The sequence below is a fragment of the Streptomyces sp. NPDC006687 genome (assembly GCF_040636215.1).
GTDB lineage: Bacteria > Actinomycetota > Actinomycetes > Streptomycetales > Streptomycetaceae > Streptomyces.
In genome coordinates this window covers 222169-279109 of the sequence record NZ_JBEYJJ010000005.1, presented here as the reverse complement: position 1 = coordinate 279109, position 56941 = coordinate 222169, and the positions used below count along the sequence as shown (strand labels likewise).

General features: G+C 72.2%; 53 protein-coding genes (2 of these 53 running past the window's edge). 38 read left to right on the top strand and 15 right to left on the bottom strand.

The genetic code is table 11. The features are described from left to right. The 5 genes from pgeF to ABZ716_RS09185 all read left to right on the top strand — a co-directional run. A protein-coding gene (gene pgeF / locus ABZ716_RS09205) for a peptidoglycan editing factor PgeF (protein ID WP_358811954.1) crosses the window boundary here: on the top strand, nt 1-235 show its final stretch. 497 nt of this gene lie to the left of the window's left edge; the window shows 235 of its 732 coding nt (coding positions 498-732); the start codon falls outside the window, past its left edge; it ends in the stop codon at nt 233-235. 3 nt (nt 236-238) lie between these two features. After that, nucleotides 239-958 carry a YggS family pyridoxal phosphate-dependent enzyme gene (locus tag ABZ716_RS09200; protein WP_358957750.1) on the top strand — a complete coding sequence of 240 codons (720 nt, stop codon included), beginning with the start codon at nt 239-241 and terminating at the stop codon, nt 956-958. A gap of 149 nt (nt 959-1107) precedes the next feature. Continuing rightward, the gene (gene sepF, locus ABZ716_RS09195) at nt 1108-1725 is read left to right on the top strand and encodes a cell division protein SepF (protein WP_351880989.1); all 618 of its coding nucleotides are present in this window, start codon (nt 1108-1110) and stop codon (nt 1723-1725) included. A gap of 60 nt (nt 1726-1785) precedes the next feature. After that, nucleotides 1786-2082: a YggT family protein gene (locus ABZ716_RS09190; protein WP_351880987.1), complete on the top strand. Its 297-nt coding sequence runs from the start codon at nt 1786-1788 to the stop codon at nt 2080-2082. An 82-nt stretch (nt 2083-2164) separates the two neighbouring features. Further along, complete coding sequence (locus ABZ716_RS09185) at nt 2165-3382, top strand: DivIVA domain-containing protein (protein WP_351880984.1); 1218 nt, start codon at nt 2165-2167, stop codon at nt 3380-3382. A 460-nt stretch (nt 3383-3842) separates the two neighbouring features. Here the strand turns inward: ABZ716_RS09185 and ileS are convergent, their stop codons facing one another. Beyond that, complete coding sequence (gene ileS / locus ABZ716_RS09180) at nt 3843-6989, bottom strand: isoleucine--tRNA ligase (protein ID WP_358957748.1); 3147 nt, start codon at nt 6987-6989, stop codon at nt 3843-3845. 478 nt (nt 6990-7467) lie between these two features. Between ileS and ABZ716_RS09175 the strand changes: the two genes are divergently transcribed. The 5 genes from ABZ716_RS09175 (at nt 7468) to ABZ716_RS09155 (ending at nt 12769) form a co-directional block, all read left to right on the top strand. Further along, nucleotides 7468-8838 (top strand): TraR/DksA family transcriptional regulator, encoded by a 1371-nt coding sequence (locus ABZ716_RS09175; protein ID WP_358957746.1) that lies wholly within the window; start codon nt 7468-7470, stop codon nt 8836-8838. A 70-nt stretch (nt 8839-8908) separates the two neighbouring features. Next, nucleotides 8909-9475, top strand: a complete 567-nt coding sequence (lspA, locus tag ABZ716_RS09170) for a signal peptidase II (RefSeq protein WP_351880975.1) — start codon at nt 8909-8911, stop codon at nt 9473-9475. Nucleotides 9476-9539: 64 nt separating this feature from the next. Further along, nucleotides 9540-10481, top strand: a complete 942-nt coding sequence (locus ABZ716_RS09165) for an RluA family pseudouridine synthase (protein ID WP_351880972.1) — start codon at nt 9540-9542, stop codon at nt 10479-10481. A 109-nt stretch (nt 10482-10590) separates the two neighbouring features. After that, entirely contained in the window at nt 10591-12183 is a 1593-nt protein-coding gene (locus tag ABZ716_RS09160; protein ID WP_358811950.1) for a Na+/H+ antiporter, read from the top strand. Nucleotides 12184-12199: 16 nt separating this feature from the next. Then, nucleotides 12200-12769 (top strand): dienelactone hydrolase family protein, encoded by a 570-nt coding sequence (locus tag ABZ716_RS09155; protein WP_355965716.1) that lies wholly within the window; start codon nt 12200-12202, stop codon nt 12767-12769. 73 nt (nt 12770-12842) lie between these two features. On the opposite strand, the gene ABZ716_RS09150 is transcribed toward ABZ716_RS09155, so the two are convergent. The 5 genes from ABZ716_RS09150 to ABZ716_RS09130 all read right to left on the bottom strand — a co-directional run bounded on the left by ABZ716_RS09150 (nt 12843) and on the right by ABZ716_RS09130 (nt 18781). After that, nucleotides 12843-13808, bottom strand: coding sequence for a zinc metalloprotease (locus ABZ716_RS09150; protein ID WP_358957806.1), 966 nt, complete (start codon nt 13806-13808; stop codon nt 12843-12845). Between the two features lie 236 nt (nt 13809-14044). Continuing rightward, on the bottom strand, nt 14045-15703 hold the full coding sequence (locus ABZ716_RS09145; protein WP_358957743.1) for an alkaline phosphatase D family protein: 1659 nt from the start codon (nt 15701-15703) through the stop codon (nt 14045-14047). Nucleotides 15704-15839: 136 nt separating this feature from the next. Then, on the bottom strand, nt 15840-16634 hold the full coding sequence (locus tag ABZ716_RS09140; protein WP_351880961.1) for a DsbA family protein: 795 nt from the start codon (nt 16632-16634) through the stop codon (nt 15840-15842). A 48-nt stretch (nt 16635-16682) separates the two neighbouring features. After that, complete coding sequence (locus ABZ716_RS09135) at nt 16683-17378, bottom strand: hypothetical protein (RefSeq protein WP_358957741.1); 696 nt, start codon at nt 17376-17378, stop codon at nt 16683-16685. Between the two features lie 77 nt (nt 17379-17455). Beyond that, nucleotides 17456-18781: a DUF2252 domain-containing protein gene (locus ABZ716_RS09130; protein WP_358811946.1), complete on the bottom strand. Its 1326-nt coding sequence runs from the start codon at nt 18779-18781 to the stop codon at nt 17456-17458. Between the two features lie 169 nt (nt 18782-18950). Here ABZ716_RS09130 and dnaE point away from each other — a divergent pair, with 169 nt between their 5' ends. Continuing rightward, complete coding sequence (gene dnaE / locus ABZ716_RS09125; protein ID WP_358811945.1) at nt 18951-22490, top strand: DNA polymerase III subunit alpha; 3540 nt, start codon at nt 18951-18953, stop codon at nt 22488-22490. Between the two features lie 81 nt (nt 22491-22571). Here dnaE and ABZ716_RS09120 read toward each other — a convergent pair whose 3' ends face one another. Next, complete coding sequence (locus ABZ716_RS09120) at nt 22572-22739, bottom strand: hypothetical protein (protein ID WP_351880949.1); 168 nt, start codon at nt 22737-22739, stop codon at nt 22572-22574. Between the two features lie 212 nt (nt 22740-22951). Between ABZ716_RS09120 and ABZ716_RS09115 the strand changes: the two genes are divergently transcribed. From ABZ716_RS09115 to ABZ716_RS09100, 4 genes are read left to right on the top strand one after another with little or no spacing between them, the layout of a single operon-like run. After that, complete coding sequence (locus tag ABZ716_RS09115; protein WP_358811944.1) at nt 22952-24241, top strand: NYN domain-containing protein; 1290 nt, start codon at nt 22952-22954, stop codon at nt 24239-24241. A gap of 58 nt (nt 24242-24299) precedes the next feature. Continuing rightward, on the top strand, nt 24300-25307 hold the full coding sequence (locus tag ABZ716_RS09110; protein ID WP_358811979.1) for an ABC transporter ATP-binding protein: 1008 nt from the start codon (nt 24300-24302) through the stop codon (nt 25305-25307). Then, nucleotides 25304-26092 carry an ABC transporter permease gene (locus tag ABZ716_RS09105; RefSeq protein WP_358811943.1) on the top strand — a complete coding sequence of 263 codons (789 nt, stop codon included), beginning with the start codon at nt 25304-25306 and terminating at the stop codon, nt 26090-26092. The genes ABZ716_RS09110 and ABZ716_RS09105 overlap by 4 nt, the downstream gene beginning before the upstream one ends. A 34-nt stretch (nt 26093-26126) precedes the next feature. Then, nucleotides 26127-26756, top strand: coding sequence for a hypothetical protein (locus tag ABZ716_RS09100; protein ID WP_358811942.1), 630 nt, complete (start codon nt 26127-26129; stop codon nt 26754-26756). Between the two features lie 166 nt (nt 26757-26922). Here the strand turns inward: ABZ716_RS09100 and ybaK are convergent, their stop codons facing one another. The 3 genes from ybaK to ABZ716_RS09085 are packed head-to-tail and all read right to left on the bottom strand — an operon-like array spanning nt 26923 to nt 29784. Then, nucleotides 26923-27420 carry a Cys-tRNA(Pro) deacylase gene (gene ybaK / locus ABZ716_RS09095; protein ID WP_358811941.1) on the bottom strand — a complete coding sequence of 166 codons (498 nt, stop codon included), beginning with the start codon at nt 27418-27420 and terminating at the stop codon, nt 26923-26925. Next, nucleotides 27420-28160, bottom strand: a complete 741-nt coding sequence (locus ABZ716_RS09090) for an LON peptidase substrate-binding domain-containing protein (RefSeq protein ID WP_358811940.1) — start codon at nt 28158-28160, stop codon at nt 27420-27422. Before ABZ716_RS09090 ends, ybaK begins: the two co-directional genes overlap by 1 nt. A gap of 34 nt (nt 28161-28194) precedes the next feature. Beyond that, entirely contained in the window at nt 28195-29784 is a 1590-nt protein-coding gene (locus ABZ716_RS09085; protein WP_358957739.1) for an oxidoreductase, read from the bottom strand. A 120-nt stretch (nt 29785-29904) separates the two neighbouring features. On the opposite strand from ABZ716_RS09085, the gene hisD reads away from it, so the two are divergent. Genes hisD through hisF form a run of 8 tightly spaced genes read left to right on the top strand, consistent with a single transcriptional unit; the run spans nt 29905 to nt 35618 of the window. Continuing rightward, nucleotides 29905-31227, top strand: a complete 1323-nt coding sequence (hisD, locus tag ABZ716_RS09080; protein WP_358957737.1) for a histidinol dehydrogenase — start codon at nt 29905-29907, stop codon at nt 31225-31227. Then, nucleotides 31224-32354: a histidinol-phosphate transaminase gene (locus ABZ716_RS09075; protein WP_358957735.1), complete on the top strand. Its 1131-nt coding sequence runs from the start codon at nt 31224-31226 to the stop codon at nt 32352-32354. The genes hisD and ABZ716_RS09075 overlap by 4 nt, the downstream gene beginning before the upstream one ends. Beyond that, the gene (gene hisB, locus ABZ716_RS09070) at nt 32351-32944 is read left to right on the top strand and encodes an imidazoleglycerol-phosphate dehydratase HisB (protein WP_351880922.1); all 594 of its coding nucleotides are present in this window, start codon (nt 32351-32353) and stop codon (nt 32942-32944) included. Before ABZ716_RS09075 ends, hisB begins: the two co-directional genes overlap by 4 nt. Before the next feature lie 2 nt (nt 32945-32946). Further along, nucleotides 32947-33114, top strand: coding sequence for a hypothetical protein (locus ABZ716_RS09065; protein WP_351880919.1), 168 nt, complete (start codon nt 32947-32949; stop codon nt 33112-33114). Next, nucleotides 33111-33752, top strand: coding sequence for an imidazole glycerol phosphate synthase subunit HisH (gene hisH, locus ABZ716_RS09060; protein ID WP_351880916.1), 642 nt, complete (start codon nt 33111-33113; stop codon nt 33750-33752). Before ABZ716_RS09065 ends, hisH begins: the two co-directional genes overlap by 4 nt. Further along, nucleotides 33752-34483 carry a bifunctional 1-(5-phosphoribosyl)-5-((5-phosphoribosylamino)methylideneamino)imidazole-4-carboxamide isomerase/phosphoribosylanthranilate isomerase PriA gene (gene priA, locus ABZ716_RS09055; RefSeq protein WP_358957733.1) on the top strand — a complete coding sequence of 244 codons (732 nt, stop codon included), beginning with the start codon at nt 33752-33754 and terminating at the stop codon, nt 34481-34483. Before hisH ends, priA begins: the two co-directional genes overlap by 1 nt. Then, nucleotides 34480-34866: a RidA family protein gene (locus ABZ716_RS09050; RefSeq protein ID WP_351880910.1), complete on the top strand. Its 387-nt coding sequence runs from the start codon at nt 34480-34482 to the stop codon at nt 34864-34866. The genes priA and ABZ716_RS09050 overlap by 4 nt, the downstream gene beginning before the upstream one ends. Beyond that, nucleotides 34863-35618 carry an imidazole glycerol phosphate synthase subunit HisF gene (gene hisF, locus ABZ716_RS09045; protein WP_351880907.1) on the top strand — a complete coding sequence of 252 codons (756 nt, stop codon included), beginning with the start codon at nt 34863-34865 and terminating at the stop codon, nt 35616-35618. Before ABZ716_RS09050 ends, hisF begins: the two co-directional genes overlap by 4 nt. Before the next feature lie 70 nt (nt 35619-35688). Here the strand turns inward: hisF and ABZ716_RS09040 are convergent, their stop codons facing one another. Beyond that, nucleotides 35689-36123 (bottom strand): hypothetical protein, encoded by a 435-nt coding sequence (locus ABZ716_RS09040; protein ID WP_358811935.1) that lies wholly within the window; start codon nt 36121-36123, stop codon nt 35689-35691. A 188-nt stretch (nt 36124-36311) separates the two neighbouring features. Next, nucleotides 36312-36944, bottom strand: a complete 633-nt coding sequence (locus ABZ716_RS09035) for a TIGR03085 family metal-binding protein (protein WP_358811934.1) — start codon at nt 36942-36944, stop codon at nt 36312-36314. Between the two features lie 92 nt (nt 36945-37036). Between ABZ716_RS09035 and hisI the strand changes: the two genes are divergently transcribed. The 11 genes from hisI (at nt 37037) to lgt (ending at nt 46114) form a co-directional block, all read left to right on the top strand. Beyond that, nucleotides 37037-37393, top strand: coding sequence for a phosphoribosyl-AMP cyclohydrolase (hisI, locus tag ABZ716_RS09030; protein WP_351883298.1), 357 nt, complete (start codon nt 37037-37039; stop codon nt 37391-37393). Between the two features lie 21 nt (nt 37394-37414). After that, a complete protein-coding gene (locus ABZ716_RS09025; protein ID WP_358957730.1) occupies nt 37415-38911 on the top strand; it encodes an anthranilate synthase component I in 1497 nt (498 codons plus the stop codon). A gap of 14 nt (nt 38912-38925) precedes the next feature. Then, entirely contained in the window at nt 38926-39561 is a 636-nt protein-coding gene (locus tag ABZ716_RS09020) for a TIGR02234 family membrane protein (protein WP_358811932.1), read from the top strand. Nucleotides 39562-39683: 122 nt separating this feature from the next. Continuing rightward, nucleotides 39684-39935: an HGxxPAAW family protein gene (locus ABZ716_RS09015; RefSeq protein ID WP_358811931.1), complete on the top strand. Its 252-nt coding sequence runs from the start codon at nt 39684-39686 to the stop codon at nt 39933-39935. Nucleotides 39936-39987: 52 nt separating this feature from the next. Then, nucleotides 39988-40467 carry a DUF2752 domain-containing protein gene (locus ABZ716_RS09010; protein WP_358957727.1) on the top strand — a complete coding sequence of 160 codons (480 nt, stop codon included), beginning with the start codon at nt 39988-39990 and terminating at the stop codon, nt 40465-40467. A 182-nt stretch (nt 40468-40649) separates the two neighbouring features. After that, nucleotides 40650-41459 (top strand): indole-3-glycerol phosphate synthase TrpC, encoded by an 810-nt coding sequence (gene trpC / locus ABZ716_RS09005; RefSeq protein ID WP_351883308.1) that lies wholly within the window; start codon nt 40650-40652, stop codon nt 41457-41459. An 8-nt stretch (nt 41460-41467) separates the two neighbouring features. Further along, a complete protein-coding gene (locus ABZ716_RS09000) occupies nt 41468-41677 on the top strand; it encodes a tryptophan synthase subunit(beta) (protein ID WP_351883310.1) in 210 nt (69 codons plus the stop codon). 213 nt (nt 41678-41890) lie between these two features. Beyond that, nucleotides 41891-43165 carry a tryptophan synthase subunit beta gene (gene trpB, locus ABZ716_RS08995; protein ID WP_358811929.1) on the top strand — a complete coding sequence of 425 codons (1275 nt, stop codon included), beginning with the start codon at nt 41891-41893 and terminating at the stop codon, nt 43163-43165. Continuing rightward, complete coding sequence (trpA, locus tag ABZ716_RS08990; protein WP_358811928.1) at nt 43162-43980, top strand: tryptophan synthase subunit alpha; 819 nt, start codon at nt 43162-43164, stop codon at nt 43978-43980. Before trpB ends, trpA begins: the two co-directional genes overlap by 4 nt. Nucleotides 43981-44075: 95 nt before the next feature. Beyond that, on the top strand, nt 44076-45041 hold the full coding sequence (locus ABZ716_RS08985; RefSeq protein ID WP_358811927.1) for a thioredoxin domain-containing protein: 966 nt from the start codon (nt 44076-44078) through the stop codon (nt 45039-45041). An 89-nt stretch (nt 45042-45130) separates the two neighbouring features. Further along, nucleotides 45131-46114: a prolipoprotein diacylglyceryl transferase gene (lgt, locus tag ABZ716_RS08980; protein WP_358957725.1), complete on the top strand. Its 984-nt coding sequence runs from the start codon at nt 45131-45133 to the stop codon at nt 46112-46114. 116 nt (nt 46115-46230) lie between these two features. On the opposite strand, the gene rbsK is transcribed toward lgt, so the two are convergent. Continuing rightward, nucleotides 46231-47142, bottom strand: a complete 912-nt coding sequence (rbsK, locus tag ABZ716_RS08975; RefSeq protein WP_358957723.1) for a ribokinase — start codon at nt 47140-47142, stop codon at nt 46231-46233. A 274-nt stretch (nt 47143-47416) separates the two neighbouring features. Here rbsK and ABZ716_RS08970 point away from each other — a divergent pair, with 274 nt between their 5' ends. From ABZ716_RS08970 to ABZ716_RS08960, 3 genes are all read left to right on the top strand, one after another. Further along, nucleotides 47417-48148, top strand: a complete 732-nt coding sequence (locus ABZ716_RS08970; RefSeq protein ID WP_358957721.1) for a VIT1/CCC1 transporter family protein — start codon at nt 47417-47419, stop codon at nt 48146-48148. A gap of 498 nt (nt 48149-48646) precedes the next feature. Next, nucleotides 48647-53185: a glutamate synthase large subunit gene (gltB, locus tag ABZ716_RS08965; RefSeq protein WP_358957804.1), complete on the top strand. Its 4539-nt coding sequence runs from the start codon at nt 48647-48649 to the stop codon at nt 53183-53185. After that, on the top strand, nt 53178-54638 hold the full coding sequence (locus tag ABZ716_RS08960) for a glutamate synthase subunit beta (RefSeq protein WP_351883324.1): 1461 nt from the start codon (nt 53178-53180) through the stop codon (nt 54636-54638). The genes gltB and ABZ716_RS08960 overlap by 8 nt, the downstream gene beginning before the upstream one ends. 215 nt (nt 54639-54853) lie before the next feature. On the opposite strand, the gene ABZ716_RS08955 is transcribed toward ABZ716_RS08960, so the two are convergent. Both ABZ716_RS08955 and ABZ716_RS08950 read right to left on the bottom strand, forming a co-directional pair. After that, entirely contained in the window at nt 54854-55285 is a 432-nt protein-coding gene (locus ABZ716_RS08955; protein ID WP_358811920.1) for a hypothetical protein, read from the bottom strand. Nucleotides 55286-55323: 38 nt separating this feature from the next. Continuing rightward, a complete protein-coding gene (locus ABZ716_RS08950) occupies nt 55324-56313 on the bottom strand; it encodes a helix-turn-helix domain-containing protein (protein ID WP_358957719.1) in 990 nt (329 codons plus the stop codon). Between the two features lie 99 nt (nt 56314-56412). On the opposite strand from ABZ716_RS08950, the gene ABZ716_RS08945 reads away from it, so the two are divergent. Beyond that, nucleotides 56413-56941, top strand: partial view of an NAD-dependent epimerase/dehydratase family protein gene (locus ABZ716_RS08945; protein ID WP_358957716.1) — the 5' portion only. It continues 389 nt past the right edge of the window; only the first 529 of its 918 coding nucleotides appear in the window; the start codon lies at nt 56413-56415; its stop codon lies off the right edge, out of view.

Below are 56941 nucleotides of genomic sequence, written 5' to 3'. Positions count from 1 at the left end.
GGTGCCGGCCGAGATGCGGGAGGCGGTCGCCGAGGTGGTGCCCGCCGCGTGGGCGGAGACCAGCTGGGGGACGCCGGCCGTGGACGTGGTCGCCGGGGTGCACGCGCAGCTCGCGAAGGCGGGGGTGGCTGACGGTCACCGTTCGCCGGTCTGCACACTGGAGTCGCGGGACCACTTCTCGTACCGCCGCGACCGGGTGACCGGGCGGCTTGCCGGATATGTCTGGTTGGACTGACTCATGACGGATCGTAAGTCCGAGCTCGCGGAGAACCTCGCGCGGGTGGAGGAGCGGATCGCGTCCGCCTGCGCGGCGGCGGGCCGAGGGCGGGACGAGGTGACCCTGATCGTGGTCACCAAGACCTACCCGGCGAGCGACGTACGACTCCTGGCGGATCTGGGGGTCCGTCATGTGGCGGAAAACCGGGACCAGGATGCCGCCCCCAAGGCGGCGGCCTGCGCGGATCTGTCGCTGAACTGGCACTTCGTGGGGCAGTTGCAGACGAACAAGGTCCGTTCGGTGGCCGGATACGCGCAGGTGGTGCAGTCGGTCGACCGGCCCAGGCTCGTCACTGCGCTCTCGGCGGCGGCGGTGGCCCAGGGGCGGGAGATCGGCTGCCTGGTGCAGATCGCCCTCGACGCCGAGTCGGGCGAGCGCGGGAGCCGGGGCGGCGCAGCACCCGAGCAGATGGCCGAGTTGGCGGACCTCGTCGCCGGCGCGCCGGGGCTGAGGATCGACGGTCTCATGACCGTCGCCCCCCTCGCCGGCCGCTACGCGGGACGCGAACGGGCGGCCTTCGAGCGGATGATGGAATTGTCATCCGGCCTGCGCGCGGACCATCCGGCTGCCACGATGGTGTCGGCGGGAATGAGCGCCGACCTGGAACAGGCCGTACTGGCCGGTGCGACACATGTACGCGTCGGCACTGCGGTACTCGGCGCGAGACCCCGGCTCGGGTAACGTCGCGAAGAAAGTCGGACCACAGCAGAAAATATGGTCATTTCCGCAGATGAGCGGACAGACCACGTGGATCGCGGGCAGTTGGTGACTTTGGTGACACAGCAACACCTGCGACAGGGCGATCCACCACAGAGCGGAGGACTCGGAGAATGGCCGGCGCGATGCGCAAGATGGCGGTCTACCTCGGCCTCGTGGAGGACGACCGGTACGACAACCCGGGGTACGACCCGGATGACGAATTCGAGCCCGAGCCGGAGCCCGAGCGCCCCCGGGAGCGGGAGCGTCGGCAGCAGCCCGTGCACCAATCGCCTGTATCGGACGAACCGGTACGAGTGGTGCAACCGCCGGCGCCGCGCGAACCCCTCCCAATTCCGTCAGAAAACGGACGTCCCGCGCGAATTGCCCCCGTGGCATCCATCACACCTGACCGCACCAACCTGGAGAAGAACGCCCCCGTGATCATGCCCAAGGTCGTCTCCGAGCGGGAGCCGTACCGCATCACGACGCTGCACCCCCGGACCTACAACGAGGCCCGTACCATCGGGGAACACTTCCGTGAGGGCACCCCCGTGATCATGAATCTCACGGAGATGGACGACACCGATGCGAAGCGTCTGGTCGACTTCGCGGCCGGCCTCGTCTTCGGTCTGCACGGCAGCATTGAACGCGTGACACAGAAGGTGTTCCTGCTGTCGCCTGCTAACGTCGATGTCACGGCGGAGGACAAGGCCCGCATCGCGGAGGGCGGGTTCTTCAACCAAAGCTAGACCGATCCGTCAGAAACGGGACCGGGAACAGAGCGGGAGCAGGGGAGAGGGAAGCGCGGGATGGGCATCGCATTGCAGGTGGTCTACATCGTGCTGATGTGCTTCCTCATCGTGCTGATCTTCCGACTGGTCATGGACTACGTGTTCCAGTTCGCACGTTCATGGACACCCGGCAAGGCGATGGTGGTCGTTCTGGAGGCCACCTACACTGTCACCGATCCACCGCTCAAACTCCTTCGGCGGTTCATCCCGCCGTTGCGTCTCGGGGGCGTGGCGCTCGACCTGTCCTTCTTCGTTCTGATGATCATCGTTTACATCCTCATCAGCTTCGTGAGCACCGCTGCGAGAAGCGTGTGAACGATGAGCTCCCCCGCGCCTGCGGGGACAGTCCCGATACGGTCCTGCCGACTGCCGACGACTACGTAGAGGTGAAGAAGACATGCCGCTGACTCCCGAGGACGTGCGGAACAAGCAGTTCACGACCGTCCGCCTGCGAGAAGGCTATGACGAGGACGAGGTCGATGCCTTCCTCGACGAGGTCGAAGCCGAGCTGACGCGCCTGCTGCGCGAGAACGAGGACCTGCGCGCGAAGCTGGCCGCCGCCACGCGCGCCGCCGCGCAGAGCCAGCAGCAGGCCAACATGCGCAAGCAGGAACCCCAGGACCAGCGAGGCCCGGGTGCGCCCGTGCCCGCCGCCATATCCGGCCCGCCGCAGCAGCAGCAGCAGATGGGCCCGCCGCAGCTGCCGGGCGGCCAGCCCCAGCTGCCCCCCGGCCCGGGCGGACACGGACCCCAGGGTCAGGGCCCGATGGGCGGCCCCATGCAGCAGCAGTCCATGGGTGGCCAGCACCCGATGGCTCCGCAGCAGCAGATGGGCCAGCAGCAGCAGATGCAGCAGCAGATGCAGCAGCAGTCCATGGGCGGCCAGAACCAGCTCGGCCAGCCGATGGGCCAGCAGATGCAGCCCATGGGTCAGCAGATGCAGCCGATGGGCCAGCAGATGCAGCCCATGCAGCAGCCGCAGCTCCCGCAGCAGGGTCCCGGTGGCGACAGCGCCGCCCGTGTCCTGTCGCTCGCGCAGCAGACCGCCGACCAGGCGATCGCGGAGGCCCGCTCCGAGGCCAACAAGATCGTCGGCGAGGCCCGTTCGCGTGCCGAGGGGCTGGAGCGGGACGCCCGCGCCAAGGCCGACGCCCTGGAGCGGGACGCGCAGGAGAAGCACCGCGTCGCGATGGGCTCCCTGGAGTCCGCCCGCGCCACGCTGGAGCGCAAGGTCGAGGACCTGCGGGGCTTCGAGCGTGAGTACCGTACGCGTCTGAAGTCGTACCTGGAGTCGCAGCTGCGCCAGCTGGAGACCCAGGCCGACGACTCCCTGGCCCCGCCGCGCACGCCGGCCGGCCCGGCACTGCCGCCGTCGCCGTCTCCGTCGATGGCTCCGGCCGGTGCGATGGGCATGGGCGGTCCGTCCCCGATGGGCGGTCCCTCGCCCATGAGCGGGCCCTCGCCGATGAGCGGTGGCCCCTCCTACGGTGGTCAGCAGCAGATGTCGCCGGCGATGACGCAGCCGATGGCTCCGGTGCGGCCGGCCGCGCCGCAGCCGATGCAGCAGGCGCCGTCGCCCATGCGGGGCTTCCTGATCGACGAGGACGACAACTGACGTAGCCGTCGGCAGTCTCTACGGGCCGGGCCCGGACCCCTCACGGGGATCCGGGCCCGGCCCGTTTCCGTCCCCCGGGACCGGTGGCCGGAGCGGCCCCGCTGCGCGGAGCGGTCTCCCCGCCCCACCCTTCGCCCGTTCCCTGGGGCTCCGCCCCAGACCCCACGCCTCAATCGCCGGCGGGGCTGGATTTCGGCGCGGCCGGTCCGTCGCCTGCGGCATCCCGCGGCTGGATCTCGCGCAGCGAAATTCCAGCCCCGCCGGCGATCGAGGCGCGGGCGCGGTAGCGCCGTGCTTGTAGCCTCGCCGGCGGTTGAGGCGGAGCCCCGGGTTCTTTCAGCCCCGCCGGCGATTGAGGCGTGGGGCCGGGGCGGAGCTTCGGTTTCGGGAAGGGGTGGGGTGGGGGAATGCAGAAGCGGCGCCACCCCCGGGTGGGGAGGGCGCCGCTTCGGGCGAGAGGTTACGCCTTGCGGAGGCGGAACGTCAGGGTGAGGGGCTCGTCCTCGAAGGGGGCTCCGAAGGAGTCGTCGGCCTCGCCCCGGGCGAAGTCCGTCGCCAGGACCTCGTCCGCGATCAGGGCCGCGTGGTCCGTGAGGGCCGTCACGACCTCCGGGGACGCCGAGGACCAGCGGAGGGCGATGCGGTCCGCGACGTCGAGGCCGGAGTTCTTCCGGGCCTCCTGGATCAGCCGGATCGCGTCACGCGCCAGCCCCGCCAGCCGCAGCTCCGGCGTGATCTCCAGGTCGAGCGCGACGGTCGCACCGGAGTCCGAGGCCACCGACCAGCCCTCGCGCGGGGTCTCGGTGATGATGACCTCCTCCGGCGTGAGGGCGACCTCCTCACCGTTGACCGTCACGACCGCCGAGCCGGACCGCAGGGCGAGGGACAGGGCCGCCGCGTCGGCGGCGGCCACCGCCTTCGCCACGTCCTGCACGCCCTTGCCGAACCGCTTGCCCAGCGCCCGGAAGTTCGCCTTCGCCGTCGTGTCGACCAGCGAGCCGCCCACCTCGGAGAGGGAGGCCAGGGAGGAGACGTTCAGCTCCTCCGTGATCTGCGCCTGGAGCTCCGGCGACAGGGCGTCGAAGCCCGCCGCCCCGACCAGCGCCCGCGACAGGGGCTGACGGGTCTTGACCCCCGACTCGGCGCGCGTGGCCCGGCCCAGCTCCACCAGGCGGCGGACCAGCAGCATCTGCTGGGACAGCACCGGGTCGACCGCGGCGGCGTCCGCCGTCGGCCACGTCGACAGGTGCACCGACTCCGGCGCCCCCGGCGTGACGGGGACGACCATGTCCTGCCAGACCCGCTCGGTGATGAAGGGGGTCAGCGGGGCCATGAGCCGGGTGACCGTCTCCACGACCTCGTGCAGGGTCCGCAGGGCCGCCTTGTCGCCCTGCCAGAACCGGCGGCGCGAGCGGCGCACGTACCAGTTGGACAGGTCGTCCACGAACGCGGACAGCAGCTTGCCGGCGCGCTGGGTGTCGTACGACTCCATCGCCTCCGTGACCTCGGAGACGAGGGTGTTCAGCTCGGACAGCAGCCACTTGTCCAGCACCGTGCGGTCCGCCGGCGCCGGGTCGGCCTCCGAGGGCGCCCACTCGGACGTCCGCGCGTACAGGGCCTGGAAGGCCACCGTGTTCCAGTACGTCAGGAGCGTCTTGCGGACGACCTCCTGGATCGTGCCGTGGCCCACGCGCCGCGCCGCCCACGGGGAGCCGCCGGCCGCCATGAACCAGCGCACCGCGTCCGCGCCGTGCTGGTCCATGAGCGGGATCGGCTGGAGGATGTTGCCCAGGTGCTTGGACATCTTGCGGCCGTCCTCGGCGAGGATGTGGCCCAGGCAGACCACGTTCTCGTACGAGGACTTGTCGAAGACCAGCGTGCCGACCGCCATCAGGGTGTAGAACCACCCGCGCGTCTGGTCGATCGCCTCCGAGATGAACTGCGCCGGGTAGCGCTTCTCGAAGATCTCCTTGTTCTTGTACGGGTAGCCCCACTGCGCGAACGGCATCGAACCCGAGTCGTACCAGGCGTCGATCACCTCCGGCACGCGGACGGCCTCCAGCGAGCAGCCCTCGTGGGTGCAGGTGAAGGTGACGTCGTCGATGTACGGGCGGTGCGGGTCCAGGGCGGAGTGGTCCTGCCCGGTCAGCTCGCCGAGCTCCGCGCGCGAGCCGACGCAGGTGAGGTGGTTCTCCTCGCAGCGCCAGATCGGCAGCGGGGTGCCCCAGTAGCGGTTGCGGGAGAGCGCCCAGTCGATGTTGTTGTTCAGCCAGTCGCCGAAGCGGCCCTGCTTGACCGACTCGGGGAACCAGTTGGTCTTCTCGTTCTCCCGCAGCATCGCGTCCTTGACGGCGGTGGTGCGGATGTACCAGGACGGCTGCGCGTAGTAGAGCAGCGCCGTGTGGCAGCGCCAGCAGTGCGGGTAGCTGTGCTCGTAGGCGACGTGCTTGAAGAGCAGGCCGCGCGCGTCGAGGTCGGCGGTGAGCTTCTCGTCGGCCTTCTTGAAGAAGATGCCGCCGACCAGCGGGACCTCCGCCTCGAAGGTGCCGTCGGGCCGGACCGGGTTGACGACGGGCAGGCCGTACGCGCGGCAGACCGCGAGGTCGTCGGCGCCGAAGGCGGGGGCCTGGTGGACCAGACCGGTGCCGTCCTCGGTGGTGACGTACTCGGCGTTCACCACGTAGTGGGCCTCGGCCGGGAACTCGACGAGGTCGAAGGGGCGCTGGTACGTCCAGCGCTCCATCTCCTTGCCGGTGAAGGTCTGGCCGGTGGTCTCCCAGCCCTCGCCGAGCGCCTTCTCCAGCAGCGGCTCGGCGACGACGATCTTCTCCTCGCCGTCGGTGGCGACGAGGTAGGTGACCTCGGGGTGGGCGGCGACGGCCGTGTTGGACACCAGGGTCCACGGGGTCGTCGTCCACACCAGCAGGGCCGCCTCGCCGGCGAGCGGGCCGGAGGTCAGCGGGAAGCGGACGTAGACGGAGGGGTCCACGACCGTCTCGTAGCCCTGCGCCAGCTCGTGGTCCGACAGGCCGGTGCCGCAGCGCGGGCACCAGGGGGCGACGCGGTGGTCCTGGACCAGCAGGCCCTTGTTGAAGATCTCCTTCAGCGACCACCAGACCGATTCCACGTACTCGGGGTCCATGGTCCGGTACGCGTCGTCCAGGTCGACCCAGTAGCCCATACGGGTCGTGAGCTCGGCGAACGCGTCGGTGTGACGGGTCACGGACTCGCGGCACTTGGCGTTGAACTCGGCGATGCCGTACGCCTCGATGTCCTGCTTGCCGTTGAAGCCGAGCTCCTTCTCGACGGCGAGCTCGACCGGCAGGCCGTGGCAGTCCCAGCCGGCCTTGCGGGCCACGTGGTAGCCGCGCATGGTGCGGAAGCGGGGGAAGACGTCCTTGAAGACGCGGGCCTCGATGTGGTGGGCGCCGGGCATGCCGTTCGCGGTGGGCGGGCCCTCGTAGAAGACCCACTCGGGGCGTCCCTCGGACTGCTCCAGCGTCTTGGCGAAGGTCTTGCTCTCGCGCCAGAAGTCGAGGACGGCGTGTTCGAGGGCGGGCAGGTCGACCTGGGCGGGTACCGGGCGGTACTGCGGCGGTGTGGTCATGAGGCTGAACTCTTCCTCCGGCGGGGTGTCACTTCCGTCCGGAGGGACGAGAGCCGTCTGCTGCTCCCGCGGTACCACCCTCCTTGGCCTCCGGACGGGTCCGGGGGCCCCCTCATTGGGGTGCGAAGCCGGTTCTACTGGCCGTGGTGACGGCGTTCTTCCGGCGGCTCCGGGGTGATCCTTCACATCGCGCTCGCCCCCGGGCTCTCACCGTCCCCGGGTCGCTCCTGGCTGCGTCCGACGATACTCGTCCCCATCCATGCCTTTCGCTGCGCCCAGTGTACGGGCCGGGGCGCGGGGCGGCGGACCGGTTTTCGGCGCGGCGCGGCGGGGCGGATTACGGGGGCTTCCGCTGGGCACAACGGATGCAGGTTGACCTCGATGGACGCGTGCCCCGTTGCCGTGGGGCCGGAGCCGATTTATCGTTCCGGCACGATTGGCTAAAAAAGGCCACATCCGGTGAAAAGGGGCCGCGGCCATGCTGGCGAAGAAGACGGCGACACGGGAGGTGGCTGCTGTGCCGGGCTCCACGGCTGCCGCCGAACGGGCCGCCCCGAAGAAGAAGGCGTCCCCGGCGAAGACGACCGCCACGACGAAGACCCCTCCGGCGGACGGGACGGCCGTGACCGGGAAGGCCCCGGCCACGAAGGCCCCGGCCGGGAAGAAGGCGGCTCCGGCCGACAGGACCTCGGCCAAGGCGGCCTCGGCCGGTAAGGGCCAGGCCGGGACGGTCCCGGCCGGGAAGAAGGCGGCTTCGGTGAAGACAGCGGTCAGGACGGCTCCGGCCGGCGGGTCGGCGTCCAAGAAGCAGGTCGGCGAGGGCGCCCCGGCGAAGAAGGCGGCCGCCAGGAAGACGGCGGCTACGAGCGCCCCGGCCAAGGAGGCTCCCGCCAAGGAGGCCCCGACCAAGACGCCGGCGGTGAAGAAGGCCCCGGCCAAGAAGGCCCCGGCCAAGACGACGGCGGCCAGGAAGGCCCCGGCCAAGAAGGCCCCGGCCACGCAGACGGCGGCGAAGACGGCGGCGAAGAAGGCGCCTGCCACCAAGACGGCGGTGAAGAAGGCGCCGGCCAAGAAGGCGGCGGCCAAGAAGGCGGTCACGGAGGCGGCGGCCGAGAGAGCGGTGGCCGGGGAAGCCCCGGCCGAACAGCCGGCGTCCGAGGCGGCGCCGGCCAAGAAGGCCGCGGCCAGGAAGGCCGTGGGCGGGAAGGCGGCCGCGGCGGCGGGTGGCCGTGCCGGAGCCGCGGTGGCTTCCGGTGTGCGGGCGGGTTCGGACGGGGTCGCCGTGGCGGCCGAGGGCAAGGCGGGACAGGGCGCGGTCACGGTGGCCGCGGCCGAGGGGGCGGCCGCGGCCGCGCGGAAGACGGGAGCTCGGAAAGTGGTTGCCAAGAAGACCTCGGGTACGGCCCGCAAGACGGCCGACGACACCGCCGGCGGCCTCGCGGCCGCGGCCCCCGGTGAGCTCGCCGTACGCCCCGGGGAGGAACCCTGGACCGGCGCGGAGGTCGAGGCGGCCCGTACGGAGCTGCTCTCGGAGGTGATGCGGCTGCGCGTGGAGCTGGAGGCGTCCGAGATGGCCATCTCCGGCCTGATGCGGGACTCCGGCGACGGCGCGGGCGACGACCAGGCCGACACCGGCACCAAGAACATCACCCGGGAGTCGGAGCTGGCCCTCGCCGCGAACGCCACCTCCATGCTGGAGCAGACCGAGCGGGCCCTGGAACGGCTGGAGGCGGGCACGTACGGGCTCTGCGAGAACTGCGGCAAGCCCATCGGCAAGGCCCGTATGCAGGCGTTCCCCCGCGCCACGCTCTGCGTGGACTGCAAACAGAAGCAGGAACGCAGGCACTAGCCACGACCGACGTACGCACACTGACGTACTCTCGTGTCCGTCGGGATCGAGCTAGTTTCGAGGGACTCACGTGGCAGAGGCGGAGCGCATCATCGGTACGCCGGAGGTCGGGGACGACGCCGAGCCGCAGCCGGAGCCCGGCGCGCCCCGGGGGCGCAGGCGGATCGCGGCGCTGCTGATCGTGGCGGTGCTGGCGTACCTGCTCGACCTCGGCAGCAAGATGCTGGTCGTCGCCCGGCTGGAGCACCAGCCGCCGATCGAGATCGTCGGCGACCTGCTGAAGTTCGACGCGATCCGCAACCCCGGCGCGGCCTTCGGCTTCGGCGGGGCGTTCACGATCATCTTCACCCTGATCGCGGCGACCGTGATCGTGGTGATCGTCCGGCTCGCCCGCAAGCTCTACAGCCTGCCGTGGGCGATCGCCCTGGGCCTGCTGCTGGGCGGCGCGCTGGGCAACCTGACCGACCGGATCTTCCGCTGGCCGGGCGTGTTCCGGGGAGCGGTGGTCGACTTCATCGCGCCGGCCCACTTCGCCGTCTTCAACCTCGCCGACTCGGCGATCGTGTGCGGCGGGATCCTGATCGTGCTGCTGTCCTTCAAGGGCCTGGACCCGGACGGCACCGTCCACAAGGACTGATGGCGGGACCGGCGGCGGGCCTCGGGCGGGAATGGTCTTCCGCCGAGTCCTGCATACTCGACGGGTGAGTACGATTCCCGAGATCCGCACCCTGCCCGTTCCCGATGGCCTCGAAGGCGAGCGCGTCGACGCCGCCATCGCCCGTATGTTCGGTTTTTCCCGGACGAAGGCGGCCGAACTGGCGTCGGAGGGGAAGGTCTCGGTCGACGGCAGTGTCGTCGGCAAGTCCGAGCGCGTGCACGGCGGCGCCTGGCTGGAGGTCGAGATGCCCGCCCCGGCGCGGCCCGTCGAGCTCGTGGCCGAGCCGGTGCCCGGCATGGAGATCGTCCACGACGACGACGACATCGTGGTCATCATGAAGCCGGTGGGCGTCGCCGCCCACCCGAGCCCCGGCTGGACCGGCACCACCGTCATCGGCGGCCTCGCCGCGGCCGGCTACCGGATCTCCACCTCGGGCGCCTCCGAGCGCCAGGGCATCGTGCACCGCCTCGACGTCGGCACCTCCGGCCTGATGGCCGTGGCCAAGTCGGAGCGCGCGTACACCTCGCTGAAGAACCAGTTCCGCGAGCGGGTCGTGGACAAGCGCTACCACGCGCTGGTGCAGGGGCACCCGGACCCGATGAGCGGCACCATCGACGCGCCGATCGGGCGGCACCCCAGCGCGGACTACAAGTGGGCGGTGACCCAGGACGGCAAGCCGTCGGTCACCCACTACGACCTGATCGAGGCGTTCCGCGCGGCCTCGCTGCTGGACATCAAGCTGGAGACGGGGCGTACGCACCAGATCCGCGTGCACATGTCCGCGCACCGGCACCCGTGCGTGGGCGACCTGACCTACGGGGCGGACCCGACCGTCGCGAAGCGGCTGGGGCTCACCCGGCAGTGGCTGCACGCCGTGCGCCTCGGCTTCGAGCACCCGGCCGACGGGCAGTGGGTGGAGTTCGAGAGCGGCTACCCCGCCGACCTCCAGCACGCCCTCGACGTGATCCGCGCCGAAAGCCAGTAACGGCCGAAAGCCGGTAGGGGCCGAAAGCCGGCAGGGGGCCGGCTACCCGCAGGGGCCTCGCGGGGACCCAATCCCGGGGTGCGGGGCGGCGCCCTGGCAGGGTGGGGGAGTGGATCAGCTCGCTCTGCTCTTCGTCCTGCTGCTCGGGGCCGTCGTCACCGTTCCCCTCGGTGACCGGCTGGGGCTGCCCGCGCCCGTGCTGATGACCCTCGGCGGGGTCGTACTGGCGCTGGTGCCGGCCGTGCCCAACGTGGACATCCCGCCCGAGTACATCCTTCCGCTGCTGCTGCCACCCCTGCTGTACGCCTCCGCGCAGCGCACCTCGTGGCGGCAGTTCGCGGCGAACGTCCGGCCGATCCTGCTGCTGGCCGTGGCCCTGGTCTTCGTGACCACCGCCGCCGTGGCCGCCGTGGCGAACGCCGTCGTCCCCGGGCTGCCCGTGGCGGCGGCCGTCGCGCTCGGCGCGCTCGTCGCCCCGCCCGACCCCGTCGCCGCCACCGCCGTGGCCGGGGCGCTAGGGCTGCCGCGGCGCATGGTGTCGATCCTGGAGGGCGAGGGGCTCTTCAACGACGTCACCGCCATCGTGCTCTACCACGTGGCCGTCGGCGCCGCCGTGAGCGGCAGTTTCTCCTGGCCCGCGGCGCTCGGGGAGTTCGTTCTGTCCGCGGTGGTGGCCGTGGCCGTGGGGCTCGCGCTCGGCTGGGCCACGAACCGGCTGATGGACCGGCTCGGCGACGCCACCCTCCAGATCGGGCTGACGCTGCTGGTGCCGTTCGTCTCGTACGTGGTGGCCGAGGAGCTCCAGGGTTCGGGGGTGCTGGCGGTGCTGACCACCGCCCTGTTCCTCGCCGAGTACGCCAACGACGCCGACGACGTGCTGGGCCGCCTCGCCGGGCACACCTTCTGGGAGGTCGTCGACGTCCTCATCACCGGTGTGGCCTTCGGCCTGATCGGGCTGGAGCTGCACCATGTCTTCGGCGTCGCCCGGGGCCGCGCGTGGGAGATGGCCGGCTGGGGGGCGGCCGTGGTCGCGGTGGTGGTCGCCGTACGGCTGGCGTGGCTGCTGCCGGCGGGCTGGCTGGCGAAGCGGCTGCACGGCCGGCGCGACTACGACGAGGAGATCCCGCTGAGCTGGCGGGAGAGCGTGGTGATGTGGTGGGCGGGGATGCGCGGGGTGGCCTCGGTGGCCCTGGCCCTGGCCATCCCGCTCAGGACGGACGCCGGAGAGCCCTTCCCCGACCGCGACGAGATCGTGTTCATCGCCTTCGCCGTGATCATGGTCACCCTGGTGTGCCAGGGCCTGACCCTGCCCTGGCTGGTGCGGCGGCTGGGCGTGGAGCCGGACACGGACGCCGAACGGGAGACGGAGCGGGCGCTCGCCCTGCGCGCGGCGAAGGCGGCGAAGCGGCGGCTGCGCGAGATCGAGGAGGTCGAGGACCTGCCGGAGGACCTGGTCGAGGTCCTGTACCGGCGCGCGTACGACGTGGGCGCGAGGATCAGCCCCGACCTGGTCGACGAGGAACGGCGTGAGGCGTACGCCCAGCGGGTGGAACGGATCCGGCAGGTCCAGCGCATCCAGCGGGAGATGATGTCCGCCGCCCGCCACGAGGTCCTGTCGGCCCGCAGCGAACCGGGCGCCGACCCGGAGATCGTCGACCGCGTCCTGCGCCACCTGGACGTCCGCAGCCTCCGCAGCGCGTGATGGCACGATGGGGGGTATGAACATCATGCTCTTCCACTCGACGTACGGGCTGCGGCCCGCGGTGCAGGCGGCGGCCGGGCGGCTGCGGGACGCCGGGCACCAGGTGCAGGTACCCGACCTCTTCGAGGGGCGTACGTTCGAGACGTTCGAGGAGGGCGTGGCGCACCTGGAGGAGGTGGGCCGCGACGAGCTGCTCAAGCGGGCGGTCCTGGCCTCGGCGCCCTTCTCCGACCAGGGGCTGGTCTACGCGGGGTTCGACTTCGGCGGTTCCGTCGCCCAGCACCTGGCGCTCGCCGACGACAAGGCGCGGGGGCTGCTGCTCCTGCACGGGACGGCGGACCTGGAGGACGGGGCGACGGCCGACGAGCTGCCGGTGCAGCTGCACATGGCGGACCCGGACCCCTTCGAGACGCACGACTGGCTGACCGCCTGGTACCTGCGGATGCGGCGGGCCGGGGCCGACGTGGAGATCCACAGCTACCCGGGTGCCGGGCACCTGTTCACCGACCCGGACCTGGACGACTACGACGCGGCCGCCGCCGAGGAGGTCTGGCGGATCGCGCTGGCCTTCCTCGACAGCCTGTAGGGCGGGAAACGGGAAAGGGGCGGGGCCCGGCGCTGGTCGCGCCGGGCCCCGCCTTCGTGTGGTGCGTGCGCGGTCAGGCGCGGTAGGCGGTCCACATGCTCTGCATGCGCGAGACCTGGCCCGCGGTGAACTGGTACATGCAGGAGTCGTACGTGTAGTCCATGAAGTTGTGGATCGGGTCGACGCCCGCCTTGGTGGTGCAGGAGTCACGGCCGGTCGGGCACTCGAAGGCCGCGCTCTTCTCGGCCGGGGTGTCGGAGACGGAGTCACCGCTGCCCGAGCAGCCGCCCTGGAAGGTGTGGTACAGGCCCATCCAGTGGCCGACCTCGTGGGTGGCGGTGTCGCCCTCGTTGTAGTTGGCGGCGGAGCCGCCGGGCAGCGAGGAGTTGAGGATGACCACGCCGTCCATGCTGGGGGCGGAGGCGTAGGAGCTCGGGAAGGTCGCCCAGCCGAGGAGACCGCCGCCGAGGTTGGCGGTGTAGAGGTTGAGCGCGTTCTTGCCGCCCTTGCGCAGGGCGGTCTTCATGTCCTTCTCGGCCTGGGTGCCGTCGGAGACGGTGTACCAGGTGGCGTTGTCGGTGTAGTCCGTGCCGGCCAGGGAGAACTGGAAGCCGGAGTTGACGTTGCCGGTGCCCTGGCCGCTGTAGGCGGCGTTGAGGACGTTGATCTGGTTGCTGATGTCCGTTGCGGACAGCTTGCCCTGGGTGCCGTTCGTGATCACGTGCACGTACACCGGGATGGTGGTGGCCGCGGCCACCGAGGCGACGCCCTGGCCCGAGCCGAAGACCCGCTGCGGCGACAGCTGCATCTGGCTGAGCTTCTTCGTGAGGTCCGCGTCGATGGCCTTGGTCTGGGACTCGGACAGCTCGTTGGGCTCGGCCGCGTGATCGCCCTTGGGCTTGGCGACACGGGCGTTGGCAGGGGCGGAGCCCTCCTCGGCACACGCCTGGGCACCGGTCTTCGCGGCGGCGGAGGCGACGGTGGCGGGGGACGTCAGCGGGGCGAACGCCAGGGTGGAGGCCAGGACGGCCGTGCCCATGAGGCGGCGGCGGAGAAGGGGGGATATCCGGGCAGCAGCGCGCACGGTGACTCCTCGGCAGAGCGTGGTGGGGGGTGAGGGGGGATTTCCTCACGCTGGCCGGAAGTTTATGTGTGCATGTCATTCAATCCGCAAGTAGCCGGATGTTAAAGATTTGTTGCCTGCCGTCCATCCGGGGCTCCTGGTCTGCACCAGGAGCCCCGTTGGGCAGCAGATTTGACGGTATGTCAGGTGGATCAGCGGACGGGCTGATCCACCCGCTCCACCTTCTGCGTACCGTTCAGGGTGCGGTACGAGCGGGCCCAGGAGGAGGTCGCGTCCTGGCGCCGCTTGTCCGAAACCACGTAATAGTCCATCTGCGAACGCTCGGCCGTCACGTCCAGCACGCCGTAGCCGTGCGAGTCCATGTCCAGCCACTTCACGTGCCAGTTCGCGGCCTTGACGGCGGCTTCCGCCGCCAGCGAGACGGTGTGCGGCAGGACGTGCAGCGTGTCGTCGATGTTGTCGGAGGTCACCGAGGTGACCACGAACTCGGTCGCCGCCGTGCCCGAGCCCGGGTACGTGGCCATGTTCACCGGGACGTCGTTCGCCCAGGCCATGTGGATGTCACCGGTCAGGAACACCGTGTTCTTGATGTTCCGGTCCTTCAAGTGGCCCAGGAGTTCCTTGCGGTCGTCCGTGTAGCCGTCCCACTGGTCCGAGTTGACCGCGAGGCCGCCCTCAGCCAGGCCCAGCAGGTGGGCGAGCGGACCCAGGATGTGGGCGGGCAGCGAGCCGAAGGCCACCGGCGAGATCATCACCGAGGTGCCGACCAGCTTCCAGGTCGCCGTCGAACCCGCCAGTCCTGCCTTGAGCCAGTCCAGCTGGGCCCGCCCGGTGATGGTGCGCTCCGGGTCGTCCACCGCACCGCTGCCGGCCTTGGCCTGCTCGGAGCGGAAGGAGCGCAGGTCGAGCAGGTGCAGGTCGGCCAGGCTGCCGAAGCGCAGGCGACGGTAGACGGTACCCGCCACGGAGGTGCGTACGGGCATCCACTCGAAGTACGCCTGCTTGGCCGCGGCCGCGCGGGACGCCCAGTCGCCCTCGGTCCCCGGGGTGTGGTTGTTCGCGCCGCCGGACCAGGCGTTGTCGGCGAACTCGTGGTCGTCCCAGATGGCCACGATCGGGTGGGCCGCGTGCAGGGCCTGGGCGTCGCGGTCCGTCTTGTACTGGCCGTGCCGGGTCCGGTAGTCGGCCAGGGTGATGATCTCGTTCTTCGGCTCGTGCTGGCGTACGACGTACTTCGCCGCCGGGTACTCCCCGGTCTGGTACTCGTAGATGTAGTCGCCCAGGTGCAGGACCGCGTCCAGGTCGGTGCGGGCGGCCAGGTGCCGGTACGCCGAGAAGTAGCCGGACTCCCAGTTGGAGCAGGAGACCACGCCGAAGCGGATCCCCGGGGTGGCCGCGTCGGCCGCCGGGGCGGTCAGGGTGCGGGCGACGGGGGAGACGGTGGCGCCGGCGGTGAAGCGGTACCAGTACGGGGTGTGCGGGCGCAGGCCGCGCACGTCCACCTTGACGGTGTGGTCGGAGGCGGCGCTCGCGGTGACCGCGCCGCGGGCGACGACGCGGGAGAACGCCTTGTCCTCGGCCACCTCCCAGCCCACCGCGGTGTCCGGGCCGAGCCCTGAGCCGGGTACGGCTTCGGGGACGGGGGTGACGCGGGTCCACAGCAGGACCCCGTCGGGCAGCGGGTCGCCGGAGGCGACGCCGTGGAGGAAGGCCGGGGCGGCTTCGGCAGCCCGGGCGGAGGAGGCTCCCAGGGCGATCGGCGCGAGGGCCGCCGTGGCGGCCGCGGCCAGAACGACCGTGCGGCGGCGCGGGTTGGCCGCGGGGGAGGCGGGGGTGAGATGACTGGTCACGGCCGGTCATATTACTGATCGGTATGCTCTGCGGAACAGTCTCGGAAAGACAACGGGCAGGCGAACTTTGGAAGTTCGCCCGCCCGTGGGTGGCCGTCAGCGCCCGTCAGCGCCCGTCAGCGCCCGGTTGTGCCCGTCAGCCGGCGATCGCCTTGTCGATCGCCGCGGTGAACGCCTCCGGCGTGGCCGGGGTGTCGATCTTCTTGCCGTCCATCTTCAGCGTCGGGGTGCCCTTGACGCCGGAGTCGTCGAAGGACTTGGACATGTCCATCGCCCACCGGTCGTAAGTGCCGTCCTCGACGGCCTTCTTGAACTCGGCGTTGCCCTTGAGCGCCGGGACCGTGTCCGCGACCTTCAGCAGGTACTCGTCCTTGGCGAAGCTGTCCACGGTCTCGTCGGGGTGCAGGGCCTTGGAGTACAGGGCCGCCTTGTAGTCGAGGAACGCCTGCGGGCTCACGTTCAGCGCCGCGCCGAGCGCGCTCAGCGCGTTCTTCGAGCCCACGCCCTTGGCGCCGTTGTCGATGAAGGTGGCGCCGATGTAGCGGAGCTTGAACTTGCCCGCGTCCACGTCCTTGCGGACCTGCTCGCCGACCGACTGCTCGAAGGCGGCGCACGCCGGGCAGCGCGGGTCCTCGTAGAGCTCCAGGGTCTTCTTCGCCTCGGGCTTGCCGATCACCACGGTCAGGCCGTCCGCGCCCTCGGTGTTCTTCGGCTTGACCAGCGTGGCCTCGGCGGCCTTCTCCCAGTAGCCGGGCTTGTTGGTCTGCACGACCGCGTATCCGATGCCGCCGGCCAGGGCGAGCGCGGCGACGACCCCGCCGGCCACGAACACCTGACGGCGGACCTTGTCCTTCTTCGCCTGCTTCTCGCGCTCGGCGCGCAGCTTCTCGCGGGCGGCGGCCTTGTTCTGGTGGCTGTTGCGTGCACTCATGGTGATCTCCGTGGGAGGGGGAAAGGGGGGACTGTCCGTACGGAGGCGTCAGACGCTCGCGAGCGTCGTCGCCGTCCGTACGGGAGGCCCCCGCAGGCCCACGGAACGGGCGGGGAAACGGGTCCGGGCCACCGCGCCGGGCAGCGCCGGGCGCAGTGCCCGCCCGGCCCGGCCGGGCGCCGCCGCCACCGAGGCCGCCGCCAGCCGCAGCGGCCGGAAGGCGAAGGCCGCGACGGCGCGCAGCAGCCCTACCAGGGCCCGCTCGCCGCGGCGCAGCCAGGCGGCGGCGAGCAGCCCGGTGCCGACGTGCGCGCCGAGCAGCAGCCAGGGCGTCCACGGCCCCGGGGCGGCCAGCAGCGCGGCCGGGTCGCCGGCGGGGCCGGCCACCTCGGCCAGCGGTCCGCCCACCGGGGTCCCGCCGCACAGCCCGTCCAGGCCCAGCGCGTGCAGCGGCCCGGCGACCGGCCCGCCGGCGGGGCCGTAGCAGAGGTGCTGCCCGGCGGTGAAGACGGTGTCGGCCGCCAGCTCCAGCGGGACCAGCAGGGCGGCGATCGGCCCGAAGCCCCGCTCGCGGCCGGCCAGGGCGTAGGCCAGGGCGAAGACCCCGGCGAAGGCCCCGCCCAGCAGGGCGGGGGGCAGCGGCACCCGGGAGAGCAGCACATGGGAGCCGGCCGAGAGCAGCACGACGAGCGCGCTGAACAGCGCGGCCCGCAGCCCTCGGATCCTCACCCCTGATATGTCCATCGCCGCGAGTCTGCCATGGCTTCCTGTGAGGCGGGGATCACGGGGTGCTCCGCCGGACACCCCGGAGCGCTCCCCGCCTACGGGACGATCCGGCCGTTGCGGAAGAGGTCCACGAAGATCTGGTGGTCGGCGCGGGCCCGGGCCCCGTAGGCGTGGGCGAAGTCGACCAGCAGCTTCGGGAAGCCCTCCTCGTCGGCGGCGATGGCCGCGTCGATGGCGCGCTCGGTGGAGAAGGGGACCAGGGAGTGGCCGCTCTCCGCCTCGTCGGCCGAGGCGTGCATGGTGGCCGTGGCCCGCCCGAGGTCGGCGACGACGGCCGCGATCTCCTCGGGGTCGTCCAGGTCCGACCAGTCCAGGTCCACCGCGTACGGGGAGACCTCCGCGACCAGCTGACCCGCGCCGTCCAGCTCGGTCCAGCCCAGCCACGGGTCGGCGTGCGCCTGGAGGGCCCGCTGGGAGATCACCGTGCGGTGTCCCTCGTGCTGGAAGTACTCGCGGACCGCCCGGTCGGTGATGTGGCGGGAGACGGCGGGGGTCTGCGCCTGCTTGAGGTAGATCACGACGTCGTTCTCCAGGGCGTCGCTGTGCCCCTCCAGCAGGATGTTGTACGAGGGCAGCCCGGCCGAGCCGATGCCCACGCCCCGGCGCCCCACCACGTCCTTGACCCGGTAGGAGTCCGGGCGGACCAGGGACTCCTCCGGCAGGGTCTCCAGGTAGCCGTCGAAGGCGGCCAGCACCTTGTAGCGGGTGGCGGCGTCCAGCTCGATCGCACCGCCGCCCTCGGAGAAGCGGCGCTCGTGGTCGCGGATCTCGGTCATCGAGTCCAGCAGCGCGAACCGGGTGCGGGCGCGGGCGTCGCGCAGGGCGCCCAGCAGGGGGCCCTCCGCGGTGTCCAGGGTGAAGGAGGGCACTTCCTCGTTCTTGGCGCCGGTGGCCAGCAGGTGGATGCGCTCGCGGTAGGCGGCGGCGTAGGTCCGCACCAGGGCGCTGATCTGCTCGTCGCTGAGGGCCTTGGTGTAGCCGATCAGGGCGACGGAGGCGGCGAAGCGCTTGAGGTCCCAGGTGAAGGGGCCGACGTACGCCTCGTCGAAGTCGTTGACGTTGAAGATGAGCCGGCCGTTGGAGTCCATGTACGTGCCGAAGTTCTCGGCGTGGAGATCACCGTGGATCCACACCCGGCCGGTGCGCTCGTCCAGGAAGGGGCCGCCGTGGCGGTCGCGCTCCAGGTCGGCGTAGAAGAGGCAGGCCGTGCCCCGGTAGAAGGCGAAGGCGGAGGCGGCCATCTTCCGGAACTTCACCTGGAAGGCGGCGGGGTCGGCGGCGAGCAGCTCACCGAAGGCGGTGTCGAACACATCTAGTATCTGCTCGGCGCGCTGCTCGTCGGTCGTCTCGGGAACCGCCATCGCGGATGCCTCCTGGTGCACGGGGTGGTACGGGGTCTGACCGACTGGACGTCGGACAGGTGTTCCTGGTTCTGCAACGCCCGACCGTATATCTCCGTGCCCGTGATCTGTCACTCGTGGGACGTAGGATTCATAGCTGCCGCCCCTCTCTCCCCCGGAGGCCCCCACCGTGTCGAAGACGCCGTTCACGCACCTGCACGTCCACACCCAGTACTCGCTGCTGGACGGTGCCGCTCGGCTGAAGGACATGTTCGCCGCCTGCAATGAAATGGGCATGACGCACATCGCCATGTCCGACCACGGCAACCTCCACGGGGCGTACGATTTCTACCACACCGCCCAGAAGGCCGGGATCACCCCGATCATCGGTATCGAGGCGTATGTCGCCCCCGAGTCCCGGCGCAACAAGCGGCGCATCCAGTGGGGCCAGCCGCACCAGAAGCGCGACGACGTCTCCGGCTCCGGCGGTTACACGCACAAGACGATCTGGGCGGCCAACAACACCGGCCTGCACAACCTCTTCCGGCTGTCCTCCGACGCCTACGCCGAGGGCTGGCTGACCAAGTGGCCCCGTATGGACAAGGAGACCATCGCCCAGTGGTCGGAGGGCCTGATCGCCTCCACCGGCTGCCCCTCCGGCGAGGTGCAGACGCGACTGCGCCTCGGCCAGTTCGACGAGGCGATCAAGGCAGCCTCGGACTACAAGGACATCTTCGGTGAGGGCCGCTACTTCCTGGAGCTGATGGACCACGGCATCGAGATCGAGCGCCGGGTCCGCGACGGCCTGCTGGAGATCGGCAAGAAGCTCGGCATCCCGCCGCTGGTCACCAACGACTCCCACTACACGTACGCCCACGAGGCCGGCGCCCACGACGCCCTGCTCTGCATCCAGACCGGCAAGAACCTCTCCGACCCGGACCGCTTCAAGTTCGACGGCACCGGCTACTACCTGAAGTCCACGGAGGAGATGTACGCCATCGACTCCTCGGACGCCTGGCAGGAGGGCTGCGCCAACACCCTCCTGGTGGCCGAGCAGGTCGACACCGAGGGCATGTTCCAGTTCCGCAACCTCATGCCGAAGTTCGACATCCCGGAGGGCTACACCGAGGTCACCTGGTTCCGCGAGGAGACCATGCGGGGCATGCACCGCCGCTTCCCCGGCGGGATCCCCGAGGACCGCGTCAAGCAGGTCGAGTACGAGATGGACACGATCATCTCGATGGGCTTCCCCGGCTACTTCCTCGTGGTCGCCGACTTCATCATGTGGGCCAAGAAGCAGGGCATCGCGGTCGGCCCCGGCCGAGGCTCCGCGGCCGGCTCGATCGTCGCCTACGCCCTCGGCATCACCGACCTCGACCCCATCCCGCACGGCCTGATCTTCGAGCGCTTCCTCAACCCCGAGCGCGTCTCCATGCCCGATGTGGACATCGACTTCGACGAGCGCAGGCGCGTCGAGGTGATCAGGTACGTCACGGAGAAGTACGGCCAGGACAAGGTCGCCATGATCGGCACCTACGGCACCATCAAGGCCAAGAACGCGATCAAGGACTCCGCGCGCGTCCTCGGCTACCCCTACGCCATGGGCGACCGGATCACCAAGGCCATGCCCGCCGACGTCCTCGGCAAGGGCATCCCGCTCTCCGGCATCACCGACCCCAGCCACCCCCGGTACTCCGAGGCCGGCGAGGTCCGGGCGATGTACGAGAACGAGCCCGACGTCAAGAAGGTCATCGACACCGCCCGCGGCGTCGAGGGCCTGGTCCGCCAGATGGGCGTGCACGCCGCCGGCGTGATCATGTCCAGCGAGCCGATCGTGGACCACGTCCCCGTCTGGGTGCGCCACACCGACCAGGTCACCATCACCCAGTGGGACTACCCGAGCTGCGAGTCGCTCGGCCTGCTGAAGATGGACTTCCTCGGCCTGCGCAACCTCACGATCATGGACGACGCCGTCAAGATGGTGAAGGCCAACAAGGGGATCGACATCGATCTCCTGAGCCTCCCGCTCGACGACCCCAAGACCTTCGAGCTGCTCCAGCGCGGCGACACCCTCGGCGTCTTCCAGTTCGACGGCGGCCCCATGCGCTCGCTGCTGCGCCTGATGAAGCCCGACAACTTCGAAGACATCTCCGCCGTGTCCGCGCTCTACCGCCCGGGCCCGATGGGCATGAACTCGCACACCAACTACGCCCTGCGCAAGAACAAGCAGCAGGAGATCACCCCGATCCACCCCGAGCTGGAGAAGCCGCTCGAAGAGGTGCTCGCGGTCACCTACGGCCTGATCGTCTACCAGGAGCAGGTGCAGAAGGCCGCCCAGATCATCGCCGGCTACTCGCTCGGCGAGGCCGACATCCTGCGCCGCGTCATGGGCAAGAAGAAGCCCGAGGAGCTGGCCAAGAACTTCACGATCTTCCAGGCGGGCGCCCGCAAGAACGGCTACTCCGACCAGGCCATCCAGGCCCTCTGGGACGTCCTGGTCCCCTTCGCCGGCTACGCCTTCAACAAGGCCCACTCGGCCGCCTACGGCCTGGTCTCCTACTGGACCGCCTACCTCAAGGCGAACTACCCCGCCGAGTACATGGCCGGCCTGCTCACCTCGGTCAAGGACGACAAGGACAAGTCCGCGATCTACCTGAACGAGTGCCGGCGCATGGGCATCAAGGTGCTCCCGCCCAACGTCAACGAGTCGGACTCCAACTTCGCCGCCCAGGGCGACGACGTGATCCTCTTCGGCCTCACCGCCGTCCGCAACGTCGGCCAGAACGTCGTGGACTCGATCATCAAGACGAGGAAGTCCAAGGGCAAGTTCTCCACCTTCCCGGACTTCCTCGACAAGGTCGAGGCCGTCGTCTGCAACAAGCGGACCGTCGAGTCGCTGATCAAGGCCGGCGCCTTCGACGAGATGGGCCACACCCGCAAGGGCCTGGTCGCCCACCACGAGTCGATGATCGACAACGTGGTCGCGGTCAAGCGCAAGGAGGCCGAGGGACAGTTCGACCTCTTCGGCGGAATGGGTGACGAGGACAGCAGCGAGCCCGGCTTCGGCCTCGACGTGGAGTTCTCCGACGTCGAGTGGGAGAAGTCCTACCTGCTCGCCCAGGAGCGCGAGATGCTCGGCCTCTACGTCTCCGACCACCCGCTCTTCGGCCTGGAGCACGTCCTGTCCGACAAGACGGACGCCGGCATCTCCCAGCTGACCGGCGGCGAGCACTCCGACGGTGCCGTGGTCACCATCGGCGGCATCATCTCCGGCCTCCAGCGCAAGATGACCAAGCAGGGCAACGCCTGGGCCATCGCCACCGTCGAGGACCTCGCCGGCTCCATCGAGTGCATGTTCTTCCCCGCCACCTACCAGCTGGTCTCCACCCAGCTGGTCGAGGACACCGTCGTCTTCGTCAAGGGCCGCCTCGACAAGCGCGAGGACGTCCCGCGTCTGGTCGCGATGGAGATGATGGTGCCCGACCTCTCCTCCGCCGGCACCAACGCGCCCGTCGTCCTCACCATCCCCACCGTCAAGGTCACCCCGCCGATGGTCACCCGACTGGGCGAGATCCTGCGCCACCACAAGGGCAACACCGAGGTGCGGATCAAGCTCCAAGGCCCGCGCAGCACCACCGTGCTGCGCCTCGACCGGCACCGGGTCCAGCCCGACCCGGCGCTCTTCGGCGACCTCAAGGTGCTGCTCGGCCCCTCCTGCCTGGCCGGCTGAGGGTCCGCCGTACGCGGGGAAGGGGCCCGTCCCGGCACTGCCGGGACGGGCCCCTTCGCCCTGTCGCTCGCGCGTCGGGCGTCAGTTGTGGCCGAAGCGCTTGGACTTGCTCTTGTGGGCCATGTCGAGCGGACTGGGCGACTGCGGCGGGCGCTCGGTGGAGGTCTCCGCCGATCCCTTGGGCATGTCCTGCCCGCCCGGACGCGTCTGCTGCTTCGCCGGCTGCTTCTGGTTCTTGTTCTTGGCCATGGAATGCCTCCGTGGGTGGTGTAGGGGCCAGGGCCGCCTTCACCCTCACACACCGCAACAAAGCGCGCATTTTGGATCATTGCCGTGCGTAGCGGTGCGCCCGGCCGGGCCTCCTGAGAGATACGCCACGCCGGTGATCCAGTTCCGGACGTCAACGCCCTTGCGGTCGGGCAGACTCGGGGAAAACCTGTCGAGGACCCCCACGGAAGAGGGTGGAACGCGTGGACCGCTGCGTCGTCCTGGTGGATGCCGGATACCTGCTGGGCGCCGCCGCGAGCCTCCTCGCCGGAGAACCCTCGCGCTCGCGCATCACCGTCGACCACTCCGCCCTCATCCAGGGCCTGCGCGAACGCGCCGAGGCCGACACCCAGCAGCCCCTCCTGCGGATCTACTGGTTCGACGGCGCACCCGACCGGGTGCCCCAGCCCGAGCACCGCCGGCTGCGCGTCATGCCCCGCGTCACCGTGCGCCTGGGCGCCCTGACCCGCAGCGACGGCCGCTGGGCCCAGAAGGGCGTCGACGCCGCCATGCACGCCGAGCTCACCGAACTCGCCCGCAACCGGGCCTGCTCCGACGTGGTCCTCGTCACCGGCGACGGAGACCTGCTGCCCGGGCTGATGTCCGCCAAGGAACACGGGGTCGCCGTCCACCTGTGGGCCGTCCAGGCCGCCGACGGGGACTACAACCAGTCCGAGGACCTCGTCGCCGAGGCCGACGAACGCCGCGTCCTGGACCGCGCCTGGATCACCCGCGCCGTCCGCGCCCGCGACCTCGCCGGGCTCTGCGCCCCGCCGCCCGCCCCGCGCCCCGAGATCGCCGCCATCCTCTCCGCCCCGCTGCCCGAGGCCGCGCTCGCCGAGGCCGCCCGCAACAGCACCCCCGCCGCGCCCGAGCCCCCCTCCAACGGAGCAGCCGTACCGGCGCCCGCCGGCGAGGGCAACAAGCCCTCCGTCCCCACCCCCAAGGACCTCGCCGCCCTGCGCGCCCCCGGCCAGGGCCCCGCGGCCCCCGCGCACAACCAGCCCGCCTCCGCCCCGGCCGGCAGCGCCCTGCGCTGGTCCTCCGACAAGGGCTGGATCGACCGCCCCGGCCCGCTCGGCGAACCCGCCGAGACCGCCTCCCTGCCCACCCTGGCCCAGCTCACCAGCGCCGAGCAGCGCTGGGCCGACCGCGAGGAGGACATCACCACCGTCGGCGGCGACCCCTTCGAGGTCGGCCAGGTCTTCGCCCGCCGCTGGATGGAACGCCTCCCGGACAGCGCCCACCTGCAAAAACTCGCCACCATGTACCCGCGCGTCCCGCACCGCATCGACGGGGAGCTGCTGCGCTACGCCGCCCGCTTCGGGCTCCTCGCGCACAAGGACGACCAGATCGACGAGCACGACCGCTACGCCATCCGCGCCGGGTTCTGGCGGGAGATCGACGTGCGCGCCGCCTCGGGCCACGCGGGTGGAGCCTCCGCCTCCGCGTCCGCGGCGCCGTTGACCCCGGCGGCGGAGTAGGGGCGCGAGCCGCGTAGGCTGCTCCCTCGTGAGTACGGGCACAGCACAGGCGGGGCACATCACGGCCGAAGCCGCAGGGGAGGCTTCCGGGGTGGTCTGCGCGGTGCGTGACCTCGTCAAGACCTACCCGGCCGTCCGCGGCCGGCGCGGCGCGCCCGCCCTGCCCGAGACCCGGGCCACCGACGGGATCTCCCTGGAGGTCCGGCGCGGCGAGATCTTCGGACTGCTCGGCCCGAACGGCGCCGGCAAGTCCACCCTGGTCCGCCAGCTGACGGGGCTGCTGCGGCCCGACGCCGGCTCCGTCACCCTGCTGGGTCATGACCTCGTACGCCATCCGGAGCGGGCCTCGCGCCTCCTGGCCTACCTGGGCCAGGAGTCCACCGCCCTCGACGAGCTCACCGTCGCGCTGGCCGCCGAGACCACCGGCCGGCTGCGCGGCCTCGACGCCCGCGCGGCCCGCGCCGCCCGGGACGAGGTGCTGGAGGAGCTGGGGCTGACCCCGATCGCCGGGCGCCCCCTGAAGAAGCTCTCCGGCGGACAGCGGCGGCTCGCCTGCTTCGCCGCCGCCCTGGTGGGGGAGCGGCCGGTGCTCGTCCTGGACGAGCCCACCACCGGTATGGACCCCGTCGCGCGGCGCGCGGTCTGGGCCGCCGTGGACCGGCGCCGCGAACGGCACGGCGCCACGGTGCTGCTGGTCACCCACAACGTCATCGAGGCGGAGACCGTCCTCGACCGGGTGGCCGTCATCGACCAGGGCCGGGTCATCGCCTGCGACACCCCCGCCGGCCTCAAGGCCCGGTTCTCCCAGGAGGTCCGTCTGGAGCTGGTGTGGCGCACCGCCCCGCCGCTGGAGGTGCCCGAGGTCGCCGCGCTGGCGCCGTCGGCCACCGAGACCGGGCGCCGCTGGGTGCTGCGGCTGGGCCAGGACCAGGCCCGGTCGGCCGTCGCCGCCGTGACCGGCGGCCCCGCGTTCGCCGCCCTCGACGATTTCACGTTGGCCACGCCGAGCCTGGAGGACGTCTACCTCGCGCTGGGCGGCCGGATGAAGGGTCTGGTCAAGTCGTGACCACCGCTGCCGTTCCCGCCCCCGCCGCTGCCGCCGTCCTGGCCCCCCGGGCGCGGCTGCTGCCCGCCCTGGCGGCCGTCTACCGGGCCCAGCTGTCCCGGGCCCGGGTGGCCCGGATCCCGCTGCTGTTCGTGGCCACCTTCCAGTCCGTCGGGATCATGGTCCTGATGCGGGGCGTGGTGGACGGCGGCTCCGAGGCGCGGGCGGTCGTCGCCGGCTCCTCGGTCCTGGTCGTCGCCTTCGTCGCGCTCAACCTCCTGGCCCAGTACTTCGGCCAGCTCCGGGCGAGCGGCGGACTCGACCACTACGCCACCCTGCCGGTGCCGCCCGCCTCCGTGGTGCTGGGGGCGGCCGCCGCGTACGCCTCCTTCACCCTGCCCGGGACCCTGGTCACCGCCGTGTTCGGATGCCTGCTGTTCGGGCTGCCGATGGGCGGCCTGTGGATCCTGGCGGCGGTGGTGCCGCTGGCCGGGGCCGCGCTGGCCGGGCTCGGCGCGGCGCTGGGCCTGCTGGCACCCCGGCAGGAACTGGCGACGCTGGCCGGGCAACTGGGCATGTCGGCGGCGCTGCTGCTGGGGGTGCTGCCGGCGGAGCGGATGCCGGAGGCCGTCGTGTGGGCGCGGGACCTGCTGCCCTCCACGTACGGGGTGGAAGCCTTCGCGCGCACCTTCGCCCCGCACCCGGACTGGGCGGCGGTCGCCGCCGACCTCGGGGTGTGCGCGGCGGTGGGGGTGCTCTCCCTGGCCGTCGCGACCTGGGCGTACCGGCGGGCGGCGGTCCGCTGACGCCGGTGCCGGGCGCACCTGGCACGATGTGGGGGTGACCGAAGAGACCCCGCCGCTGCCGCCGCTCCCGCCGTCCGCCGGCCTGCCCGACCAGGAGCCCGCCGTCACCCCGGCGGACATCCGTGACGGGGCCGCCGTCGCCCTCGTGGTGGGCGTCTGCGGCGTCCTGCTGGGGGTGCTGTGGGTCTGGCTGGCGCCGCGGGTCCAGTACGTGGCGCACGGGCAGGCCGTGTTCCTGAAGAACACCGAGGGCGAGGCGCGGGTCGGCGCCGACGGCACCTTCTTCCTGCTGTCGCTGGGGCTGGGCGTGCTGAGCGCGCTCGCGGTGTTCCTGTGGCGGCGGCGCGGGGGCGTGGCCCTGGTGATCGGCCTGACGGTCGGGTCGTGCTTCGCCGCGCTGGCCGGCTGGCGGGTGGGGCTGTGGCTCGGTCCGGGCACCGACGTGGCCGCCGCGGCCGCACGGGCGGGGGACGGGGTGGCGTTCTCGGCGCCGCTGCAGTTGCTGGCGTGGGGGGTGCTGCTGGGGTGGCCGATGGCCGCCGCCCTGACCCACCTGTGCCTCACGGCGGCCTTCGGGCCCCGCGATCCCGTTCCGGCCCCGCTCCTGGACGGCACGTACCCTCCGCCCCACGTCCACGCGGACGCCAAGCCGCCGCAGGGCTGACGCCGGCCCGCGGGTGCGGGCGCCGCCGCGCGGAGCCGTCTCCTCGCCCCGCCCTTGCTCCGTTTCCGCCTCGGTCGCCGGCGCGGCCACAGACACGGCGTTGCCGCGCCCGCGCCTCAATCGCCGGCGGGGCTGAAATCAGCCCCGGCGCAGCGGCAGCCGTCGGCTACGGGCGGGCGATCGGGGCGAGGACGGCCCCGGTGAGGGTGGCCAGTGCCGCCGGGGCGAGTTCCACCTCCAGGCCGCGGCGGCCCGCCGAGACGCAGATCGTGGCGTGCCCGGACGCGGAGACGTCCAGCACCGTCGGCAGCCGCCGCCGCTGCCCCAGCGGCGAGATGCCACCGCGTACGTACCCCGTGGTCCGCTCCGCCAGCGCCGGGTCGGCCATCGCCGCCCGCTTCCCGCCCACCGCCGCCGCCAGGGCCTTCAGGTCCAGGGAGCCCGACACGGGGACCACCGCCACCGTGAGCGCCCCGTCCACCTCCGCGACCAGGGTCTTGAACACCTGCTCCGGCGCGACCCCGAGGGCCTCGGCCGCCTCCTCGCCGTACGAGGGGTGCGCGGGGTCGTGCTCGTAGGCGTGCGTGGTGAACTCGACGCCGGAAGAGGCCAGGGCCGTGATCGCCGGGGTGCCCGCCGCCTGCTGCGGCTTCTTCTTCGCCATCAGTTCGGGCTCGTCGGCGCGCGCGTCAGCTCCACCGCCGGGAGGGACGGCAGGTGCCGGATCACCGCCGTCTCGGTGCGCAGCAGCTTCAGCTCCTCCGCCAGCCGCGTCGCGGTGTCCGGTGCCTGGAGCAGGCGCTGCTTCGCCGGGGTGTCCAGTACGGCCGCGGCCGCCACCAGGTACGACACCACCGACGGCTCGTCCGGCAGGTCCGGCGCCGAGGTCAGGGACCGCTCCCGCGCCCCCGCCAGCCGCTTCTGGTAGCTGCGGAAGGCCCGCAGGACCCCCTCGGACAGGGCGCCCGCCCCGTCCCCGGCGTCCTCGGGGAGCTCCTCCAGCTCGGCGACGAGGAAGGGGCCCGAGGCGTCCACCGACAGCAGCCGTACCCGCGTCGTACCGGTGGCGAGCACCTCGAAGCTGCCGTCCTCCCGCTCCCGGATGGTCGCCGCGTCCGCGACGCAGCCCACCCGGTGGAACGCCTGGAGGGGGTCCGCGCCGAAGCCCGCCGCCGGGCCCTTCTCGGGCAGGGCGGTCGGGTCGGGCAGCCCGGGCGCGCTCGGAGCGACCTCACGCCCGTCGCGGATCGCGACGACGGCGAACCGGCGCGGCTCGTCCTCACCGAGCTTCAGCAGCTCGCGCATCATGGCGCGATACCGCTCCTCGAAGACGTTCAGCGGCAGCACGAGGCCGGGGAACAGTACCGAGTTCAGCGGGAAGAGGGGCAGGCGAACGGTGGTCACGCCCCACAGGGTAGTTGCCCGGGCGCCCCGGCCGTCACCCCCGCCGCAGCAGCCGGGACGCGCCCGCGGCCACCGTCGTGGCCAGGATCCACCCCAGCAGGACCAGCACCGCGGACCCCCACTGCCAGACCCCTTCCGTCTTCCACTGGCCCTCCTGGCCGAGGTCGATCACCGGCAGGAGGAGGTCGAGGGCGTACAGGGCGGCGTTCCAGGCGGGGTGCTCGTCCGCCTTGAGCGGTTCCGGCCGGTGGCGCAGGAACAGCAGGGTGCCCGCCGCCCACAGGACCGCCATCCACAGCGCGGCACGCCCCGGCCGGTACCCGTAGAGCACCGTCCAGTCCTGGAGGTGCCCCCAGGCCCGCCCCGCCGCCGACAGGGTGGCCCGCCGGCGCCGCTCCTTGGCCAGCAGCACCTCACGGGCGTCCGAGTCCTCCCCGCGGGCCCGCAGCACGGCGGCGAGCCGCTCGTACGGCTCCGGCGAGTAGTCGGGGCCGGCCGCGCCCACCCACTCCAGGCGCCGCTCCAGCGGGAAGTGCCCCCGGGGCGCGAGGGTCTCGTAGGCGAAGCCCTCCATGGACAGCCGGCCCGGACCCGGCCAGCTGGTGGAGCGGTCCACCAGCCGCACCACCTTCGCCCCCGACAGCACCACCCGCCCCTGCTCCGGAGCCTCCCCGACGAACCGCAGCTCGGGCGTCTGGATCCGGCGCAGCGAGACCTCCTGCTCCGGCTGGAGCTCGAAGCGGGCGGAGTGGAAGTCGACGGAGTCCCCGAAGCGGCCGTCGTCCAGCCGCAGCCCGCCCCGGCACTCGAACGGCCGGGCCGCCATGCCCCGGGTGGGGGTCCGGCTCCAGTCGTACGGGCGCCCTGCGTCCCCCGTCTCCGGGCCCAGGGCGGCGGAGGTCAGGTAGAGGGTGCGCTCGACGGTCAGGGTCGGCGCGTTCAGGGCCCGCCGCCCGTACGGGTTGCCCAGACGGGCCCCGCGCAGGCTCATCGAGGCACCGACCCGGGCCCCGCGCAGGCTGACCTCGCCGTGGGTCTCCAGCAGCTCGGCCTGGAAGTCCTGGGCCACCGCCAGCCCGTCGGCGGCGATCGCCCGGCCCCGCCCGTCGCGCCGCACCACGGAGCTGCTGATCAGCAGGTCGGTGCCGATCTGCGCGTCGGTCAGCCGGATCCCGCGCGCCACCCGGCAGCGCGCCAGGTGCAGGTCGCCCTCGGTGTGCAGCCGGGCCGCCTCCAGCCGGGGGATCGCGCAGTTGTCCAGGCGCAGGGTGCCGAAGCGGCTCTCCGAGAGCTGGATCTCGCCGTCGAAGCGGCAGGAGCGGATCTCCACGTACGGGGCGACCGCGCCCCCGGACAGGTCCAGCCGGCCGGTGATCCGCGCGCCGCGCAGCTTCAGGCAGCCGACCCGGCCGGGCACCGGCGCGGGCCCGGCGAGCAGCAGGTGGGCCACCACCTCCGCCCGGACCTGCCGCTCGGGGCCCCAGGCCCGGTCCGCGTGCGGATCGTCCCGTTCGGCGGAGCGGGCGCCGAGGTCGCAGACGGTGCCCGCGCGGAAGCTCTCCCACATGCGCCGCTCCGGCTCGGTGAGATCCTCCGGACGCCCGTCCTCGTGCGCTTCCGCCATGGCAGCCCCCCACCGTCGTACGTGTACGGGAACGCTAGACGCAGGCTGTGACATCCGGGGCGTGTATCAGCCAGTGATACGGGCGGACGGTGGTGTGAGCCGGTCTGAGAGAATTGGGGGGTGATCTCTCGTATCGACCTGCGCGGTGACGCCCTCCCCGAGGGTGGCGCCCTGCGCGATCTGCTGCCCCGTGCCGAGTTCGACGTGGAAGCCGCCCTGGAGAAGGTGCGGCCCATCTGCGAGGACGTCCATCATCGTGGCACGGCGGCGCTGATCGAGTACGCGCGGAAGTTCGACGGGGTGGAGCTGGAGCAGGTCAGGGTGCCCGCCGAGGCGCTCAAGGCCGCCCTGGAGGAGCTGGACCCGGCCGTCCGCGCCGCCCTGGAGGAGTCCATCCGGCGCGCCCGGATCGTCCACCGCAACCAGCGCCGCAACGAGCACACCACCCAGGTGGTCCCCGGCGGCACCGTGACCGAGAAGTGGGTTCCGGTCGAGCGCGTCGGCCTGTACGCGCCCGGCGGCCGCTCGGTGTACCCGTCGTCCGTCGTGATGAACGTCGTCCCCGCCCAGGAGGCCGGCGTGGAGTCCATCGCGCTCGCCTCGCCGCCGCAGCGCGAGTTCGGCGGTCTGCCGCACCCGACCATCCTGGCAGCGTGCGCGCTGCTCGGCGTGGACGAGGTGTACGCGGCCGGCGGCGCCGTCGCCGTCGCGATGTTCGCGTACGGCACCGAGGAGTGCCCGCCGGTGAACATGGTCACCGGCCCCGGCAACATCTGGGTCGCCGCCGCCAAGCGCTACTTCACCGGGAAGATCGGCATCGACACCGAGGCCGGCCCGACCGAGATCGCCGTCCTCGCCGACTCCACGGCCGACCCGGTGCACGTCGCCGCCGACCTGATCAGCCAGGCCGAGCACGACCCGCTGGCCGCCGCCGTGCTCGTCACGGACTCCGCCGGGCTCGCGGACGCCGTCGAGCGGGAACTGGAGCCCCAGGTCGCCGCGACCAAGCACGTCGAGGACCGGATCAGGCCCGCCCTGGCCGGCAAGCAGTCCGCGATCGTGCTGGTGGACGACCTGGAGGCGGGCCTGAAGGTGGTGGACGCCTACGGCGCCGAGCACCTGGAGATCCAGACCGCCGACGCCGCCGGCTGGGCCGCCCGGGTCCGCAACGCCGGCGCGGTCTTCGTCGGCCCCTGGGCCCCGGTCTCCCTCGGCGACTACTGCGCCGGCTCCAACCACGTCCTGCCCACCGGCGGCTGCGCCTGCCACTCCTCGGGCCTGTCCGTGCAGTCCTTCCTGCGCGGTATCCACATCGTGGACTACACCCGCGACGCCCTCGCCGAGGTCACCCACCACGTGGTCACCCTCGCCGAGGCCGAGGACCTCCCCGCGCACGGCGCGGCCCTCAAGGCCCGCTTCGGCTGGAAGGTGCCCGGACAGTGAGCACCCTCGGCAACCCCTCCACGTCCCCCTGGGACGAACTGCCCATCCGTGACGAGCTGCGCGGCAAGACCCCGTACGGCGCTCCCCAGCTGGACGTCCCCGTCCAGCTGAACACCAACGAGAACCCGTACGAGCTCCCCGAGCCCCTCGTGCGGCGCATCGCCGAACGCGTCACCGAGGCCGCCCGCACCCTCAACCGCTACCCCGACCGGGACGCGGTCGAGCTGCGCACCGAGCTCGCCAAGTACCTCACCCGCACCGGCAAGCACCCGGTCTCCCGGGAGAACGTGTGGGCCGCCAACGGCTCCAACGAGGTCCTCCAGCAGCTGCTGCAGACCTTCGGCGGGCCCGGCCGTACGGCCATCGGCTTCGAGCCCTCGTACTCGATGCACGCCCTGATCGCCCGCGGCACCGGCACCGGCTGGATCTCCGGACCGCGCGGCGAGGACTTCACCATCGACGTGGCGGCCGCCGAGCGGGCCATCGCCGAGCACGCCCCCGACGTCGTCTTCATCACCTCCCCCAACAACCCCACGGGCACCGCGGTCGAGGCCGAGACCGTCCTCGCCCTCTACGAGGCCGCCCAGGCGGCCAAGCCCTCGCTGGTCGTCGTGGACGAGGCGTACGTGGAGTTCTCCCACCGCGACTCCCTCCTCCCGCTGATCGAGGGCCGCCCGCACCTGGTGGTCTCCCGGACCATGTCCAAGGCGTTCGGCGCCGCCGGCCTGCGCCTGGGCTACCTCGCCGCGCACCCCGCCGTGGTCGACGCCGTCCAGCTGGTGCGCCTGCCGTACCACCTGTCCGCCGTCACCCAGGCGACCGCGCTGGCCGCCCTGGAGCACACCGACACCCTGCTCGGCTACGTCGAGCAGCTGAAGTCCGAGCGGGACCGCCTCGTCACCGAGCTGCGGGCCCTGGGCTACGAGGTCACCGAGTCCGACGCGAACTTCATCCAGTTCGGCAAGTTCGAGGACTCCCACACCGCCTGGCAGAAGATCCTCGACCAGGGCGTCCTGGTCCGGGACAACGGCGTACCGGGCCGGCTGCGGGTCACCGCGGGCACACCGGCCGAGAACGACGCGTTCCTGGAAGCGGTTCGCGCACTGAAGAAGGAGCAGCAGGCATGAGCCGCATCGGACGGGTCGAGCGCACCACGAAGGAGACCTCGGTCCTCGTCGAGATAAACCTCGACGGCACCGGGCAGGTCGACATCTCCACGGGCGTCGGCTTCTACGACCACATGCTCGACCAGCTCGGCCGTCACGGCCTCTTCGACCTCACGGTCAAGACGGACGGCGACCTGCACATCGACAGCCACCACACCATCGAGGACACCGCCCTCGCCCTCGGCGCCGCCTTCAAGCAGGCCCTCGGCGACAAGGTCGGCATCTACCGCTTCGGCAACTGCACCGTGCCCCTGGACGAGTCCCTCGCCCAGGTCACCGTGGACCTCTCCGGCCGCCCCTACCTCGTGCACACCGAGCCCGAGAACATGGCGCCGATGATCGGCGAGTACGACACGACGATGACCCGGCACATCCTGGAGTCCTTCGTCGCGCAGGCCCAGATCGCCCTGCACGTCCACGTCCCGTACGGCCGCAACGCCCACCACATCGTGGAATGCCAGTTCAAGGCGCTGGCCCGGGCTCTGCGCTACGCCGCCGAGTTCGACCCGCGCGCCGCCGGCATCCTGCCCTCCACGAAGGGCGCCCTCTAGAAGTGAACGGCCTCAACACCATCCTGATCGTCCTCGGCCTGTTCCTGGCCGGGGGCGTCTACTCCTTCAAGAAGCAGAAGATGCCCCTGTCGGTGATCGTTCTGCTCGCCCTCGGCTCCGGGCTGTGCCTGGCCGCGGGAATCCTGCGCATCGATGGGATCTGGGGATGAGCGCTGCGAAGAACGTCGTCGTCTTCGACTACGGCTTCGGCAACGTCCGCTCCGCCGAACGCGCCCTGGCACGCGTCGGCGCGGACGTCGAGATCACCCGCGACTACGACAAGGCCATGGACGCCGACGGCCTCCTCGTGCCCGGCGTCGGCGCCTTCTCCGCCTGTATGCAGGGCCTCAAGGACGCCCGCGGTGACTGGATCATCGGCCGCCGGCTCTCCGGCGGCCGCCCCGTCATGGGCATCTGCGTCGGTATGCAGATCCTCTTCGAGCGGGGCATCGAGCACGGCGTGGAGACCGAGGGCCTGGACGAGTGGCCCGGCACGGTCGGCCCGCTCAGGGCCCCCGTCGTCCCCCACATGGGCTGGAACACCGTCGAGGCGCCCGCCGACAGCCGGGCCTTCGCCGGGCTGGACGCCGACGCCCGCTTCTACTTCGTGCACTCCTACGCGGCCCGGGACTGGACCCTGGAGGTCACCAACCCCCGGATCAAGGGCCCCAAGGTCACCTGGGCCACGCACGGCGAGCGCTTCGTCGCGGCGGTGGAGAACGGGGCCCTGTGGGCCACCCAGTTCCACCCCGAGAAGTCCGGTGACGCCGGCGCCCAGCTCCTCACCAACTGGATCGAGACCCTGTGATGACCGCACCCGCCCTCGAACTCCTCCCCGCGGTCGACGTCCGCGACGGCCAGGCCGTACGCCTCGTGCACGGCGTCTCCGGCAGCGAGACCTCCTACGGCTCCCCGCTGGAGGCGGCCCTCGCCTGGCAGGCCGCCGGCGCCGAGTGGCTGCACCTGGTCGACCTGGACGCCGCCTTCGGCACCGGTGACAACCGCGCCCTGGTCGCCGGCATCACCCGCGCCATGGACATCAAGGTGGAGCTGTCCGGCGGCATCCGTGACGACGCCACGCTCGCCGCGGCCCTCGCCACCGGCTGTACCCGCGTCAACCTCGGCACCGCCGCCCTGGAGACCCCCGAGTGGGCCGCCAAGGCCATCGCCGAGCACGGCGACAAGATCGCCGTCGGCCTCGACGTACGCGGCACCACCCTCAAGGGCCGCGGCTGGACCAGCGAGGGCGGCGACCTCTACGAGACCCTCGCCCGCCTGGACTCCGAGGGCTGCGCCCGGTACGTCGTCACCGACATCGGCAAGGACGGCACCCTCACCGGCCCCAACCTGGAGCTGCTGAAGAACGTCTGCGCGGCCACCGACCGGCCCGTCGTCGCCTCCGGCGGGGTCTCCTCGCTGGACGACCTGCGGGCGCTGTCGGAGCTGGTCCCCCTGGGCGTCGAGGGCGCCATCGTGGGCAAGGCCCTGTATGCCGGGGCCTTCACCCTGGAAGAGGCCCTGGAGGCGGTGCGCGCATGAGCTCCTGCGACGTACGCCGCATCTCCTCCGGCGGCCCCTACGAGGACGTCATCGGCTACTCCCGCGCCGTGGCCCTGCCCAACGGCCTGGTGCTGGTCTCCGGCTGCACCGCCGCCGACGCGGGCGGCCCGTACGACCAGACGGTCAAGGCGTTCGAGGTGGCCTTCAAGGCGCTCGCCGAGGCCGGCCTGGGCCCCGAGCACGTCGTGCGCACCCGGCTGTACCTCACCCACGCCCGCGACGTCGACGAGGTGGGCCGCGCCCACAAGACGCTCTTCGACACCGTCCGCCCCGCCGCCTCCATGATCATCGTCAATGGCTTCGTCGACCCCGGCATGGTCGTCGAGGTGGAGGTCGAGGCATTCAAGGAGGTCACGGCATGAGCCTCGCCGTACGGGTGATCCCCTGCCTGGACGTGGAAGGCGGCCGGGTCGTCAAGGGCGTCAACTTCCAGAACCTGCGCGACGCCGGTGACCCGGTGGAGATGGCCAAGCTCTACGACGCCGAGGGCGCCGACGAGCTGACCTTCCTCGACATCACCGCCTCCTCCGGCAACCGCGAGACCACCTACGACGTGGTCCGGCGCACCGCCGAGCAGGTCTTCATCCCGCTCACCGTCGGCGGCGGCGTCCGCACCGCCGAGGACGTGGACAAGCTGCTGCGGGCCGGCGCGGACAAGGTGGGCGTGAACACGGCCGCCATCGCCCGCCCCGAGCTGATCCAGGAGATCGCCGAGCGCTTCGGCCGTCAGGTGCTGGTGCTGTCGGTCGACGCCCGCCGTACCGCCACCGGCTCCTTCGAGGTCACCACCCACGGCGGACGCCGGGGGACCGGGATCGACGCCGTCGAGTGGGCGCACCGCGCCGCAGAGCTGGGCGCCGGCGAGATCCTGCTGAACTCGATGGACGCCGACGGCACCAAGGACGGCTACGACACCGAGATGATCGCCGCCGTCCGCAAGCACGTCACCGTCCCGGTGATCGCCTCCGGCGGCGCCGGGAAGCTGGAGCACTTCCCGCCCGCCATCGCGGCGGGCGCCGACGCGGTGCTCGCGGCGTCGGTGTTCCACTTCGGCGACCTGCGGATCTCCGAGGTCAAGGCCGCCCTGCGCGAGGCGGGCCACCCGGTCCGCTGACCTGTGCCGGTCTGCCGGACGGGGGAACCCGGGGGGCGCCCCCCGGGTTCCCCCGCCCGGGCGGCAGGGCCTAGCGCATGTCGTCGCCGAACGAGCTGAAGTCGTCCTGCTGCTCGGGCTTCTGCTGCTTGTCCGCCTGCTGCCGGCCCGCCTGCTCGTCCTGCTTGCGCGCCCGCTGGAAGACCACCGAGGCGGCGTGGAAGTCGCCCGCTTTCTCACCCGGCTGGAGGGTGGCGACCGGGGTGCCGCCGCACTCCTCCTCCTCGAAGAGCAGGGCCACCGAGTCGGTCTCGTTCACCGCTTCGACGACGTCCGAGGCGTTGGAGGGAAGGGCATGGCAGGTGTCCGTGCCCATCTCCTTGATCTGGGCGTTCTTCTCGGCGTGGCTCCCGTCCACGTACACGTAGTTGAGGGCCTTGCCCTCGTCGGCGAACGCCTGGGCTCCTGCGGGCAGGACCAGGGCGAGGGCTCCGGCGAGGGCGGCGGCGCTGATGCGAAGTCGCATGGGTTCTTCCGTTCCTTTCACGGTGACGAGCGACACCGAATCGGTCGGCGTCCGTGACGGAGCGTAGGGAGCGGCCGGAGTGCGGAAACCTTTCGCCTCGGGGCGCCATGCCCGGTTTCACCGGCCCGGCGGTACCGGCGGCCCCGGGCCTCCCCGCCCCGGGCCTCCCCGCCCCGGGCCGCCCCGCCTCAGATGCCGAGCTGGGCCACCGTCACCCGCGAAACGGCCTCCTTCTCGCCCTCCAGGTCCACCTCGGCCACGCCCTGCCGGCCGAAGCAGAACAGGGTCAGCTCACCCGGCTCGCCCGTCACCGTCACCACCGGCACCCCCTTGCGCGCCACCGCCGTACGCCCGTCCGGGCGGCGCAGCACCAGACCCACCGGCGACTTGCGGCCCGTCAGCCGGGCCAGTTTCTCCAGCCGGGACCAGAGCGCGTCCGCGAACACCGGGTCCAGCGCCCGCGGCGTCCAGTCCGGCTGCGCCCGCCGCACGTCCTCCGCGTGCACGTAGAACTCGACGGCGTTGGCCGCCTCGTCCACCTGCTTGAACGCGTACACGGACAGCTTCGGCGGGCCGGTGCGGATCAGCCGGATCAGCTCCTCGTACGGCTTCGCCGTGTACTCGGCCATCGCCCGGTCGAGTCGTTCCTTGAGGACGTTCAGCAGCAGGCCGCCCGCCGCGTCCGGCCGGCGCTCGCGGACCACCACGTGCGCGGCCAGGTCCCGGCAGGTCCAGCCTTCGCACAGCGTCGGGGCCTGGGGGCCCGCGGCCTCCAACAGGTCCGCCAGGAGCAGGCGTTCACGCTTCGCATGGGTAGACATACCGGCCAGCCTACGGCCGCGGCCCCCTGGATGGCTGCTCATCAGGCGGACGGAGATCAAGGACGGCCGCCGCGGCGCGGCACAATGGCCCCATGAGTACGTCCCCCCTCGACCCCGCCGTCGCCGCCCGCCTCAAGCGCTCCGCCGACGGCCTGGTCCCGGCCATCGCCCAGCAGTACGACACCGGAGAGGTGCTCATGCTCGGCTGGATGGACGACGAGGCCCTGCACCGGACCCTGACCACCGGCCGCTGCACCTACTGGTCCCGCAGCCGCCAGGAGTACTGGGTCAAGGGTGACACCTCCGGCCACTACCAGCACGTGAAGTCCGTCGCCCTCGACTGCGACGCCGACACCGTGCTCGTCAAGGTCGACCAGGTCGGGGCCGCCTGCCACACCGGCGCGCGCACCTGCTTCGACGCCGATGTCCTGCTCAGCGACGCCGACTAGCCAGTGAGGGCCCCGTCACCCATGGATCTCGACACCTTCCGCAAGCTCGCGGCCGACCGCCGCGTCATCCCCGTCAGCCGCCGGCTCCTCGCCGACGGGGACACCCCGGTCGGGCTCTACCGGAAGCTGGCCGCCGAACGCCCCGGCACCTTCCTGCTGGAGTCCGCCGAGAACGGCCGCTCCTGGTCCCGCTACTCCTTCGTCGGCGTGCGCAGCGACGCCACCCTCACCGTCAAGGACGGCGAGGCCCACTGGATCGGCACCCCGCCCGTCGGCGTCCCCGTGGACGGCGACCCGCTGGACGCCCTGCGGGCCACCGTGGAGGCCCTGCACACGCCCCCCGCCGGCGACGCCGCGGGCCCGACGCCCCCCTTCACCGGCGGCATGGTCGGCTACCTGGGCTACGACATCGTCCGCCGCCTGGAGCGCATCGGCGACCACGCCCGCGACGACCTGGAGCTGCCCGAGCTCACCATGCTGCTCACCTCCGACCTGGCGGTCCTCGACCACTGGGACGGCACGGTCCAGCTCATCGCCAACGCCATCAACCACAACGACCTCGACACCGGCGTGGACGAGGCGTACGCCGACGCCGTGGCCCGGCTCGACGCCATGGAGGCCGACCTCGCACGGCCCGCCCCCTACACGCCCGCCCCGCTGCCCGTATCCGAGCTGCCGCCCTTCGACGCCCTGTGGGGCGGGGAGGACTACCAGGCCGCCGTCGAGGACGTCAAGGAGCGCATCCGGGCCGGCGAGGCGTTCCAGGTGGTGCCCTCGCAGCGGTTCGAGACCCCCTGCCGGGCCTCCGCCCTGGACGTCTACCGGGTGCTGCGGGCCACCAACCCGTCTCCGTACATGTACCTCTTCCGCTTCGACAACGGCTTCGACGTGGTCGGCTCCAGCCCCGAGGCGCTGGTGAAGGTCGAGGACGGACGGGCCATGGTCCACCCCATCGCGGGCACCCGCCACCGCGGCGCCACCCCGAAGGAGGACAACGACCTCGCCGAGGAGCTGCTGGCCGACCCCAAGGAGCGCGCCGAGCACCTGATGCTCGTCGACCTCGGCCGCAACGACCTCGGCCGGGTGTGCGAGCCGGGTTCCGTGGAGGTCGTCGACTTCATGTCGATCGAGCGGTACTCGCACGTCATGCACATCGTCTCCACGGTCACCGGACGGGTCGCCGAGGGCCGGACCGCCTTCGACGTGCTCACCGCCTGTTTCCCCGCCGGCACCCTCTCCGGCGCGCCCAAGCCGCGCGCCATGCAGATCATCGAGGAGCTGGAGCCCACCCGCCGCGGCCTGTACGGCGGCTGCGTGGGCTACCTCGACTTCGCCGGGGGCTCCGACACGGCCATCGCCATCCGTACGGCGCTGCTGCGCGACGGGACGGCGTACGTCCAGGCCGGGGCCGGGGTGGTCGCCGACTCGGTGCCCGAGCTGGAGGACCGGGAGTGCCGCAACAAGGCCGCCGCCGTGCTCCGCGCGGTGGGAGCGGCGAACCGCCTCCAGCGCGGCTGAGGGCGTAGGGGATAGTGGGGTACGTGACTGCCGTACCCCTGCCCCCCCACGCCGACGCCCCCGAGAGCCGGGCCGGCCGCCGCACGGTGGCCGTCGCCCTGCTGCTCGGCGCGCTCGGCGCCACTGTCGTCCTGCTCGCCTCCGGCCGCGTCTGGGCCCGGGGCAGCGCCGCCGTCGGGGGCGGTTCGCTCCCGCTGACCGCCGACGGGCGGGCCGTCACCGGCCTGCCGGCGGCCCTGGCCATCGTCGGCCTCGCGGCCCTCGTCGCGGTGTTCGCCGTACGGGGCCGGGGGCGGCTGCTGGTCTCCGCCCTGCTGGCGCTGAGCGGCCTGGGCGCCGCGGTGTCGGCGGTGCTCGCCGCCGACGACCGCCGGGCGCTGGACGAGCGGGCCGCCGTCGCGACCGCCGACACCGCCGCCCGGGTGGTCGAGCTCAGCCACACCGCTTGGCCGTACATCACCGCCGCGGGCGCGGCCCTGATCCTGTGCGCCGGGCTGCTGGCCCTGCGCTTCGGCCGGAGCTGGCCCGCGATGGGGGGCCGCTACGAGCGCGACGGCAGCCCCCGGCGGCGTACGCCCGCCCCGGTGGACCCCGAACGGCCCGAGGACCTGTGGAAGGCCCTGGACCGGGGCGAGGACCCGACGGGCTGAGGCCCGGCCCGCGCCGGACGGCCCGGAACGGGCCACCCCCCGGGGAATCCGCACGCCGCGTGCGGGACAATGGCAGCGAGCGTGCGAGACGTCACGCCCGACAGATCAACGAGGAGCAATTCATGGCGGGCACGAGCCACGGACACACCCCGGCCGCCTGGACCGGTGTCGTCATTTCCTTCATCGGTTTCTGCGTCGCCGGCGCCTTCATGGTGATCGCGAACCCGGTCGGGTTCTGGGCGGGCATCGGCGTCGTCGCGCTCGGCGGTGTCGTCGGTCTCGCGATGAAGGCCGCGGGCATGGGCATGCCGAAGCCCGCCCACGAGGACCTCGCCAAGGTCATCGCCGCCCAGCAGCTCTCCGCGAAGGTCTGAGCCGGGCCCTGGCACACGGAAGGCGCGGCCCGGGCGGGCTGCGCCTTTCCTCATGAGCGGAGAGAATCAGCCGGTGGACGCCTCCCGTACCCCCGTCGGCCCGGCCGCCCCGCCGTGTCCGCCCGCACCGCCCTCGCGGGCGCGGCGGCTGGCCGCTCCCGTCCTCACCCTGGCCGGGGCCGTGGCCGCCTTCGCGTACGTGGGCGCCGTGGACCCCAACGAGCCCGGCCACTACCCGGTCTGCCCGCTGTTCCGGCTCACCGGCGTCCTGTGCCCCGGCTGCGGCGGGCTGCGCAGCGCGCACGCCTTCGCGCGGGGGGACCTGGTGGCGGCCCTGGGGGACAACGCCGTCGCGGTCGCCGGCTACCTGGTCTTCGCCGCCTTCACGGCGCTGTGGCTGGTCCGCGCCTTCCGCGGCGGTCCGGTGCCCCGGATCGCCCTGCGCCCCGGCTGGTGGTGGGCGACCGGCACCCTCGTCCTGGGCTTCTCGATCATCAGGAACCTGCCGATCGGGTCCGCTCTGGCCCCCTGACCTGGCGGCGGTCCCCGCCCCCGGCAGCAGGAACCCCGCGTTCCAGGTGTCCGCACCCTGGGACACCCCGGCTTCCGTGCGGAGGCGGCGGCGACCTGCGGATACCATTTGAGTGCTGACCTTGCAGTGGTACGTGTCCGCAAGGCGGCCGAACGTCATCGACCCGGAAGGGGGCCGCTCGCGTGAGTGTGCTCGACGAGATCATCGAAGGGGTCCGCGAAGACCTTGCCGAACGGCAGGCCCGCGTGAGCCTCGACGAGCTCAAGGAGCGTGCCGCCAAGGCGCCCCAGGCCAAGGACGGCGTCGCGGCCCTGCGCGGCGACGGCGTCAAGGTGATCTGCGAGGTCAAGCGCTCCAGCCCCTCCAAGGGCGCGCTGGCCGCCATCGCGGACCCGGCCGGGCTCGCCGCCGACTACGAGGCGGGCGGTGCGGCGGTCATCTCCGTCCTCACCGAGCAGCGTCGTTTCGGCGGCTCGCTGGCCGACCTGGAGGCCGTCCGCGCCCGCGTCGACGTCCCGATCCTGCGCAAGGACTTCATCGTCACGGCGTACCAGCTGTGGGAGGCCCGTGCCTACGGCGCCGACCTCGTGCTGCTGATCGTGGCGGCGCTGGACCAGGAAGCCCTCGTCTCCCTCATCGAGCGGGCCGAGTCCATCGGCCTCACCCCGCTCGTGGAGGTCCACGACGAGGAGGAGGTCGAGCGGGCCGTCGCCGCCGGCGCCAAGATCATCGGCGTCAACGCGCGCAACCTCAAGGACCTCAAGGTCGACCGCTCCACCTTCGAGCGCGTCGTCGGAGAGATCCCGCCCCACATCGTGAAGGTCGCCGAGTCCGGCGTGCGCGGACCCCACGACCTGATCGCCTACGCCAACGAGGGCGCCGACGCCGTCCTCGTCGGCGAGTCCCTGGTCACCGGCCGCGACCCGAAGGCGGCCGTGGCCGACCTCGTCGCCGCCGGCGCCCACCCCGCCCTGCGCCACGGGCGGAGCTGACCACTCCCATGGCCCCCTCCCGCCCCTCCGTCCGCACCCGCCCGGGCCACGGCCCGGCCGGCGTGCCGACGGCGTACGCGCCCCTGGCGCGCGGCTGCCGCCCCCGCGGCTGCCGCGCCCCGGCCCGGCGCGTCCACGGCAGGCGGGTGCGCTACGTGATCGGCTCCGAGCCCGGTCAGGTCAACGGCATGCGATGGCGCGGCGGAGCCGCGCTGTAACGACGGCTCCGCCCGCCCGGCACCCCAGGTGCCGGCCGCGGCCGGCCGCGTACGGCCTTCTGCCCCGAGCCGCCCACGGCTCCCGGCGAGGGCCGCTCCGTCCGTACCCCCACCCCCGTCCAGCGGGGTGCGCGGGCGACGGACCGACGGCGCCATACGGTGCATTCCAGCCACCCGTCGGCATCGCATACCGCATCACGTAGGAGTAGTGGCATGTCCACCAGCTCGTTCTTCCTCCCCGACCCGGAGGGCAGCGTCCCCAACGCCGAGGGCTATTTCGGCGACTTCGGCGGCAAGTTCATCCCGGAGGCCCTCGTCGCCGCCGTGGACGAGGTCGCCGTCGAGTACGAGAAGGCCAAGAGCGACCCGGCCTTCGCGGCCGAGCTCAACGACCTCATGGTGAACTACACGGGCCGCCCCAGCGCCCTGACCGAGGTCCCCCGCTTCGCCGAGCACGCCGGCGGCGCCCGGATCTTCCTCAAGCGCGAGGACCTCAACCACACCGGCTCGCACAAGATCAACAACGTGCTGGGCCAGGCCCTGCTCACCCGGCGCATGGGCAAGACCCGCGTCATCGCCGAGACCGGCGCCGGCCAGCACGGCGTCGCGACCGCCACCGCCTGCGCCCTGTTCGGCCTCGACTGCACCATCTACATGGGCGAGATCGACACCCGGCGCCAGGCCCTCAACGTGGCCCGTATGCGCATGCTCGGCGCCGAGGTCATCGCCGTGAAGTCCGGCTCCCGGACCCTCAAGGACGCCATCAACGAGGCGTTCCGCGACTGGGTCGCCAACGTGGACCGCACCCACTACCTCTTCGGCACCGTCGCGGGCCCGCACCCCTTCCCGGCCATGGTCCGTGACTTCCACCGCGTCATCGGCGTCGAAGCCCGCCGCCAGATCCTGGAGCGCGCCGGACGCCTGCCCGACGCCGTCGCGGCCTGCGTCGGCGGCGGCTCCAACGCCATCGGCCTCTTCCACGCCTTCATCCCCGACGCCGGCGTCCGCCTCGTCGGCTTCGAGCCCGCCGGGCACGGCGTGGAGACCGGCGAGCACGCGGCCACGCTGACCGCGGGCGAGCCCGGCATCCTGCACGGCTCCCGCTCCTACGTGCTCCAGGACGAGGAGGGCCAGATCACCGAGCCCTACTCCATCTCCGCGGGCCTGGACTACCCGGGCATCGGCCCCGAGCACTCCTACCTCAAGGACAGCGGCCGCGGCGAGTACCGCGCCGTCACCGACGACGCCGCCATGCAGGCCCTGCGCCTGCTCTCGCGCACCGAGGGCATCATCCCGGCGATCGAGTCGGCCCACGCCCTGGCCGGCGCCCTCGACCTCGGCCGGGAGCTGGGCCCCGACGGCCTGATCGTGGTCAACCTGTCCGGCCGCGGCGACAAGGACATGGACACCGCCGCCCGCTACTTCGGGCTGTACGACACCGACGGCGAAGTGGCCGAGAACGAGTTCTCCGAGGGGGACGACAAGTGAGCGCCAACGGAAACATCGAGCTGCTGAGCGCGACCCTCGCCAAGGCGAAGTCCGAGGAGCGCGCGGCGCTCGTCGCCTACCTCCCGGCCGGCTTCCCGACCGTGGACGGCGGCATCGAGGCCGTCAAGGCCGTCGTCGCCGGCGGAGCGGACCTGGTCGAGATCGGCCTGCCGCACAGCGACCCGGTCCTGGACGGCCCCGTCATCCAGACCGCCGACGACATCGCCCTGCGCGGCGGCGTGAAGATCGCGGACGTGATGCGCACCGTGCGCGAGGCGTACGAGGCCACCGGCGTCCCGATCCTGGTCATGACGTACTGGAACCCCATCGACCGCTACGGCGTCGAGCGGTTCACCGCCGAGCTGGCCGCCGCCGGCGGCGCGGGCTGCATCCTGCCCGACCTGCCGGTCCAGGAGTCCGCCCTGTGGCGCGAGCACGCGGCGAAGCACGGCCTCGCGACCGTCTTCGTCGTCGCCCCCAGCAGCAAGGACGAGCGCCTGGCCACCATCACCGCGGCCGGTTCCGGTTTCGTCTACGCCGCCTCCCTGATGGGCGTCACCGGCACCCGCGAGTCGGTCGGCGAGGAGGCCCAGGAACTGGTCCGCCGCACCCGCGCCACCACCGACCTGCCGGTCTGCGTGGGCCTGGGCGTCTCCAACGCGGCCCAGGCGCGGCAGGTGGCGGGCTTCGCCGACGGGGTGATCGTCGGCTCGGCCTTCGTGAAGGTGCTGCTGGACGCCCCTGACCTGCCGACGGGCCTGGAGGGCCTGCGGGCCCTGGCGGGCGACCTCGCGGAAGGCGTACGCAGGTCCTGACAGGGGACGGGCCCGGATCGGGGTTCTGTAGCCCGATCGAGTGGATTCGGGAGCGGGGAGGCACGCGAGTGCCTCCCCGCTTCGTTTGGCGGAACGTGAGCGAGAAGAACGACGGTGCGAACCGCGATGTGACGAAACGATCGGCCCGGGAGCGACTCCAGGCGGAGCGCGAGCAGCAGAGGAAGAAGGACAAGCGCAGGCGCGCCCTCGTCGTGGGCGGGGCGGTGGTCGGCGTACTCGGCCTGGCCGCCGTCGTCGGCGTGATCGCGGCCAACACCGGCAAGGGCGACAAGTCGGCCAAGGGCCCGGTCGCGGCCCCCTCGGGCGCCACCGGCAAGGACGCGCTCGCCATCCAGACGGGCAAGGACAGCGCCAAGTCCACCCTCACGGTCTGGGAGGACTTCCGCTGCCCCGCCTGCAAGGCGTTCGAGGACAGCTACCGCGACACCCTCCACGACCTGGAGAACCGGGGCCTGCTCAAGATCGAGTTCCACCTGGTGACCCTGATCGACGGCAACATGCGCGGCACCGGCTCGCTGAACGCGGCGAACGCGGCGGCCTGCGCGCAGGACGCCGGCAAGTTCCCCGCGTACCACGACGTCCTCTTCGTGAACCAGCCGCCGGAGACGGACGACGCCTACGCCAAGAACGCCAAGCTGCTGGAGCTGGCGGGGAAGGTCGGCGGGCTCGACACCCCGGCGTTCCGCTCCTGCGTGGAGGACGGCACCCACAACAGCTGGGTCGCCAAGTCGCACGAGGCGTTCCGGGCCGGGAAGTTCAAGGGCACCCCGACGGTGCTGCTCGACGGCAAGGACATCTTCGGCGACCAGGCCAACCCGCTGACCCCGCAGAAGCTGAAGGAGAAGGTCGAGGCCAACGCGGGCGCGGCCGGCGCCCCGAAGCCGTCGGGTTCCGCTTCGGCTTCCGGTTCCGCTTCGCCGTCGGCCTCGGCATCCGGGAAGCCGGGCTCCGTGGCGAAGACGGGTGCGTCGGGGTCGTCAGGCGGTTCGTCCGGCTCGTCCGGTGCGAAGACGGTGACCAAGGGGACTACGGAGGACTGAGCGGCGGCGACCGCCGGGTGTGGTTTTGGTTTCAGCTTGCCGGGCGGGTTGCGGTGGCCACCGCCCGGCAGGGTAGCGTCAGCCTTGCCATGACCCTTGCTTACATCCCCAGTCCGTCGACCGGCGTGATCCATCTCGGACCGATCCCGCTCCGCGGCTACGCGTTCTGCATCATCATCGGCGTCTTCGTCGCCGTCTGGCTCGGCAACAAGCGGTGGATCGCGCGCGGCGGACAGCCGGGCACGGTCGCGGACATCGCCGTGTGGGCGGTGCCGTTCGGCCTGGTCGGCGGTCGCCTCTACCACGTGATCACCGACTACCAGCTCTACTTCGGCGAAGGCCGGGACTGGGTCGACGCCTTCAAGATCTGGGAGGGCGGCCTCGGCATCTGGGGCGCGATCGCGCTGGGCGCGGTGGGCGCCTGGATCGGCTGCCGGCTGCGCGGCATCCCGCTGCCGGCCTGGGCCGACGCCCTCGCCCCCGGTATCGCCATCGCCCAGGCGTGCGGCCGCTGGGGCAACTGGTTCAACCAGGAGCTGTACGGCCGCCCCACCGACCTGCCGTGGGCGCTGAAGATCAGCGAGGGTCCGAACCGGGTCGCCGGCCTCTACCACCCGACCTTCCTCTACGAGTCCCTCTGGTGCCTGGGCGTCGCCGCCCTGGTCATCTGGGCGGACCGCCGCTTCAAGCTGGGACACGGGCGGGCCTTCGCCCTGTACGTGGCGGCGTACTGCTCGGGACGGGTCTGGATCGAGTACATGCGGGTCGACGAGGCCCACCACATCCTGGGCCTCCGCCTGAACGTGTGGACGGCCATCGTGGTCTTCATCCTCGCGGTCGTCTACTTCGTCCTGTCGGCGAAGCTGCGCCCGGGGCGGGAGTCGGTGGTCGAGCCGGTCGCCTCCGGCGGTTCGGACGAGGCGGAGCCTGGCGGGGCGGCTGACGCCGCTGCGGCTGGTGAGGGGGCCGAGTCCGCTGAGCGGGCTGACGCCGTCGAGCCGGAGAAGGCCGAAGCGGCTGAGCCGAAGCCGGTCGGGCTGACGAAGTCGGCCCCGGAGGCCGACAAGACCTGACGCGCCCTGCGCGGCGGGTGCCGCTGCGCGGGGCCGGGGTCCCCTGCCCGCCCTTCCACCGTTCCCAGGGGCCCCGCCCCCGGACCCCCGCGCCTCACACGCCCGGGAGGCTGTCCTCAGCCCCGTTCCGCGCCGGAGGCCCCGGCGGCGGCGTCCGTCTCCGGGCGGGTCGGCATCGAGGACTGGGCCCCCGGCCGCTGCACCGACAGCGCCGCCGCCACCGAAGCCCAGCGCAGCGCGTCCGGCACCGGCCGGCCCTCCCCGAGGGCCACCGCGAGCGCCCCCACGAAGGTGTCCCCGGCGGCGGTGGTGTCCACCGCCCGCACCCGGGGCGCCGGCACGGTCAGCGGCTCCCGGCCCCGGGCTGCGTACAGGGAGCCCGCCGCACCCAGGGTGATCACCACCTCCGGCACCTCCCGCAGCAGCGCCCCGGCGGCCCGGTGCGGGTCGGCCAGCCCGGTCAGGGCGGCGGCCTCGTGCTCGTTGGGCACCAGCAGGTCGGTCGCGGCGAGGAGCTCGGGCGGGAGCGGCTGCGCGGGCGCCGGGGTGAGGACCGTGCGCACCCCGTGGGCGCGGGCCGCGCGGGCGCCCGCCAGGACGGCCGCCATGGGCAGTTCGAGCTGGAGCAGCAGGCAGTCGGCGGCGCCGATCCGCGACGCGTCGCCCGGCTCCAGGCCGGTGACGCGGCCGTTGGCGCCGGGGATGACGACGATGCTGTTCGCGCCCTCGTCGTCGACGGTGATGTGAGCGGTGCCGCTGGCGCCCTCCACGGTGCGCAGGGCGGCGGTCTCCACCCCCGCCCCGTCGAGGGCCGCCCGCAGCCGTACGCCGAACTCGTCCGCGCCGACCGCGCCGATCATCACCACCTCCCCGCCGAGGCGGGCGGCGGCCACCGCCTGGTTGGCGCCCTTGCCGCCGGGAACCGTGCGGAACTCCCGCCCGGTGACGGTCTCCCCGGGGCGCGGGGCCCTGGGGACGTAGGCGACGAGGTCCATGTTCGTACTGCCGAGCACGGCGATGGCCGTCATGGTCGGGCTGCCTCCTGAGCGGTGGGACGGGCGCGTAGGGCAACCGTGCCACGATCACGTCCCGCCGAGCCCCCTGTCCTGGCGCCAGGACAACCCGGGCCGCCCCCGCCGAGGAGGGCCGCGGGCCCGCGAAAGCGCAGGTAAGTACGGCCTTCCTTGCTGGCGGGAGCCGTAAATCGTGCGTAGTTTCGAGGTGTTCGGGGAGTGCCCAGGGAGGGCCCGGCTGCGCGTGGCTTTCGCGTACCCGCTCATGCGAAAAGGGGAGATACGCCGCATGTCCATCATCGACACCGAAGCACCGCTGCACACCGCGCACCGCGACAACCACACCCACCGCGACGTCAACGGCGGATGGCTGCGCCCCGCGGTCTTCGGCGCCATGGACGGGCTCGTCTCCAACCTCGCCCTGATGACCGGTGTGGCGGGTGGTGCGGTGGCCCCGCAGACCATCGTCATCACCGGCCTCGCCGGTCTCGCCGCCGGCGCCTTCTCGATGGCGGCCGGCGAGTACACCTCCGTGGCCTCGCAGCGTGAACTCGTCCTCGCCGAGCTCGACGTCGAGCGCCAGCAGCTGCGCAAGCACCCGGTCGACGAGATGGAGGAGCTCGCCGAGCTCTACGTCTGGCGCGGGGTGGAGCCCGCCCTCGCCCGTGAGGTGGCGATGCAGCTGTCCCGGGACCCGGAGCAGGCGCTGGAGATCCACGCCCGCGAGGAGCTCGGCATAGACCCCGACGACCTGCCCTCGCCGCTGGTCGCCGCGGTGTCGTCCTTCGGCTCCTTCGCGCTGGGCGCGCTGCTGCCCGTCCTGCCGTACCTGCTCGGGGCGACGGCCCTGTGGCCGGCCGTGCTGCTGGCGCTCGTCGGGCTCTTCGCCTGCGGCGCGGTGGTGGCGCGGGTGACGGCCCGGTCCTGGTGGTACAGCGGTTTGCGCCAGCTTGTCCTGGGTGGTGCCGCCGCCGGTGTGACGTACGTCCTGGGAACCTGGATCGGCGGCGCCATAGGCTGAGCGGCCTGGGAGTGGGAGACTATGCGGTACGTGACATAACCAGGCACCCGACACGGTGTCCGCCACCCGTCACGAATCCGGTGGTTTCACTTCCGTCGCCACCGGGCATCAAGACCACGGCGCCGGGCAACGATGCTCGCTAACGCCCGTGTCACGAACGTGTCACGCGGGGACCTTCACCCCCACCGAATCCGCGGGAGCCGTCGAGCTCGTTCATGCCCCGCGGATCCTTGCGGATCGCCGCGGAACACCGGAGATCGGCAGATCAGCGCAGATCACCCCCGAAGGCTCCCCCTCTCCCGCCTCGTGCGTGTCCGCATGTTGGGACGCGGATATCCGCTTCTCGGGATAACCGCCATCATGTAACCTGCACGAAATTTCGCAGAGGGCCAACGTCGTCCCTCGGCCAGCACATTTGCCACGACGACGACGGGAGAGCCGATGCGTTCCGCATCCACGCACTCCGCGACCGGCCCCAGCACCACTGCCTGGTCGCCCATGGACGGTCGCCCCGCCCAGCAGGGCATGTACGACCCGCGCAACGAGAAGGACGCCTGCGGCGTCGGATTCGTGGCGAACCTCACCGGCGAGGCGACCCACACTCTCGTCGAGCAGGCCCTGACCGTTCTGCGGAACCTTGAGCACCGCGGCGCCACCGGCTCCGAGCCGGACTCCGGCGACGGCGCCGGCATCCTCTCCCAGGTCCCGGACGCCTTCCTGCGCGAGGTCGCCGGATTCGATCTCCCCGAGGCCGGCGCGTACGCCGTCGGCATCGCCTTCCTCCCCGCCGACGGCCCCGCACAGGCCGTCGCCGTGGAGCGCATCGAGGCCATCGCCGCCGAGGAGAACCTCACGGTCCTCGGCTGGCGCGAGGTCCCGGTCACCCCCGACCTGCTCGGCAACGGCGCGCGCGCCACGATGCCCGCCTTCTCGCAGCTGTTCGTCAGCAATGGCGCCAGCGGCATCGAGCTGGACCGCAAGGCGTTCGTCCTGCGCAAGCGCGCCGAGCGCGAGGCCGGGGTCTACTTCCCCTCGCTCTCCGCCCGCACCCTCGTCTACAAGGGCATGCTGACCACCGGCCAGCTGGAGCCCTTCTTCCCGGACCTCTCCGACCGCCGCTTCGCCTCGGCGCTGGCCCTGGTCCACTCCCGGTTCTCCACGAACACCTTCCCGTCCTGGCCGCTGGCCCACCCGTACCGCTTCGTCGCGCACAACGGCGAGATCAACACGGTCAAGGGCAACCGCAACTGGATGAAGGCCCGCGAGTCCCAGCTGGCCACCTCCGCCTTCGGCGAGGCCGCCCTGGACCGCATCTTCCCCATCTGCACCCCGGACGCCTCCGACTCCGCCTCCTTCGACGAGGTCCTGGAGCTGCTCCACCTCGGCGGCCGCTCGCTGCCGCACAGCGTGCTGATGATGATCCCGGAGGCGTGGGAGAACCACACCTCCATGGACCCGGCCCGCCGCGCCTTCTACCAGTACCACTCCACGCTGATGGAGCCCTGGGACGGCCCCGCCTGCGTCACCTTCACCGACGGCACCCAGGTCGGCGCGGTCCTCGACCGCAACGGTCTGCGCCCCGGCCGCTACTGGGTCACCGACGACGGCCTCGTCGTCCTCGGCTCCGAGGTCGGCGTCCTCGACATCGACCCGGCCAAGGTCGTCCGCAAGGGCCGCCTCCAGCCCGGCAAGATGTTCCTCGTCGACACCGCCCAGAAGCGGATCATCGAGGACGACGAGATCAAGGACGGGCTCGCCTCCGCCGCCCCGTACGCGGACTGGCTGGAGACCGGCGAGATCGAGCTGTCGGACCTGCCCGAGCGCGAGCACATCGTCCACACCCACGCCTCGGTCACCCGCCGCCAGCAGACCTTCGGCTACACCGAGGAAGAGCTGCGCGTCATCCTCGCCCCCATGGCCCGCACCGGCGGCGAGCCGCTCGGCTCCATGGGCACCGACTCGCCGATCGCGGCCCTCTCCGAGCGCCCCCGGCTGCTGTTCGACTACTTCACCCAGCTCTTCGCGCAGGTCACCAACCCGCCGCTGGACGCCATCCGCGAGGAGCTCGTCACCTCGCTGCTCTCCTCGATCGGCCCGCAGTCCAACCTGCTGCAGCCGACCGCCGCGTCCTGCCGCAGCGTCACCCTGCCCTTCCCGGTGATCGACAACGACGAGCTGGCCAAGCTCATCCACATCAACGCCGACGGCGACATGCCCGGCATGAAGGCCGCCACGCTCTCCGGCCTCTACCGGGTCTCCGGCGGCGGCGAGGCCCTCGCCGCCCGGATCGAGGAGATCCGCGCCGAGGCCGACGCCGCCATCGCGGCCGGCGCCCGCCTGATCGTCCTGTCGGACCGCCACTCCGACGCCGAGCACGCGCCGATCCCGTCGCTGCTGCTCACCTCCGCCGTGCACCACCACCTCATCGCCACCAAGCAGCGCACCCAGGTGGGCCTGCTGGTCGAGGCCGGTGACGTCCGCGAGGTCCACCACGTCGCCCTGCTCATCGGCTACGGCGCCGCGGCCGTCAACCCGTACCTCGCCATGGAGTCCGTCGAGGACCTGCTGCGCGCCGGCACCTTCATCGAGGGCATCGAGCCCGAGCAGGCCATCAGGAACCTGATCTACGCCCTCGGCAAGGGCGTGCTGAAGGTCATGTCCAAGATGGGCATCTCCACCGTCGCCTCCTACCGCGGCGCCCAGGTCTTCGAGGCCGTCGGCCTCGACGAGGAGTTCGTCGCCACCTACTTCAACGGCACCGCCACCAAGATCGGCGGCGCCGGCCTGGACGTCATCGCCAAGGAGGTCGCCGCCCGCCACGCGAAGGCGTACCCCGTCTCCGGCATCGCGGCCACGCACCGCGCGCTGGAGATCGGCGGCGAGTACCAGTGGCGCCGCGAGGGCGAGCCGCACCTGTTCGACCCGGAGACGGTCTTCCGCCTCCAGCACGCCACCCGCAACCGCCGGTACGACATCTTCCGCAAGTACACGGACCGGGTGAACGAGCAGTCCGAGCGCCTGATGACGCTCCGCGGCCTCTTCGGCTTCCACTCCGACCGCCCCTCGATCCCCCTCGACGAGGTCGAGCCGGTCTCCGAGATCGTCAAGCGCTTCTCCACCGGCGCCATGTCGTACGGCTCCATCTCCCAGGAGGCGCACGAGACCCTCGCCATCGCCATGAACCAGCTGGGCGCCAAGTCCAACACCGGTGAGGGCGGCGAGGACCCCGACCGCCTGTACGACCCGGAGCGCCGCTCCGCGATCAAGCAGGTCGCCTCCGGCCGCTTCGGCGTCACCAGCGAGTACCTCGTCAACGCCGACGACATCCAGATCAAGATGGCCCAGGGCGCCAAGCCCGGCGAGGGCGGCCAGCTGCCCGGCCACAAGGTCTACCCGTGGGTCGCCAAGACGCGTCACTCGACGCCCGGCGTCGGCCTGATCTCCCCGCCGCCGCACCACGACATCTACTCCATCGAGGACCTGGCCCAGCTGATCCACGACCTCAAGAACGCCAACCCGGCCGCGCGCATCCACGTGAAGCTCGTGTCCGAGGTCGGCGTCGGCACGGTCGCGGCCGGTGTCTCCAAGGCCCACGCGGACGTCGTCCTCATCTCCGGCCACGACGGCGGAACGGGCGCGTCCCCCTTGACGTCCCTCAAGCACGCGGGCGGCCCCTGGGAGCTCGGCCTCGCCGAGACCCAGCAGACCCTGCTGCTCAACGGCCTGCGCGACCGCATCGTCGTCCAGACCGACGGCCAGCTCAAGACCGGCCGCGACGTGGTCATCGCCGCGCTGCTCGGCGCCGAGGAGTTCGGTTTCGCGACCGCGCCGCTCGTCGTCTCCGGCTGCGTCATGATGCGCGTCTGCCACCTGGACACCTGCCCGGTCGGCATCGCCACCCAGAACCCGGTGCTCCGCGAGCGCTTCTCGGGCAAGCCCGAGTTCGTCGTGAACTTCTTCGAGTTCATCGCCGAGGAGGTCCGCGAGATCCTCGCCGAGCTGGGCTTCCGCACCATCGAGGAGGCCGTCGGGCACGCCGAGCTCCTCGACACCAGCAAGGCCGTCACCCACTGGAAGGCGCAGGGCCTCGACCTCGAACCCCTCTTCCACGTGCCGGCCCTGCCCGAGGGCGCCGTCCGCCACGCGGTGATCGAGCAGGACCACGGTCTGGAGAAGGCCCTCGACAACGAACTGATCGAGCTCGCCGCCGACGCGCTGAACGCCGAGACCGCCGAGGCGGCCCAGCCGGTCCGCGCCCAGGTCGCCATCCGCAACATCAACCGGACCGTCGGCACCATGCTCGGCCACCACGTCACCAAGAAGTTCGGCGGCGCGGGCCTGCCCGACGACACCATCGACCTGACCTTCACCGGAAGCGCCGGCCAGTCCTTCGGCGCCTTCCTCCCCAAGGGCATCACCCTGCGCCTGGAGGGTGACGCCAACGACTACGTCGGCAAGGGCCTCTCCGGCGGCCGGATCGTGGTCCGCCCGGACCGCGGCGCCGACCACCTCGCCGAGTACTCCGTCATCGCCGGCAACACCATCGGCTACGGCGCCACCGGCGGCGAGATGTTCCTGCGCGGCCGCACCGGCGAACGCTTCTGCGTCCGCAACTCCGGCGCCCTGGTCGTCTCGGAGGGCGTGGGCGACCACGGCTGCGAGTACATGACCGGCGGCACGGCCGTGGTCCTCGGCGAGACCGGCCGCAACTTCGCGGCGGGCATGTCGGGCGGCGTCGCGTACGTCATCGACCTCGACCCCCGACAGATCAACTCCGGCAACGCGGGGGCCGTCGAGGCCCCCTCGGACGAGGACAAGCAGTGGCTGCACGATGTGGTGCGCCGCCACGAGGAGGAGACCGGCTCGACCGTGGCCGCGAAGCTCCTGGCTGACTGGGACGCCGCCGCGGCCCGCTTCAGCAAGATCATCCCGACCACGTACAAGGCAGTGCTCGCCGCCAAGGACGCCGCTGAGCTGGCCGGACTCTCCGAGTCCGAGACCACCGAGAAGATGATGGAGGCGGCGACCCATGGCTGACCCGAAGGGCTTCCTCACCACCCCGCGCGAGACCGCCTGCACCCGTCCCGTGGCCGAGCGCGTCAAGGACTGGAACGAGGTCTACGTTCCGGGCTCGCTGCTGCCGATCATCAGCAAGCAGGCCGGCCGCTGCATGGACTGCGGCATCCCGTTCTGCCACAACGGCTGCCCGCTGGGGAACCTGATCCCCGAGTGGAACGACTTCGCCTACCGCGAGGACTGGGCGGCGGCGTCGGAGCGCCTCCACGCGACGAACAACTTCCCGGAGTTCACCGGCCGTCTGTGCCCGGCTCCCTGTGAGTCGGCGTGCGTGCTCGGCATCAACCAGCCGGCCGTCACCATCAAGAACGTCGAAGTCTCGATCATCGACCAGGCGTGGGACAACGGCGACGTCACCCCGCAGCCGCCCGAGCGGCTGTCCGGCAAGACCGTGGCCGTCATCGGCTCCGGCCCCTCCGGCCTGGCCGCCGCCCAGCAGCTGACCCGGGCCGGCCACACCGTGGTCGTGTACGAGCGCGCCGACCGCATCGGCGGCCTGCTGCGCTACGGCATCCCCGAGTTCAAGATGGAGAAGGTGCACATCAACCGCCGCATCGAGCAGATGCGCGCGGAAGGCACCAAGTTCCGCACCGGCATCGAGGTCGGCCGCGACATCACGGCGACGGACCTGCGCAAGCGGTTCGACGCGGTGGTGGTCGCCGCCGGTGCCACCGTCTCCCGCGACCTCCCGGTCCCGGGCCGCGACCTCAAGGGCATCCACTTCGCGATGGAGTACCTCCCCCTCGCGAACAAGGTCCAGGAGGGCGACTTCGTGGCGCCCCCCATCACGGCCGAGGGCAAGCACGTGGTCGTCATCGGCGGCGGCGACACCGGCGCGGACTGCGTCGGCACCGCACACCGCCAGGGCGCCCTCTCCGTCACCCAGCTGGAGATCATGCCGCGTCCGTCGGAGGACCGGCCGGAGTCCATGCCGTGGCCGACGTTCCCGATGCTGTACAAGGTCACCTCGGCCCACGAGGAGGGCGGCGAGCGGATCTACTCCGTCTCGACCACCCACTTCGAGGGCGACGAGGACGGCAACGTCCAGGCCCTGCACCTGATCGAGGTCTCCTTCGAGGACGGCAAGCTCGTCCAGAAGCCCGGCACCGAGCGGGTCCTGCCCGCGCAGCTGGTCACGCTGGCGATGGGCTTCACCGGCACCGACCAGTCCAACGGCCTGGTCGAGCAGTTCGGGGTGGAGCTGGACGCGCGGGGCAACATCGCCCGTGACGCCTCGTACGCGACCAACGCCGACGGCGTCTTCGTCGCCGGCGACGCCGGCCGCGGCCAGTCCCTGATCGTGTGGGCCATCGCGGAGGGCCGCTCGGCCGCCCGCGGCGTGGACCGCTACCTGACGGGCACGAGCGCCCTCCCGTACCCGGTCAAGCCGACGGACCGCTCCCTGATGGTCTGATGTCCTCCCGCCGGGCTCGCACCGCTCGGCCGCAGGCGGCCTCCCCGGCTTCGTCCGGCTGCGCCGGCCTCCGGCCGTCGGTGGGCCTGGTGTCACGCGTTACCCCGCCCTCCCGGCGGGACCCCTCATACGGTCCGTACAACGGAGTACGGCACTGAACACGACGCCCGTCATGTCCCCGACCAGGGATGACGGGCGTCGTGGCGTTCGGGTGGCTACTCCGGCTGGACGACCACCGCGGCCCAGCGGAGGGTGGGGGTCGAGGTGGTGACCATGGCGCCGAAGCCGCCGTGGAGGCCCGTGCCCAGGGGGACGGTGATGCGGGCCGGGGTGTCCGTCGGGCAGGTCAGGGTGAAGGGGGCCGGGTTGCGGTCCGGGGTCTCGTCCAGGGTGAAGGAGACCACCATGCTGCCGCCGCCCTCGCAGGCGAAGGTGGTGTAGGTGTCCAGGTTCGGGGACAGGCCGCCGGAGACGAAGCCGCTGGAGCCGGTCACCTCGGGGACCCAGATCAGCCCGTCGGGCCCCGGGTGGGGGAGGAGTTCGGTCGGGTCGGCCGCCTGGGCGGTGCCGGTGGCCAGGGTGAGGGCCGCCGTCGTGAGGGCGAGGGCGAGCGCGGTGCGCCGGCGTGCCTGGAACGTGTGCTTCATGGGTTCCCCCCGTGAGTGCGTGTTCGCTTCCCTCCACGCTAGGGGCCGGCACTGACAACGCGGGCGGCCGTGCGATAGGCGGTGGGGGTGAGGCCCGTGTGGCGTACGAGGTGGCTGCGGAGGGAGTCCGCCGTACCCAGGCCGCTCCGGGAGGCCACCTGGTCCATCGGCAGGGTGGTGGTCTCCAGGATCTCGCGGGCGCGGTCCAGGCGTTCGTGCAGCAGCCACTGAAGGGGGCTGAGGCCCGTCTCCGCGCGGAAGCGGCGGGTCAGGGTGCGTACGCTCGTGCCCGCGTGCCGGGCCAGATCGGCCAGGGTGGTCGGCTCGTCCAGCCGGCTCAGGGCCCAGGCGCGGGTGGCTGCCAGCGAGGTGCCGCGCTCGGGCGGGAGCGGGGTCTCGACGACCTGGGCCTGGCTGCCCGGCCAGCCCGGGGCCGCCACCACGAGGCGGGCGGTGGCCCGGGCGACCGCAGAGCCGAGGTCGCGGCGCACCATGTGCAGGCACAGGTCGATTCCCGCCGACATGCCCGCCGACGTGAGGATCCCGGCGTCGTCGACGAACAGGACCCCGGGGACCAGGGACACCGAAGGGTGCAGGCGCCGGAACTCCTCCGACGCGGCCCAGAAGGTCGTGGCGCGACGGCCGTCCAGCAGGCCGGCTTCCGCGAGGACGAAGGCACCCGTGCAGATCGACGCGATACGGGCCCCCCGCGCGGCCGCGCTCCGCAGCGCCTCCAGGACCCGCGGATCGGCGTCCCCGCGCGCGCCCGTCCCCGTCACCATCACCGTGTCGGCCCGCCCGACCGCCTCCAGGCCCCGCCGCACCACCACGTCCAGGCCGTACAGCGCCTCCACCACCCCGGGGTCCGGCGCGCAGACCGTCACCTCGTAGGCCGGCTCCCCGCCGACGGCCGTCACGCCGAAGACCGCGTCCGGGATCGACAGGTCGAAGGTCGTCACCGGCGGCAGTGCGATCACCGCCACCCGGTGGGGGCGGCCGGCCGCCGTCCCCGCTCTCGTTCTCATCATGGCCCGAATCTCCGGAGACCTGGCATTCGGGCCACTACTGTACGGGCGCGCGCGGCCCGAGAGTTGAGCCATCCACGCACTGAGCAAGGGAGTACGGCCATGGGCCTGCACGTCATCACCGGCGCCGGAGCGATCGGCGCCGCCACCGCTCGACTGCTCGCCGGAGCGGGCGAACACGTACGCCTCATCACCCGCAGCGGCGGCGGACCCGACCTCCCGGGCGTCGAGCGCATCGCCGCCGACGCCACCGACAGCGGACGGCTGGCCGGACTCCTGCACGGGGCGCGGACCCTCTACAACGCCGCCGCCCCCGCCTACCAGGACTGGCGGACCCGCTTCCCGCCCCTCGCCTCCTCCCTGCTCACCGCCGCCGAACGGACCGGCACCGACTACGTGATGCTGGGCAACGCCTACGGGTACGGGGACGCTCCCGGCCCCCTCACCCCCGACCTGCCGATGCGGCCGAACTCCGGCAAGGGCCGGGTCAGGGCCGCCATGTGGGAGCAGGCGCTGGCGGCGCACCGCGCCGGGCGGGTCCGCGTCACCGAGGTGCGGGCCGGGGACTTCCTCGGCGGGGGCGCCTTCGGCCTGTTCCCCCTGATGGCCGTCCCGGCCGTACTCGCCGGCG

Bases quoted from the DNA above. Each gene is read 5' to 3' on its own strand.
- ybaK (WP_358811941.1), bottom strand. From the start codon at position 27,420: ATGGCGAAGAAGAAGCCGCAGCAGGCGGCGGGCACCCCGGCGATCACG.
- ABZ716_RS09185 (WP_351880984.1), top strand. From the start codon at position 2,165: ATGCCGCTGACTCCCGAGGACGTGCGGAACAAGCAGTTCACGACCGTC.
- ABZ716_RS09000 (WP_351883310.1), top strand. From the start codon at position 41,468: ATGGCCCCCTCCCGCCCCTCCGTCCGCACCCGCCCGGGCCACGGCCCG.
- ABZ716_RS09190 (WP_351880987.1), top strand. From the start codon at position 1,786: ATGGGCATCGCATTGCAGGTGGTCTACATCGTGCTGATGTGCTTCCTC.
- ABZ716_RS09085 (WP_358957739.1), bottom strand. From the start codon at position 29,784: ATGGCGGAAGCGCACGAGGACGGGCGTCCGGAGGATCTCACCGAGCCG.
- ileS (WP_358957748.1), bottom strand. From the start codon at position 6,989: ATGACCACACCGCCGCAGTACCGCCCGGTACCCGCCCAGGTCGACCTG.
- ABZ716_RS08970 (WP_358957721.1), top strand. From the start codon at position 47,417: ATGTCCATCATCGACACCGAAGCACCGCTGCACACCGCGCACCGCGAC.
- ABZ716_RS09200 (WP_358957750.1), top strand. From the start codon at position 239: ATGACGGATCGTAAGTCCGAGCTCGCGGAGAACCTCGCGCGGGTGGAG.
- ABZ716_RS09025 (WP_358957730.1), top strand. From the start codon at position 37,415: ATGGATCTCGACACCTTCCGCAAGCTCGCGGCCGACCGCCGCGTCATC.
- ABZ716_RS09050 (WP_351880910.1), top strand. From the start codon at position 34,480: ATGAGCTCCTGCGACGTACGCCGCATCTCCTCCGGCGGCCCCTACGAG.
- ABZ716_RS09155 (WP_355965716.1), top strand. From the start codon at position 12,200: ATGAACATCATGCTCTTCCACTCGACGTACGGGCTGCGGCCCGCGGTG.
- hisI (WP_351883298.1), top strand. From the start codon at position 37,037: ATGAGTACGTCCCCCCTCGACCCCGCCGTCGCCGCCCGCCTCAAGCGC.
- hisB (WP_351880922.1), top strand. From the start codon at position 32,351: ATGAGCCGCATCGGACGGGTCGAGCGCACCACGAAGGAGACCTCGGTC.
- trpB (WP_358811929.1), top strand. From the start codon at position 41,891: ATGTCCACCAGCTCGTTCTTCCTCCCCGACCCGGAGGGCAGCGTCCCC.
- lgt (WP_358957725.1), top strand. From the start codon at position 45,131: ATGACCCTTGCTTACATCCCCAGTCCGTCGACCGGCGTGATCCATCTC.
- ABZ716_RS09130 (WP_358811946.1), bottom strand. From the start codon at position 18,781: ATGGCGGTTCCCGAGACGACCGACGAGCAGCGCGCCGAGCAGATACTA.
- ABZ716_RS09040 (WP_358811935.1), bottom strand. From the start codon at position 36,123: ATGCGACTTCGCATCAGCGCCGCCGCCCTCGCCGGAGCCCTCGCCCTG.
- rbsK (WP_358957723.1), bottom strand. From the start codon at position 47,142: ATGACGGCCATCGCCGTGCTCGGCAGTACGAACATGGACCTCGTCGCC.
- gltB (WP_358957804.1), top strand. From the start codon at position 48,647: ATGGACGGTCGCCCCGCCCAGCAGGGCATGTACGACCCGCGCAACGAG.
- ABZ716_RS08955 (WP_358811920.1), bottom strand. From the start codon at position 55,285: ATGAAGCACACGTTCCAGGCACGCCGGCGCACCGCGCTCGCCCTCGCC.
- ABZ716_RS09140 (WP_351880961.1), bottom strand. From the start codon at position 16,634: ATGAGTGCACGCAACAGCCACCAGAACAAGGCCGCCGCCCGCGAGAAG.
- hisF (WP_351880907.1), top strand. From the start codon at position 34,863: ATGAGCCTCGCCGTACGGGTGATCCCCTGCCTGGACGTGGAAGGCGGC.
- ABZ716_RS09120 (WP_351880949.1), bottom strand. From the start codon at position 22,739: ATGGCCAAGAACAAGAACCAGAAGCAGCCGGCGAAGCAGCAGACGCGT.
- sepF (WP_351880989.1), top strand. From the start codon at position 1,108: ATGGCCGGCGCGATGCGCAAGATGGCGGTCTACCTCGGCCTCGTGGAG.
- ABZ716_RS09010 (WP_358957727.1), top strand. From the start codon at position 39,988: ATGAGCGGAGAGAATCAGCCGGTGGACGCCTCCCGTACCCCCGTCGGC.
- ABZ716_RS09175 (WP_358957746.1), top strand. From the start codon at position 7,468: ATGCTGGCGAAGAAGACGGCGACACGGGAGGTGGCTGCTGTGCCGGGC.
- ABZ716_RS09015 (WP_358811931.1), top strand. From the start codon at position 39,684: ATGGCGGGCACGAGCCACGGACACACCCCGGCCGCCTGGACCGGTGTC.
- hisH (WP_351880916.1), top strand. From the start codon at position 33,111: ATGAGCGCTGCGAAGAACGTCGTCGTCTTCGACTACGGCTTCGGCAAC.
- priA (WP_358957733.1), top strand. From the start codon at position 33,752: ATGACCGCACCCGCCCTCGAACTCCTCCCCGCGGTCGACGTCCGCGAC.
- ABZ716_RS09035 (WP_358811934.1), bottom strand. From the start codon at position 36,944: ATGTCTACCCATGCGAAGCGTGAACGCCTGCTCCTGGCGGACCTGTTG.
- ABZ716_RS08950 (WP_358957719.1), bottom strand. From the start codon at position 56,313: ATGATGAGAACGAGAGCGGGGACGGCGGCCGGCCGCCCCCACCGGGTG.
- ABZ716_RS09150 (WP_358957806.1), bottom strand. From the start codon at position 13,808: ATGGGCACGGCCGTCCTGGCCTCCACCCTGGCGTTCGCCCCGCTGACG.
- ABZ716_RS09135 (WP_358957741.1), bottom strand. From the start codon at position 17,378: ATGGACATATCAGGGGTGAGGATCCGAGGGCTGCGGGCCGCGCTGTTC.
- ABZ716_RS08960 (WP_351883324.1), top strand. From the start codon at position 53,178: ATGGCTGACCCGAAGGGCTTCCTCACCACCCCGCGCGAGACCGCCTGC.